The organism is Enterococcus caccae ATCC BAA-1240, from assembly GCF_000407145.1.
GTDB lineage: Bacteria > Bacillota > Bacilli > Lactobacillales > Enterococcaceae > Enterococcus_L > Enterococcus_L caccae.
In genome coordinates, this window is sequence record NZ_KE136472.1 from 403,699 (window position 1) to 461,369 (window position 57,671).

Below are 57,671 nucleotides of genomic sequence, written 5' to 3' on the forward strand. Positions count from 1 at the left end.
TCTTTTATTTCCATAAGATTACTCCCTTTCAATAAAGCTCTTTAGTATTAATCATAAAGTATTTTCACTTTAAAACAACAATTTTTGGAGGTTAAACTATGAAAAGAACAATAATAATTCAAAATAAAGAATATAACTATTTTAGTCTGAAGGCATTAGGTGAAAAAAACAACGCAGACATTTCTCGTCTGCCTTACTCTATCAGAGTGTTACTTGAGAACGTTTTACGTCAAGAAACAGAAGAAAGTGATGAAGTCGTTCAACAACTGGTAAACTGGAATTTGCCAAATACTAAAAAAATAGAAATTCCTTTTAAGCCAGGACGTGTCATTTTACAAGATTTGACAGGTGGGGCAGCTATTGTAGACTTAGCATCATTGCGTAAAGCGGTTAAAGATTTTGGTTTTGACCCGAATAGTATAAATCCTGAGATTCCAGTAGACTTAGTTATTGACCATTCTGTTCAAGTTGACTATGCTGGATCAAAAATAGCTTTTCAGAAAAATGAAGAATTAGAATTTAAGAGAAATATGGAACGATACAGTTTTTTTAAATGGGCAGAACAATCATTTGACTCGTTTAGAGTCGTACCTCCTGCAACTGGTATTGTCCATCAAGTGAATTTAGAATATCTTGCTGACGTTGTAACACAAAAAGAGTCAAAAAACGGAGAGAAATATTTATTTCCAGATACGTTGGTTGGTACAGATTCGCATACGACAATGATCAATGCTCTTGGGGTTTTAGGCTGGGGTGTAGGTGGAATAGAAGCAGAAGCAGGAATGTTAGGACAGCCTTGTTATTTGTCTACTCCAGAGGTTGTAGGTATTCGATTAAAAGGAAAATTTAGAAGAGGTGCTACAGCGACTGACTTGGCCCTAACCTTGACACATTTATTAAGAGAAAAAAATGTAGTAGGGAAATTTGTTGAATATTTTGGGGAAGGTTTAGAGAATTTAACAATATCTGATCGTTCTGTCGTAGCGAATATGGCGCCTGAATACGGTGCTACTTGCGGCTTTTTCCCTATTGATCAAGAAACGCTTAATTATTTAGAATTTAGTGGTAGAAGTGAGAAGCAACGTATGATTATTGAAGCATATGTGAAAGAAAACCAATTATACTATGATCCTAATAAAGAAGCGGATTATAGCGATGTCATCGAGTTGAATTTAGATGAGATTGAGCCGAGTTTGGCAGGACCGAAACGTCCACAGGATTTAGTTCCTTTGTCTAAAGTTAAGCAAGGATTTATTGACTCTCTAACGTTACCGAACGGAAATAGTGGTTATGGTCTACAACCAGAAGAAGAACGAAAACAGGCGATTATTCATTATGAAGATGGAACACAAGAGGTTATTGAAACAGGAGCTGTTGTAATTGCTGCAATCACGAGCTGTACGAATACAAGTAATCCTTTTATTATGTTGAGCGCAGGACTTCTCGCAAAAAAAGCGGTAGAAAAAGGGTTATCAGTCAAGAGGTATGTTAAAACATCATTATCGCCAGGCTCAAAAGTAGCGACTCGTTATTTTGAAAATGCGGATTTACTCTATTATTTAGAAAAATTAGGGTTTGATATTACTGGGTACGGATGTATGACATGTGTGGGAAATTCTGGTCCGTTAAATGATGGAGTCAGTAAAGTTATTCAAGATGAAAATTTGTTGGTATCAGCGGTATTGAGCGGGAATCGTAATTTTGAGGGACGTGTCCATGCAGATGTAAAAGCAGGCTATTTGGCTGCACCGCACCTTGTCATTGCCTATGCAATAGCAGGAAATATCAAAATTGATTTGACTACTGAACCATTGGGTTACGATGAAAATAATTCACCTATCTATTTAGGAGATATCATGCCTAGTAATGAGGAAGTAGAACAATTGATGAACAAATATGTAAAAACAGATTTATACAAAGAAGAGTATGAATCCGTATTTAACTCAAATCAGCACTGGAATGAGATTGAAACGAAATACTCAACTACTTATAAATGGGATGATAATTCCACTTATATTGCCAATCCACCGTATTTTGAACAATTACAATTACACATTAAACCAATCCAACCATTAAAAGAGCAACGCGTATTGGCGAAATTGGGTGATTCTATCACAACCGATCATCTATCACCTGTTGGGGCAATTCCTTTAAATTCACCTGCCGGAAAGTACCTGACCGAACATGGTGTACGACCACAAGCCTTCAACTCGTATGGAAGTCGTCGTGGTAATCATGAAGTAATGGTGAGAGGAACGCTGAGCAATATTCGCTTGCGAAACGAATTGGCAGATGGTAAAGAAGGAGGGTATACAACATATTTTCCTACCGATAAGATTCTTTCTATATTTGATGCTAGCCAAAAGTATATTGAAGATAATGTAGGGCTGGTTATTCTAGCAGGTGAAGACTACGGCATGGGGTCTTCGAGAGATTGGGCCGCTAAGGGAGTTCGGCTATTAGGCGTAAATACAGTCATAGCGAAAAGTTTTGAGCGGATTCATCGATCTAATTTACTAATGATGGGTGTTTTACCGTTACAATTTTTGGATGGAGAAGATGCAAATAGTCTAGGATTGACAGGGAACGAAATTTTCGATTTTGAAATTGATAATACGGTACAACCTAATGAAATAATCAATGTTCTTGCTACAAGTCAGGATGGGGCAAAAATTACATTTAAAGTGTGTGCGCGATTTGAGTCACAAACAGAGATAGATTACTATAGAAATCGAGGAATTCTTCAAATGGTTTTGAGAAATAAACTACGTCTAAAAGAGAATTGATAGAGGTGAAATATGAAAAATAAAACTGATATCGCTGAAGTTATTGAACCAAATTTAAATTTTAGTAGTACGAAATCACTGAAAACAACTGTTTATATGGCGCTAAGAAAGACAATTCTAAGTGGGGAAATCCCTGTAGGAACGCGGATTAATGAGTCAATGATTTCTGCACGATTTAATATTAGCAGAACGCCGCTTCGTGGTGCCTTACAAAGCCTTAGAGATGAAAATTTATTAGAGTATGTTCCAGATAGTGGGATGATTGTAAAAGGAATCACGATTCGAGATGCTTATGAAATCTTTACGATCAGAAAGTCTTTGGATCGTTTAGCCACTATAACTGCAATGTACAAAATGAGCGAAGCAGATTTTAAAGAATTAGATTTAATAGTATATTTGATGCAGCAACAGGATAAAGTTGGTGGCAATTTGACCTCTCTTTTTACTGAATTTAATGAGTTCATTTATGAAAAAAGTCACTTACTTCGCCTTAGAGATACAATAGCGAACATTCAAAACTATTTAAGCTATTTCAGAGAACTTTCTGTGCATTCAAAAGACAGAAGTAAAGGAGCAATTGAGGATCATGCAAAAATTTATTATTACATGAAAAGGAAAGATGAAAAACAAGTGGGCATTCTTTTAGATACACATTTAGATAATGCTCTAAACAGTATTTTAAATGAAATGGATAAAAAATGAACATATTTAACCATTAAACTATTTTTCTAATTTAGGATTAAAGCCTGTAAAAAGAAGGATCATTTGCTTTATGTCTTGGTAAACAATGCATTTTAAACCATGATTAGTAAAAAGATCAAAATAGTCTATCAATAAACCAACCTCCAAAAGGTAAGCTCGAAAATTAGGAGGTTGGTTTTGAGTTGTTTGTTTTTTTAGTTTATCAATTCGGATAGAAAAAATTTTGAACGCGTTGCAAGGTTGATTCATGTCCAACGAAATAAATCGTATCTCCAGCAGTTAGTTTTGCATATGGACCAGGAGATACCAATAATTCATCACCATGTTTGATAGCAATTAAGGTGGCTGAAGTGCTTTGCCACAAGTTTAATTCGCTGATCGTCATTTCAAGATGTGATGCGTCATCAGTAAGTGTGAATGTTACTGGATTTAACGGGTTAAATGAATCAAAACGTTTGGTCTGGTCAACCAATTTATCTAGTATTTCTGAGAAATGACTTAGTTCCTCTTTTTGTTTTTTGACACTGCCGATAAGATCTTCTTTCAACTCATGAATTGATTGAACATCTTGATATTGATCAACGAAAAGTTTCGCTTTTTCTATTGAATGCACGTAAAAACCACTGCCGTGTTTGGCTTGAACAATTTCTAAATCAACTAATACACTGATTGCCTTACGTGCAGTTTCAGGAGACACACTGTATTTATTTGCCAAAGTAGACCGTGCGTGGATTTTATCACCAACTGAAAAAGTTTGATCAGCAATTTTAGATGCCACGTCTACAGCGATTTGTTGATATTTAGGTTGTGTCACATTCATACGTTTTGACGTCATGATTGCCCACCTTTCGTCAATTATTTTTCTTCAAGTTCCTCAAGCTCTAAACTAAGATTTTCCCATTCTGTCAATAGTTGTTCCTGTGTAGTACGCTTAGTTTCTAATTCTTCGTTTAAAGACATGAGCTGCATATGGTCATCAACAAGGGCAGTATCGCTCATTGTTTGCTCGATTTCAGCAATTGATGTGTCCAACGTAGCTAAGTTTTCTTCGATTTGTATAATTTTACGATTTAAATTACGCACTATTTTTTGTTGTTCTTTATTTTGGTAAAAATCATTTTTAGGTTTTTCAGTTTCAATTTGTTGCACGGAAGATTTTTCAGCTAATAGGGCAGCCAATTCTTCTTCTTCCTTTTTCTTCTCCAAATAGTAATCATAATCGCCTAAATAAAGCTTGCTACCCGTTTCAGAAAGTTCGATGACTTTAGTTGCGATTCGATTAATAAAGTATCGGTCATGTGAAACAAATAAGAGCGTACCTTCGTAATCAATCAGGGCATTTTCTAAGACTTCTTTATTATCAATATCTAAATGGTTGGTCGGTTCATCCAAAATTAAAAAGTTTTCTCGATCCATTGATAGCTTAGCTAATGCTACACGAGCTTTTTCGCCACCGCTTAGAAGAGGAATCGTTTTTTCAACATCATTTCCACTAAATAAAAAGCTACCTAAAATATTGCGGATGTCTTTTTCAGGGGTTGTCGGATGTTCATCCCAGAGCTCAGCTAAAACTGTTTTGGTTCCATGCAAGTTTGCTTGTTCTTGATCGTAATAACCAATTTGTACATTGGTTCCAAGAATTGCGTTCCCTTTAATGAAGGGGATTTTTCCAATAATCGATTTTAGCAAGGTCGATTTTCCAATTCCATTAGGTCCAACCAACGCAATTGCCTCTTGACGACGAATATCCACAGAAACAGGTTCTGATAAGATACGCTCATCATACCCAATTGCAGCATCTTCTATCTGTAAGACAACATTTCCAGAAACTTTTTCAATTCCAAAAAGAAAGTTTGCTGATTTTTCATCTCCTTGAGGTCGTTCTAAGCGTTCCATTTTTTCTAAAGTTTTCCGGCGACTTTGAGCACGTTTTGTGGTTGAGGCTCTTACTAAATTACGGGCTACAAAATCTTCAAGTTTATTGATTTCTGTTTGTTGCTTTTCATAAGCTTTCCATTCACTAGTTAATTGCTCCGCTTTTAATTCTAAATATTTTGAGTAGTTTCCTTTGTAATAACGCATTTTATGACGGCTAATCTCATAAACTTCATTCACCACTTTGTCTAAGAAATAGCGGTCATGTGAAACGATTAGGAGGGCGCCTGAATAAGTAGGTAAATAGTTTTCTAACCAAGAGAGTGTATCAATATCTAAGTGGTTGGTCGGTTCATCCAAGATTAAGATGTCTGGTTTTTGCAGTAACATTCGTGCTAAAGCTAAACGTGTTTTTTGACCACCCGATAAAGTGTTGATATTTTTTGAATAAAAGTCCTCTTTAAAGCCAAATCCATGCAAGACTGAACGAATTTCATTTTCATAGCCATAACCATTTTTTTCTGAAAAATCATGTTGTAATCGATCATATTCTTTCATAACGGATTCATAATTTAAAGCATCAGGTTGCAGTTCACTAATGATCAATTCGAGTTCACGCATTCGTTTTTCCATTGTGATAATCTCGACAAAAGCTTGTAACATTTCATCCCATACCGTTTTATTCGAATCAAGTCCAGTATCTTGTGCCAAATACCCGAGACTTGCTGTTTTGTTTTTAGCAATCGTACCAGCATCTGGGGCATCGATTCCAGCGATTATTTTTAAAAGAGTAGATTTACCAGCACCATTACGACCGACTAAAGCGATTCGACTTTTTGTGCTGATCTCCATTTGTATGTTATCAAACAATGTATCTGCACCGAAATATCGGGCGATTTGATTTGCTTGGAGTAAAATCATAGGGTAACCTCATTTCTATTTCAATGCCTTTAGTGTAGCATAAATTGATTCAAAAAAGCACCTATCCAACAGCTAGAGAGAAAAATTATCAGAACAATTTTAAGAAAGTTTGAAAAATATTTCTTTTCCTGAGCTGTTAGATTGCTTTTTATCTAGAACAACTGATATTATGAGAGGTGGATATTTGTCTATATTTAGAGTATTGGAGGTACGATTGTGAAAGACCAAATTATTCCAAAAGCAACGGCAAGACGCCTTCCCCTATATTATCGTTATTTGAGAATTCTACATGATGCTGGAAAAAATAAAGTTTCATCTACTGAGCTAAGTGAAGCAGTCCAAGTAGATAGCGCAACGATTCGACGTGATTTTTCTTATTTCGGCGAATTGGGTAAACGCGGTTATGGTTATGATGTAGAGAATTTAATGAACTTCTTTGCAAAAACACTCAATGATGATGAATTAACAAATGTAGCATTGATTGGTGTGGGTAACCTAGGAAGTGCCTTATTGAAATATAAATTTCATCAAAGCAATAGCATTCGCGTGAGTTGTGCATTCGATGTGAATGATGATATTGTTGGCAGAATCGTTGATGGTATTCCAGTTTATCCAATGACGGATATGATGGAACAGATTCGTGTACAACAAATCGAAGTGGCTATTTTAACATTGCCAGCTAGAAAAGCACAAGAAGTTGTGAGTCAATTAGCGGATGCGGGAGTAAAAGGAATTTTAAACTTCACAGCAGCTAGATTAGTAGCGCCAACAGACGTGTTGATCCAAAATGTTGATTTAACGAATGAATTACAAACGTTGATTTATTTCTTACATCACGATAGTGAATTGATCGACACTGAAATTGAAGACGAAAAAGAGTAATAAAAACCCCATGTAATTGAATGTGATTACATGGGTTTTTTTTGATAAAGTTCTATTTTGGTAGGTCAATATTGGCATAATGCAACACAAGTTGAGCAATCACAACAACAGTATTCATCCCACAATGAGCGATGATCGAAGTCCAAATTTTTCCGGTCATTTTATACAACAGAGCAAAAAAGAACCCCATAAAAAAATAAACAAAAAAGTGACCATCTTGATGAATCACAGAAAATAAAGAAGAACTAATAATCGCTGCAAGCCAAAAGCCTGTATAACTTTCTGTTAAACTAATCAAGGAACGGCGAAAAACAAATTCTTCCATGATAGGTCCACCAATCGTAGTAGCTAAAATAAACAGTGGATTCGCTAAAATAACCTTAATAATATTTTGTGTGTTTTGTGAATTAGGTTGAACGCCTGTGATGGTTGTTTCAATACCAAACACGATTGCTTGAATGATCATCGCTATAAAGATCCCACTGATTCCTAGCAATATCATAAAAACAGGAGAAGTTAGTTTAGCTTCTTGCTCAACTGAAGTAGCTGCAGTCATTTTATTATTGAAATACAGCCAAATCATCAAACCGGCTCCAAGAATGTAGGTAAATGTTGTGCCTCCAATCACGATATCTGGTGAGAACGGACTAAAGATATAGGGAGAAAAAAACACGAGACCATATAATAGGATTGTTGTAATACTTAATTTTTTAATAGACATAGTCGTCGACATAAAAACAGAAAACTCCTTCCAGAATTTATAACATAGAGAAAGTATACCATACTGTGCTCATATTACTTTTTATGATTATTACGATAACCTAACAATAGAAAGATAAATACGAAGAAAAATGCAGCTTCCCATAAAGTTGTTGTCCAATCGAAGCGTTTATTTACGCCAAAAAAGAAGTTACCGAGATTTGCAATGATTAAATAAAGTCCTGTTGCCATCAAAGCGCCTGTGATTCTTTGTTTCATGTCTATCGCCTCTCTTTCTATACGTATTTTACCATGAAATGAAGGAGAGGAAAGCAATATCTGAATCGGATAAGAAAAAATGCTTTATACTTTTGTTTATTTCGTTATAAAAATTGAGAAAGAATTATTTTATAAAATTAGCCAAAAGGCTTGCAAATTGAAGGTGAAATGAGTATTATAAATAGTGTGAGTTAGCACTCGATAACTAAGAGTGCTAACAAAAGAAAATTTTTTTATGGAGGGATTTATTGTGTTAAAACCATTAAGCGATCGCGTCGTTATTGAAGTCGCAAAAGAAGAAGAAAAAACAGTAGGCGGCATCGTCTTGGCATCAGCAGCTCAAGAAAAGCCTCAAACAGGAAAAGTTATCGCAGTAGGTGAAGGCCGTGTTTTAGAAAACGGAACAAAAGTTCCTGCCGCTGTTAAAGAAGGCGATACAGTAATGTTTGAAAAGTATTCTGGTACAGAAGTAAAATATGAAGGCAATGAATATTTGATTGTTTCTGGAAAAGATATCATTGCAATCGTTGAATAGATTATTTTTATAAAGAGAAACAAAATTCATTTAAATAAAAAATACTATTTTGAGGTGAAGGAATTATGGCAAAAGAAATCAAATTTGCAGAAGATGCACGTGCAGCAATGCTTCGTGGTGTAGATATTTTAGCAGATACAGTAAAAGTGACATTAGGTCCTAAAGGACGCAACGTTGTTTTAGAAAAATCTTTTGGTTCACCACTAATTACCAATGATGGTGTAACAATTGCAAAAGAAATCGAATTAGAAGATCATTTTGAAAATATGGGAGCTAAACTGGTTTCAGAAGTTGCTTCTAAAACAAATGATATCGCTGGAGACGGAACAACGACTGCAACCGTTTTGACACAAGCAATTGTACGTGAAGGATTGAAAAACGTAACTGCTGGTGCTAATCCATTAGGGATTCGTCGTGGAATCGAATTAGCAACAAAAACTGCTGTTGAAGAATTACACAACATTTCAACTGTTGTTGACTCAAAAGAAGCAATCGCTCAAGTTGCGGCCGTTTCTTCTGGTGATGAACGTGTTGGACAATTGATTGCAGATGCAATGGAAAAAGTTGGTAATGACGGTGTTATTACTATTGAAGAATCAAAAGGAATCGAAACAGAATTAGATGTTGTTGAAGGTATGCAATTTGACCGCGGTTATTTATCTCAATATATGGTAACTGACAACGATAAAATGGAAGCTGTTTTAGAAAATCCGTATATCTTGATTACTGATAAAAAAATCTCAAATATTCAAGATATCTTACCTTTATTGGAACAAATTTTACAACAAAGTCGCCCATTATTAATCATTGCAGATGATGTTGACGGAGAAGCATTACCAACATTAGTTTTAAACAAAATTCGTGGAACATTCAACGTTGTTGCTGTAAAAGCACCAGGCTTTGGGGATCGTCGTAAAGCAATGCTTGAAGATATCGCAATGTTAACAGGTGCGACAGTCATTACGGATGATTTAGGTCTTGATTTAAAAGATACAACAATTGACAACCTTGGAAATGCAAGTAAAGTTGTTGTAGACAAAGACAATACGACTATCGTTGAAGGTGCAGGTGAAAAAGCCGGTATTGATGCTCGTATCCAATTGATCAAAAATCAAATTGCAGAAACAACTTCAGATTTTGATCGTGAAAAATTACAAGAACGTTTAGCAAAACTAGCGGGCGGAGTAGCAGTCGTTAAAGTGGGTGCTGCAACTGAAACTGAATTGAAAGAATTAAAATTACGTATTGAAGATGCGTTGAATGCAACGCGTGCAGCTGTTGAAGAAGGAATGGTTTCTGGTGGTGGAACAGCCTTGGTCAATGTTATTAGTAAAGTAACTGCTTTAGAAGTTGAAGGCGATGTAGCAACAGGTGTGAAAATCGTGGTGCGTGCATTGGAAGAACCAATCCGTCAAATCGCTGAAAATGCTGGCTATGAAGGCTCAGTAATCGTTGATAAATTGAAAAATATCGATTTAGGTATTGGGTTCAATGCTGCAACTGGTGAATGGGTAAACATGGTAGAAGCAGGAATCGTTGACCCTACCAAAGTAACACGCTCAGCATTACAAAATGCTGCATCTGTTTCAGCTTTACTCTTGACTACAGAAGCTGTAGTTGCAGATAAACCTGAACCAGCTGGAGCTAGCATGCCTCCAATGGACCCTTCAATGGGTATGGGCGGCATGATGTAGGTATACGGAAAGGTTGGGACTGAAGGAGTTGCTTCTGCTTCCAGCGTCTATTCGAATTTTTTGTGTCTGGGATGTGACTCATAGAGTTATGTCCCAGACACTTTATTTTATATCGAACTGTATTCTTCGAAGGACACGCAAAGAGCAATATTTTTAGAAAAAGAGTCTAATTCTTTTATCGAATCCTGCTCTTTTTTTGTGATAAGATCCTATAGGGAATAGTGACGTCGTAGTATTGCGTTATAGCTGTGTAACACGAATTGAAATCAAAATGTACTCAGTTGGCATTTGACTTCCGTTAAAAATCTCCATTTTTTAAGAATAAGAGCAATTTGTGTAGCGATAAGACTAAACAATTTTGAGTAAGAACCTTTGTTAATTTGACAAAGGTTCTTACTCTTTTTTAGGTTCATTAATAGGGGGCTTCAAGGAGGTAAAGGTATTAGTTGATTTATAAAGAAAAATCGTCATTTTTTTATTTAGAATGAATGATTCTATCCTTTTTTTAATAAAAAATAAATATATCCTTGACATTGTAAACGTTTTCTAGTTATAATTGTCACGTGGTTACTACCAGTTTAGGAAGGCGACGAATAATCGTTATAAAGAATTGGTATTATTTATATAATACAATATTTCATTGGTTTATTAGTATAATTCCATTGTTAATAATTAATTGGTATCGTTTTATTTTATTATTATTTCTTTTCCGATTTCAATTAACTGGTATTTATTTTATGTTACAAATGTAAAGGGGAGAGGTAAATGGAAAAATATGCAATTAAAGCAGAAAAATTCTTTTTAAGAGGAGGGATGATGCTAACAGGATATTTAATCATTGAAGACGGTCGGTTTGGTGAATATAGTAGCGAAGAACCTAGAGGATTAACGATTCTTGATTATAGTCAACAGTGGATTGCACCAGGACTTGTGGATACTCATATCCATGGTTTTTTAGGTTATGACGTCATGGACAATGATCCTGAAGGGTTGAATGAAATTTCAAAAGGATTACTGCAATGTGGGGTTACCTCATTCTTACCAACAACCTTAACTTCAGATGTTGAAACATTAAACCAAGTCACTAAGATGATTGCCGAACATGCTGATCAAGTAGGAGGGGCTAAAATTCAAGGGATTTTCTTTGAAGGACCATTCTTTACAGAAAAACATAAAGGGGCTCAAAATCCTAAGTATTTTTCTGATCCTAGTCTTGCTGATTTTAATCATTGGCAAGAGTTAGCTAACGGGCAAATTAAAAAAATCGCTATTGCACCAGAACGGGTAGGTGCTGTTGAATTTACACAGGCAGTGACGAAACAAGGTGTGACCGTAGCTTTAGCTCATAGTGCAGCGACTTATCAACAAGCGCAAGCAGCAGTTTATGCAGGCGCATCGGTTTTTGTTCATACTTATAACGGCATGAGTGGCTTGAGTCATCGTGAACCAGGTATGGTTGGCTGTGCCTTAACCACAAAAGAAACAACTGCAGAATTGATTTGTGATGGGCATCATGTTCATCCTGTAGCTGCGAATGTTTTAATTACTGTTAAAGGAGCTGCGCAGGTTGCTTTAATTACAGATTGTATGCGTGCAGGTGGCATGCCCGAGGGAAATTATCAGTTAGGAGAATTTCCTGTTAAAGTGGCCAATGGAGCTGCCAGATTAGCCGAAAATGGGAGTTTAGCTGGAAGTGTTTTACAATTGTTGGATGGGGTGAAAAATGTGGTCGCTTGGGAACTTGCTAGTGTAGCAGAAGCTTTCCAAATGGCCTCGTTGACACCAGCAGAAAGTGTTAACATTGCAGATCGCTGTGGTAGCATTGAGGCGGGAAAACCAGCTGATTTTCTCGTTGTGACTAAAGAATTAGAATTGTTGGAAACATTTGTTGATGGTCAGTCTATGTATAGAAAATGATGGCTATTAAAGTTCGTATTTGTCGGTTAGGGTATCAGGACTGTTGCATTTGGAAACCTTTCAAGGAGGACAAGAAATGAACAAGGAACAACAAGTTGTAAATAGCAGTGGGAAAAAGCGTTGGTTGCAGGTCTTATTGATTAGTTCGTCGGTGTTAGCTCTTCATTCATTTGTAACAATGAATCCTCAAACAGCTGCTGCTCAAGAACAAACAGCCAAAGAGACAACGACTGATTTAGCGGAATCAGTAGGAGCTATTGTTTCAATTGAAAAATCGTCAGAAAACTTTGTTGTTACTTATGCGTCTGGAGAAAAAGCACAAGTAAGCATTTTGAATGATCATGTTTTTCGGTATCATTTAGACCCAATTGGAAAATTTGCAGAGTATCCAACACCGAATGATCCGAAGCATGTTGCAAAAATAACTGCGAAAAAAATGGCTGATTATGGCACAGAAACATTTAAACAGACGAGTGTGACAGATTCTGGCGAACAATTTATTCTGGAAAATAGTGGCTTAAAGATTATTTTCACGAAAGCCACAGCGTTAATGCAAGTAGTGGATAAACAAAAGAACAAAACGATTTTAGAAGAGACAGCTCCGTTGTCCTTCAAGAATAATAAAGTAACGCAAACGTTGAAACAAAACAATCAAGAACAATATTTTGGTGGCGGAACCCAAAATGGACGTTTTACGCATAAAGGGACTGCTATTCAGATTGTTAATACTAATAATTGGGTAGATGGCGGAGTTGCTTCTCCGAATCCATTTTACTGGTCAACAGAAGGTTATGGTGTTGTTCGGAATACATGGAAACCGGGCACTTATGACTTTGGGAGTCATGATCCACAAACAACGACGACCACGCATGATGGAGTTGATTTTGATGCCTTTTATTTCTTCGATGGTTCTTCAGCAGGGATTTTAAAAGATTATTATGAACTGACTGGTAAAGCAACATTAATGCCGGAATATGGTTTTTACGAAGCGCATTTAAATGCTTATAACCGAGATTATTGGGTAAAGGTAGCTGATGGAACTTCTGGAGCAGTGAAATTTGAAGATGGCAATTATTATAAAGAATATCAACCAGGAGATTTAGGTAATTTAAAGGGGACGTTGGAGTCATTAAATGGGGAGAAGAATAACTATCAGTTTTCGGCACGAGCAGTCATTGATCGATATAAAAAGAATGATATGCCCTTAGGCTGGTTCTTACCAAATGATGGTTACGGTGCAGGCTATGGTCAAACAGATTCCTTAGATGGAGATGTGCAAAATTTAAAAGAATTTACTGATTATGCAAATGGCAATGGAGTTGAAGTCGGATTATGGACGCAATCAAATCTACATCCAGCTGATCCTCAGAAACCGAAAAAAGGGGAACGAGATATTGAAAAAGAAGTCAGCGTTGCTGGGGTAAAAGCTTTAAAAACCGATGTAGCGTGGGTAGGAAATGGTTATTCCTTTGGATTGAATGGGGTGGAAGATGCAGCTAACGTTTTTGTGAAAGAGACAGATGGAGCTGTTCGACCAATGATTGTTTCGTTAGACGGCTGGGCGGGAACGCAACGTCATGCAGGTATTTGGACGGGAGACCAAACTGGTGGTCAGTGGGAGTATATTCGTTTCCATATCCCAACTTATATCGGGACTTCTTTATCTGGACAACCAAACGTTGGCTCAGATATGGACGGGATTTTTGGTGGAAAAAATAAAGACGTCAATATTCGTGATTTCCAATGGAAAACCTTTACACCAGTTCAATTAAATATGGACGGCTGGGGCTCTAATCCTAAAACACCGTTTGCTTTAGATCAAGAAACAACAGATTTAAATCGGGCCTATTTAAAATTAAAATCAATGATGATGCCTTATAACTACAGTATTGCTCACGAAGCGGTCGACGGCTTACCGATGGTCCGAGCGATGTCGTTAGAATTTCCAAATGAATCAGCTGCATATACGAAAGATTCTCAATATCAATATATGTGGGGGCCTAATCTATTAGTTGCTCCGATTTATAATGGGAATAAAGATGCTGAAGGGAAATCTGTTCGTGATGGTATTTATCTACCTGATGAAAAACAAGTATGGGTCGATTTATTTACAGGAGAAAAATATCAAGGGGGCCGAGTACTGAATGGTATGAAAACACCACTGTGGAAAGTGCCGGTTTTTGTTAAAGATGGTGGAATTATTCCGATGACCAATCCGAACAACAATCCGACGGAAATCAAACGAGATCAGCGGACGTTCTTGATTTATCCAAATGGACCAACTTCCTTTGAGATGTATGAGGATGATGGTATTTCAACTAGTTATGAATCTGGGCAGTCAGCGACTACTAAAATCAGTAGTCAAGGACCTAAATCCAATGAAAAAGGAGAATTGACGGTCACGATTGAGCCTACCAAAGGCAGTTACAAGGGGTTTGTTGATGAACGTAGTACAACGCTAGATTTGATGGCTTCTGAAGCGCCAGAAAGCGTAACCGCAACAATCGGCGGCACGCAAGTTACTTTAAAGCAAGCAGCGAATAAAGAAGATTTTTCAACTGGTACAAATATGTATTACTTTGATAAAGAATTCCAAGTAAATAGCTATCTTTCTAAAGCGTCAGGAGAAAAACTAAATCAATCAGCACTGTCAGTGAAATTGGATAAACAATCTGTAACAACTAAAGATGTACAAGTGACAGTAAAAGGTTTTATTAACAAAGGAACGGTTGATGGTGGGAATACAGAGGTGGATGATCAGCTAACAATTCCAGCAAATATAGCGATTAATGAAGAAAAAACAACGCCATCTTCTCTCACTGTTCAATGGGATAAAGTAACTGAAGCAACTAGCTATGAAGTGGAACGAGATGGTACTGTCTTTGGAAATATTCAAGATAGCACAGCGACTTTTGATGGATTTTCATTCTTGACAGAACATACATTTAAAGTCCGTACTGTCGGGAAAAGTGGAGTATCTAAATGGAGCGAACCAATTAAAGGAATTACCAGAGATGATCCATATAAAGAAACCATTGATCAGGTTAAAGCTACCAGTAGCTTGCCAGAACAACCAGGAGAAGAGTTGAAACACTTAACGGACAAGGATTTGAGTAGTGGCTGGCACACCAATTGGTCAACAGGGATCGCAAATCCAAACTCCGGCAACTTTTTAACTTTAAAATTTGACCTAGGTGCCGAATTCCAAATGGATAAAATTGAGTATTTACCAAGAGAAAATGCCGGAAATGGGAATATTTTGCAATTACAATACCGAATTTCAAAAGATGGTGTTAACTGGACGGAGTTTTCTGCTCCTATTTCATGGAAACAAGACGCCTTGATAAAAACCATTGAAACGAAAGATCAAATCTATCGTTTTGTCGAAATGAAAGTCTTGAAGTCTGTTGGTAATTTTGGTTCTGGTCGTGAAATGCTCTTTTATAAACAACCAGGAACCGAAGGAATCCTTCATGGAGATATTACGAACGATGGAGTCATTGATGAAAATGATGCTATGAGTTACCGTAACTATACTGGATTGGAGTCCATTGACAGTGACTTTAATGGGTATGTTGAAAAAGGTGATTTAAATAAAAACGGAGTCATTGACTCCTATGATATCCACTATGTATTGCGACAGTTAGACGGAGGTATTGACTTGCCCAATACAGAAGAAATTGCTGGCGGATTAGTACTATCAGTGGTCAATGAGAATGGGAAGAATACTTATCTTCCAGGTGATAGTTTATCCTTTACGTTAAAAGGGCAAGAGTTAAAAAATATTAATGCACTAAGTATAAGAATGTCCTTTGATTCTAGTAAGTTTGAACTTGTTGGACAACCAACGACAACATCTGCTACACGACAAATGGCAAACTATTCCAAATATCGGAAACATTCAAATGATTTGGAGAATATATATTTAGTTATCAGTAACCAAGGAAATAAACCATTGTTGAATGGGGCAATGGATTTAATCACATTCAAGATTAAAGTAAAGGAAACAACCCGAGCCAAACGTGCAGCTGAAAAGACGGAACCACAACCATTACAGTTTGATATGAGTCAAGGATTATTGGTGGGACAAGCTCTCCAACAAGCTATGCTCTCAGATTTTTCAGTAACGGTGAATCCAACAAAAGAGATAGATAAAACGATGCTACAAGAAATGGTTACTTTAAATCAAGGACGTATAGAAAAAGAATATACACCTGAAACTTGGTCGATTTTTAGACCTGTCTTAGAAAAAGCTGTGGCTATTTTAGTCAACGATCAAGCAACGCAGACAGAAGTTGATGCTACTGTGAAAAATCTGGAACAAGCTGTGAATCAATTGGTAAAAGTTCCTGATGTGGCAGATAAGACTGCACTAGAGAAAGCGATTCAAGAAGGGGCTGCCAAGAAACCGAGTGAAGGAAATGAATTCACGAAAGAAACGAAAAAAGTTTTAGACGATGCATTAGTTGCGGCACAAAAAATCTTCGCTCAAGAAGGCGCGACACAAGCTGAAATAGACAAAGCTAGGCAGACGCTAACTGAAGCTATTACACAAGTTAAAGAACAAGCTATTACCGTAGATAAGGAAGTGTTAAAAAAGAGGATTGCTGAAGCAAAAGCAATAACACCAAAAGAAGGCTTTGAATTTACCGAAAAAACGAAGGCACAATTGCAACAAGCTATTCAATTATCTGAAACAATTGTGGCAAAAACAGATGCCACGAAAGAAGAAGTAACAACTATATTAACGACATTGAATGAAGCAATCGCACAATTAAAAGAAGTTCCTGTGACGAATAAAAACCCACTACAAGCAGTGTTAAAACAAGCGAGTCAAGTAACACCAAGTGAGGGACATCAATTTACAGCAGATTCTTTACAAACGTTGCAAGCTGCCATTGTGGCTGCTGAAAAAGTACTCAATAATCCATTTGCAAATCAAGAAATGATCGATCAAACTACGACAGCTTTAACTGAGGCTATTAAAGGCTTGCAAGAAGAACCATTAGTAACTGATAAAACGGCATTAAAGGCAATTTTAGTCCAAGCGAAAGCTGTGAAACCTACAGCTGGGAAAGAATTTACACCGGTTACTAAAGCTCGTTTGACTGAGGTAATTGAAATTGGAGAAAGCGTTTTATCTAATGTGAACGCACGTCAAGAACAAATTGATACTGCCGAAATGACGGTGAAAACAGCGCTGGATGGTTTGGTAGAGCAAGTGATTCAAACCGACAAGACAAAATTAATGGAGTTGATTCAACAAGCAGAAACATTAAAACCAAAATCAGGAAATCAGTTCACAAAAGATACACAAGAAGCATTAACAGAAGCAATTAAACAAGGGAAAGCAGTTGTCAATGATCCAAATGCGACCCAAGCAGCGGTGAATAAAAGTTTTGATACATTGTCACAAATGATGAAAGCTATGAAAGAAGAATCCACAACTAGTGGTAACGGAACTGGTGCAGGAACAGGTGGAGTAATTGGCCAAGGGAGCAGCAAGACAGGGGGAGTGACAGGCAAAACAAATGCTATCGGTAAATTACCAAAAGCAAATGAAGTAGTGTCGCCAGTTTGGGGAATCAGTGGTTTATTAATAATTCTAAGTATCAGTTTAGTAAAAGCATTCTTTAAAAATAAAAAGAACCAAAATTAGCGTATCATTTACTTACCAAGCTCATTTGCGGATAGTAAAAAACTCGCAAATGAGCAAGGGAGTAAAAGGAGAGGATTTTTGCGAATGAAAAGTAAAAAAATCAAGCGCCAAATACTTGTTTTAGCTAGTGTTTTGATTCTATTAAGTCTGGAAGTCACTCCAGTTGTCACGCTGGCAGCAGAATTACCGAGTATTCATCTGCAAGTATCGTCTATACAAACTACTGGGGATTCAGATGTAGGGACGACAGAGTCGACAACAAGTAGCGACACAACCACAACGAACATTTCGACGACTGAATCAAGTACTATTAGTGGTTCAACAAGTAGTTCAACAACAGAAACTACTACGACAAATACAAGTTCTGAACCGTCAAAAGAATCAACAACACCTTTAGAATCAACTCAGTCAGTCGAAAGCAAGGAGCAACTAAAAGCGTCAGAGACCAGTCAGGAACCAGAAGAACCAGAACCAGTTTCAGAGATGCATAGCGCTTTTACTGAAGGGGAAAATAGCGGGGGATCTTTAGATTTTGCACTTGAAGTAGAGGAGATAGCTCCATCAAATTTAAACGGTTATGAACTTCCTTTACTTTCATCTTTTGAAGAAAAGGAACGTGCCGCAGTTGTTGCTGAAGCATTGAAACAAGTAGGGAAAAAGAAACAAGATTTTAAACAAGCGGAGACAGAACTTACGAGCAGTCTTGTTGCGCAAATGATCTACCAACAGTTATTTCAGGTAGATTTTGGGAATACTCCGCAAGAGCAAATGAAAACTGGAGATTCTCGTTCAATTGATGAGGCCGAACCAGGTGATCTTATCTTTTGGCAAACTACTGGAGGGGATTATTCCCAAAATGGCGTGTACCTTGGACAAGGCAAATATTTGGTTGTCGCACCAGAATCTAAGGATAAACCGGAATCAACGGTTCAGCTAAATAATATTTATACAACATCGCTTCAACAGGATTCAAAAGAAAACGCAACATTGATCGTTGTAAATCCTTTTCATGAGCTGATATTAACGGATTTTGGTAAGCAGGTTTTAGCAGCTTATAGTGCGTCATTTGAGGTGAAGAAAACAGACCAAACAACCAACTTTATAAAAAAAATTAGTGAAACAGCTAGAGAGCTTGGTAAAAAGTATGATGTTTTTGCTTCTGTTATGATTGCCCAAGCCATTTTAGAAAGTGGATCCGGAAGCAGTCAATTAGGTAGAGAACCGTATTATAATTTATTTGGGGTAAAAGGATCATTCCAAGGTAATAGTGTGATTTTTCCAACAAAAGAGGTAGACCAGGCTGGACACTCCTATACGATTTCAGCAGGGTTTAGAGATTATAGTGGCTACCAAGATTCATTGCAAGATTATGTACAGTTATTGCGCCAAGGAATTGAGGGAAACGAAGACTTTTATAAACCCGCTTGGCGTTCTGAAGCTAAAAATTATCTACAGGCGACAAGTTTTCTGACTGGTAAGTATGCGACAGATACACAATACAACAATAAATTGAATTCATTAATTGCAGTATACCATTTAACTCAGTTTGATTTGCCAAAAGTGGTAGATGGGTTAGTGATTCAAGCTAAAAATGAGCTTCCAGAAGAGTATCAGAAACAGATGGATTTTCCTGTTTATGATGGGATTAATTACAATCAAAGCGGTAGTTATCCAGTGGGCCAATGTACCTGGTATGTGTATAACCGTTTAAAACAATTAGGTGTCCCCGTTGATGATTTTATGGGAAATGGTGGTGACTGGGGGAGTAAAGGAATTGCACTAGGTTATCAAGTTAGCGCATTGCCAAAGGCAGGCCGCGCAATTAGTTTTCAACCAGGTGTTGCTGGCGCTGATAGTCAATATGGGCATGTTGCTTTCGTTGAAGCTGTAACCTCTGAAGGAATCATCATTTCTGAAAGCAATGTAGTTAACGATCAGACCATTTCGTATCGTGTCTTACCCAATGCGGTTGCCTATAGCAGTGGTGTAACATACATCGGATCTTAAACAGCGAAAGTTTAAGCTGACAGTAGCAAAATGATTATTGCCTTTGTCTGAAGAATTATAACCATCTTTTTAACAGGGGATTGCTACATTCTTATTTTGCAAATAAATAGTTTTCTAAGGCTTAAAAAGAACAACTGGTATCTTTTTTCGTAAACCAACATTTTCAAAAAAATCCCTTTATTTAAGAGTTTTATAGAGAATATAAAGAAAAACGCTTGACATTGTAAGTGTTTTCCTTTATATTTTGTATGTGGTTACTACCAGTTGAAAAAAAGAGACCACTGAAAAACACGTAGTTATAGTTGAGTAGTTATTTTTATTGGAGGGTGATACAATGATCAGCTTTATTTTAACAGGACATGGATCTTTTTCAGAGGGAATGAAGGGCGCTTTAGAAATGATTGCCGGACCACAAGAACAATTTGAAGTGGTTCCTTTTTTTGAAAATGAAAGTTTGGATCAGTTTGAATTGAAAATGAATACAGCGATCCAACAAGTAATGGGACCTGAAGGCATTCTGATTTTTTCAGATTTGATGGGAGGAACACCTTTTAGAGCGGCTATGCTGGAGGCAGCTAAGAACGAAATGATCACTGTAATTGCTGGCACTAATTTACCTCTTTTAATTGAAGCTACAGGGTTACGTTTTTCAGAAGAAAATGCAACCGCTTTAGCAGAAAAGATATTACCCATTGGTCGAGAAGGTCTGGTTCACCCACAATTACAACTGTGTCAAAATGAAACGACAGTGGAGGATATGGAAGAGGGGATTTAACTTTGGGAAAAACAATTTTATTGTATGGTAGTATCCTAGTGCTCTTAGTATTAACGACGGCCTTTTTTCAATATTTTTTTCAAGCAAAACATATTCGTAAAAAGAAAGAATATTTCGCTCAATTACACCAAAAAATGCAAGTAGGCAATCAAGTGATTTTAATGGACGGGGTTTATGGAACCCTGCTTCGAGTTGGAATCGAAACGGTTGATGTCAAAGTGAAATCAGGTGAAGTAATGGAAGTTTCCCGGTTTGCTATTACAGAAATTGTTCCCGATAAAAAAGAAGCTCTTTAAACAAATAAGTGAAAAGCAACTTTCATAGAGGAGGAAGTAACATGCCAAATATTTTATTAACTCGAATTGATAATCGTTTAATCCATGGACAAGTAGCTACGCAATGGAATGGGACTTTAGGATCAAACTTAATCCTAGTAGCGAATGATAAAGTTGCAGGTGACAAAGTAAGGCAAGGTTTGATGGATATGGCTGCCCCAAATGGGGTTGCAACACGTTACTTTTCACTGCAAAAAACCATCGATATTATTCATAAAGCCTCAGCAAATCAAAAGATTTTTATGATTGTTGAAACTCCAGAGGACGTTTTAACTTTAGTGGAAGGAGGAGTGCCCATAAAAAAACTAAACATTGGCAATATGCATATGTCAGAAGGCAAAAGGCAAGTAGCTACCTCAGTAGCAGTGGATGACAAAGATGTTACTGCATTTAAAAAATTGCAGGAACTAGGAGTGGAATTGGAGATTCGCCGAGTACCAACAACACCGATTGAAGACACTGCAAAGTTGTTTAACTAAGCGAAGGAGGAAGGAAAATGGATTATAGTGTACTACAGATTTTACTGGTATTTCTTGTAACGTTTATTGCAGCTATCGATCAATTTAGTTTTTTGGAATCATTATATCAACCAATCGTTACAGGGATGGTCATTGGGTTTATTTTAGGGGATTTACAGACTGGATTAATCGTTGGTGGGACGTATCAGCTGATGACGATTGGAAACATGCCGGTTGGTGGAGCACAACCACCGAATGCTGTTATTGGTGGTATTATGGCAGCAGTTTTAGCAATCACATTAAAACTGGAGCCAACTGTAGCTGTAGCCACAGCAATTCCATTCTCGTTGCTAGGTCAGTATGGCGTGACGTTGATATTCTCTTTAATGTCGCCAGTAATGGCAGTAGCTGACAATTATGCTCAAGAAGGAAATGATCGTGGGATTGATCGAATTAACTACTTAGCAATGGCAGCTGTAGGATCTGTCTTTGGGATTATTGTTGTCCTGTTCTTCATTGGTGGTCAAGCCTTCGGACAAACAGTTGTTGATGCTATTCCACAATGGTTAATGGGTGGTTTAAGTGCTGCCGGCGGAATGATGCGCTATGTTGGTTTTGCTATATTGCTAAAAGTAATGGTTTCAAAAGAAATGTGGGGATTTTACTTCTTCGGGTTTGCAATGGCTGTCATTGTTATGGCTGCGCCTAGTTTAAGTGGTCCAGCTTTAATCATCTTAGCCTTTATCGGTTTTGCATTGGCATTCTGGGATTATCAAGTTCAAACGAAATTTAAGCAAGTATCAACAAGTAGTGTAGGAGGCGACGAAGATGGCATATAACATTCCAGATACGTACAAAAATACCACACCCGCTGAACAACTGGATAAAAAAACATTAAATAAAATGGTTTGGCGTTCACTTTTTTTACAAGCTTCATTTAACTATGAACGGATGCAAGCTGGTGGTTGGTTATACGCAATTTTGCCAGGACTTAAAAAAATTCATGGCAAAGACAAGGACGATTTAGCCGCTTCCATGAGTCATAATTTGGAGTTTTTCAACACACATCCATTTTTAGTGACATTTGTAATGGGAATTGTTTTATCTTTAGAACAAAATAAAGCAGATATTCCAACGATTCGTGCTGTAAGAGTAGCTGCGATGGGACCGCTTGGTGGAATTGGCGATGCGCTTTTCTGGTTCACATTAGTACCCATTACCGCTGGAATTACTGCCAATATGGCGATTGACGGCAATATTGCCGCACCATTTATCTTCTTACTGGTATTCAATATTGCTCAATTTGCGTTACGGTTCTTCCTAATGAGTTGGTCCTATAAGCTAGGGACGGATGCTATCGGCGTTTTGACGGAGAATGCGAAAGAATTTACACGGGCAGCAAGTATTTTAGGAATCTTTGTTGTAGGTGCGTTGACATGTGTTTATGGTGCTACCAAACTAAATGTTGAAATTCCTAATGGAACGACGAACGAAGTGATTCAAGTAACAAACGTAGTACCAGCAGCTGATCAACATAAATATGATGAATTTGTTTATAAAAAAGATGACGCCGGTAAATTAACAACAGACTTACAAGAAAAAGCTGCAGTTAAAAAATTAGATACAGGAGAATATCAAATTACGTTTAATCAAAACCAATCAAAAGACGTAAAAATTAATATTCAAGAAATTTTAGATGGTATCTTGCCACAGGTAATTCCACTAGCGCTGACATTAATGTTGTATTTCTTCTTAGCTAAACGTAATTGGACACCGCTAAAATGTATTGGACTAGTCCTAGTCATTGGGTTGGTCGGATCAGGATTTGGTTTATGGCCATCTATTTGGCCATAAAAAGCAACAGAAATTCTCTTCTCCTCTATATAAAATCAGTTGATTTTACAACTTGTTTACGATACAGTTGATATGTGGTAGGTACCAGTCAGAAGAGGAGAGAAAAAAATGAGCAAAAAAAGAAAACAACCATTATATGATCAACTTGTAGAATTATTGAAAGAACAGATTGAAACAGAATTAGAGCCACATACAATGTTGCCCTCTGAGCGAGAGTTAGTAGATAAATATGGACTAAGTCGGACTACTGTTCGCTTAGCTTTGCAAGAGTTAGAAAAAATGGGCTATATTTACAGGCAACATGGCAAAGGAACGTTCGTTTCAACAATTAATAAACAAGCAACAAATTTAACCGGAAGTTATAGCTTCACAGAACAAATGCGTTCAATGGGAAAACAACCAGAAACAAAAATAATCATTTATAAAATTGTCGAAGCCAACAAATTTTTTGCGGAACATCTAGGGGTTAATATTGGAGAGAAATTAATCAAATTAAAACGCCTTAGATTAGCTGATGGAATGCCTATGATGGTCGAACGTTCGTACCTTCCTTACCGAAAATTCATGTTAATGACGGAAAAAGAATTGGAAGAAAAACCCTTGTATGATTTATTTAGTGAAGACTACAATGAAATAATCAAATTGGCTGATGAAGAATTTTACGCCAGTATTGTTGGTGAAAAAGATGCCGAATTATTAGACATTCATCCAGGGGCACCTACTTTGAATTTAATACGAACGACCTACAATTTAGACAATGAAATTATCGAATTTACATTGAGTGTTGCCCGTTCAGATCAATTCAGATACAAAATTACACACGTTCGTTAAGACTCATCCATCAGTCCGCTTAAATGTTACTATTTAAGGAGGACAGGAGCCATGTTGAACAAAACAGAAGAAGAATTAATCGCACTTGGCGCAAATATTACTGCAAATGAAATCAAACAACAGCCTTTGTTGTGGCAAGAAGCTTTTGTGAACTACCAAAAAAATGAGCAAAGAATCAAGGAATTTTTTGCTAAAATCCAAACAAAAACCAATCAAAAAATCCGAGTGATTTTTACAGGGGCAGGAACTTCACAATATGTTGGTGATACAGTTACACCGTATCTAATGAAAAAAGCGGATACACAGCGTTTTGAATTTGTTAGCGTCGGTACCACAGATATTGTAGCTGCACCCACTGAGTATCTGTTGCCAAAAGAAGTCACCATTTTAGTTTCATTTGCTCGAAGTGGGAACTCACCAGAGAGTGTTGCTACCGTTAAATTAGCCAATCAATTAATCAAAACTATCTATCATATTACAATTACTTGTGCGCCAGATGGTCAGTTAGCACAAGCGGCTCAAGGAGATGCGGATAATTTACTATTATTAATGCCTCCATTATCTAATGATAAGGGATTTGCGATGACGAGTAGCTTTACGTGTATGGCTTTAACTTCATTGCTGGTTTTTGATCAGACATCGACAGCTGAAAAGGCCGAATATGTTCAGAGTATCTGTGCGCTTGGAGAAGAAGTCGTTCAACGAGAGGCAGAGTTTCTAGCCTTACTACCGAATAACTACACTAGGATTGTTTATCTAGGTTCTGGCAGTTTGTCAGGGTTAACAAGAGAGGCACAGTTAAAGGTCTTAGAATTGACAGCTGGTAAAGTAGCCACCGTCTTCGATTCTTCGTTAGGTTTTAGACATGGTCCCAAATCATTTGTAAACGATGAAACCATCGTTTTGGTTTTTGTCAACAATGACACGTATACACGAAACTATGACAATGATATTTTGGCTGAAGTAGCACAGGATGGTATTGCCGCTGCTGTTATCGGAATCGGTCAAAACCACGCTGCACAACAAACTATTTTTGGAACACCGTTCATTTTTTCTGAAAAAGAACTTCTTTTACCAGATGGATACTTAGCGCTACCTGATATCATGGTTGCTCAAACAATCGCTTTAAACAGCTCGATTATGGTTGGCAATACACCAGACACACCATCACCTACAGGAACGGTGAATCGCGTAGTGCAAGGAGTTACAATACACGAGTATCACTAAGGAGAAGAACACATTTTGACACATAATTCAGATGGATGATTGGGAGGAAAAAATATGGTAGTGATGAGTAAAGAAAAGAAAGCTGCAATGGATCGTTTATCAACAAAAAATGGTGTGATTCAAGCCTTAGCAATTGATCAACGAGGAGCCTTGAAAAAAATGATTGAGGCTTTAGGTGAAATGGCAACGGAAGAACAAATTTCTGAATTTAAGACATTGGTTTCAGAAGAACTAACTCCTTATGCTTCATCTATTTTGTTAGATCCCGAATATGGATTACCAGCAGCAAAAGCACGGGCAAATACGGCAGGATTATTATTGGCTTATGAAAAAACAGGATATGATGCAACCACTCCAGGTCGCTTACCAGACTTGTTAAAAGAATGGTCTGTTTTATCATTGAAAGATCAAGGTGCAGATGCTATCAAATTTTTGCTTTACTATGATGTGGATGAAGATGAGGAAATCAACCGAGAAAAACAAATCTTTATTGAACGTTTAGGGAGTGAATGTTTTGGGGAAGATATTCCTTTCTATTTAGAAGTTGTTTCGTATGATACTGGGATAAGTGATGTATCATCTAAAGAATATGCAGCAGTTCGCCCACACAAAGTGATTGAATTAATGAAAGAATTTTCTAAACCTCTTTATAAAGTAGATGTTTTAAAAATAGAAGTACCAGTTAACATGAACTATGTGGAAGGCTTTACTAAAGAAGGCGAAACAGCTATTTTCACTAAAGAAGAAGCCTTAACCTTCTTTAAAGATCAAAGCGAAGCGACAGATTTACCATTTATCTTTTTAAGTGGTGGTGTTTCGGCAGAATTATTCCAGGAGACACTAAAACTTGCAAAAGAAGCAGGTTCAACATTTAATGGTGTCCTTTGTGGGCGAGCAACTTGGAAAAACGGCGTAGCACCTTTTGTTAGCGAAGGGGAAATAGCTACACGAAACTGGCTACAAACTGAAGGGAAAGCTAATATTGAGGCTTTAAATGAAGTTGTTAATCAGACAGCCTCTTCATGGTATGACAAAGTGCGAGTTGAAGAGTAAGAAATTACAAAAAGAGCTGGGCGAACGAGTTCCGGCTTTTTTTACTATTGGAGGGAAAATGGATGATTTTAACAGTGACAATGAATCCATCTGTGGATATGGCGTATCAAATGGATACCTTTCAGTTAGATGAGGTGAATCGGGTAACACAAGTTGTAAAAACAGCCGGTGGCAAGGGGTTAAATGTCACTCGAGTATTACAGCAATTAGGTGTTGAAGTCAAAGCAACAGGCATTGTGGGTGGTCATTTCGGCGAATTTATTAAAGCAGAATTAGCAAAACAAACCATTGATTACCAATTTTATGAAATTAATCAAGAGTCTCGTAATTCAATTGCATTGTTACATGATGGATTACAAACTGAAATTTTAGAGGCTGGTCCCACTATTTTAAAAAATCAGCAAATGGAATTTCTGGAAGTTTACAAACAATTACTAAAAACAGCAACTACCGTGACTTTATCAGGGAGTTTGAGTAAAGGATTGCCTAGTACCTTCTATTCTCAATTAATTTTGTTGGCACAAGCAGTTGGTTGCGCAGTATTATTAGATACTTCTGGTAATAGTTTAAAAGAGGCAGTCCATGCCAAAGTAAAACCAATGTTAATTAAACCAAATGAGACAGAAATCGCCGAACTATTAGGTGTTGCTAAAGTAGAAAAGTCTGTCGTGTCATTGAAAAAACAATTACAAGAGCCGCTATTTTCAGAAATTCCTTGGGTCGTGGTTTCTATGGGAGCTTCTGGTGCTTTTGCTAAATTTCAAGATCGTTTTTTTGAAGTAACGATTCCGAAAATTGACGTCGTTAATCCTGTAGGTTCAGGAGATGCTACTTTAGCGGGAATAGCTGCGATGATTGATCAAGCAGGAACTCCAGAAGAAGTGTTGAAAATGGGCATGACAACGGGGATGTTAAATGCAATGGAAACATCTACAGGTCAGATTAACCCAAACTTGGTTCAACGATATTATGAGCAAGTTCAAGTTATTGAAAAGTAAAAGGAATACTTGTGGCTGGGACATAACTCTACGAGTCACATCTTAGCCACAAGTATTCCAAATAAACGGTAAGAGCAGAAGAAACTCTTTCGGAAATAAGTTGAAATTGTTGTAAAACACAGTGAATGGAATGAATCGATGTTGCACATACCTACTGAGTCACAAACGTTTAAAAAGCCATTTTTGCGAATCCTCTCTTATTTCTCGGCGTTAAACACTTCCGTTCCTAACCTTGTTATTTAGCAATAGCGTCTCGTTAAATCAAATATGGAGTAATCAACCATTGTTGAATCACAAAAAGAACGATTAAATGAACTGGATAAAACCAATAAAAAAAATATTTCCACTGTTTACCTCGCTGTCCATTGTAAAAATAGATTGGGACAAAAGCAAACAATCCAAACCAGCTATTTTGTAAAAAAACTCCTCCACCTAACACACACTTTAGCAATGAAGAACTTCTAAAAATATACAAAATAACGATAAGTAAAATACCGATCCAGCCACCGTAATCTGTTTTGAACCATTCTGCTAAAAATAGCCCACCACTAATAAATACCAGTGAAAATAGCCCGTTTTGGATAGAAGAGAAAGTAAATTTTTTTACCCCCATAATGACCATTAACCCAATTACTAACGTGAAGAAGACATTTTGACTTTCTAAATCGACAACTCGATGTGAAAACGCTAAGTCGTATGGAACTTCTGATATCAATGCGAAGAGAGACAAACGTAACAAATATTTTTTTACATTTTTAGTATGAACAAAACCTTCTACTAGTAAAAAGCAAAATATTGGAAACGCGAGTCTACCAATTAGTGTGAATAGAGGAAAAAAAACTTGGCTCAATTCAAACAGTTGATTCGATTCAATTAAATAAGGAACAGTTTCTGTTATATAAGGTCTAAAAGAAATGATTTTTGCTGTATGATCGAGAAACATAGCAATAATGGCAATCCATTTTAACTGGCTTCCAGAAAAAAAGTGTTTTGGTTGCAAATAAAGTGCTCCTTTCACAGAAGTAAGTTGAATAAAATATTGTACCATAGAAAGTTTTCTTCGTTGAATAATCATTTATATTAATATTATCTAAACAATATACAAATAAATATAAGATAAAGTCAATACAATTCTATTTGTGAAACAATTAGTCAATAAAAAAAACATCCTTATTTCAGATTCAATTTATTGATGAAAAACAAAATGATACAAAAAGCAGTTGATGTAGATTGAACATAATCTATCTCAACTGTTTTACTTTATTTATATAATATTAATAAGGAAAATTCCGTTAAAAAGGTGAAAAAAATAATTTATATTGTTATAATGAATTTATATTATATAAAAAATCTTTTTTTCTTGGATGTAACAGTTATAAGAAAATAATGAATCAAAATGAATGTACAATTGTGTTTCGACATCAACTACTTATTCATTTTATCTCAAAACGGAAGAGCAGTCTATAAAGAAAAGATCGTTTTTTTATCATATTTTTAATGTTTTTTATAAAAAAATGAGAATAGCAATTCGTTATTTTGAGATATAAACGGAAAATATATGATTTTAGTTGTGAAACTTCTTGCTTATCCTATGATTTATTCAGCAAGTACTATTGTTTATACATTGAAAAAATAGATTTATATTTTTAAGCCGTCAAATAAGCCGTCAATTTTTTGGGAAAGGGTGTCAAGTTGTGAGTAGAAAAGGTGAGAATATTTATAAAAGAAAGGATGGTCGCTGGGAAGGGCGTTATATGAAAGCAAGAAATGAACAAGGGAAAATCATTTATGGTTACATTTACGGAAAACGCTATGCACATGTGAAAAAAAGACTCGCCGAATTGAAAGTTCAATACTCTTTTTCACATACGAATCTTAATTTGTTTAAAGGAACAGTTCAAGATTGGTTAAATTACTGGTTAGATGGCTTGATGAGAAAAAAAATCAAACTTTCTACCTATTCCAGCTATCGTATACGAATAGATAAATACATCATTCCATTTTTAGGAAGAAAACAGTTGATTCAATTGAAAAGTCGTGATGTGGAAGAATTTGTCAATTACTTAATGAATCAAAATTTATCCTCTGCTACGGTGCATTCAGTCGTGACAGTACTTAAAAGTGCGATGAATAAAGCTTTTATAGAGAATTATATTCATACAAATCCTTGTAATAATCTGTCGTTATCAACGGCTGCAATGAGTGAGGTTTCAGCACTCAGTATAGAAGAACAAGAAAAAATCGAGCAAATTGCTTTAAATGAAAAAACGTGTTCTGCAGTAATTTTAGCTTTGTATACTGGTTTAAGAATAGGTGAAATTAGTGGATTGAAGTGGTCTGATATTGATTTTGAAAGAGACATTATTTCTATTAAACGAACACTTTACAGAATACCCAATAAGAACAATAGTAAAAAAACGGAAATAATCATGGCAGACCCAAAAACAAAAAGCTCCAAGCGATCGATTCCTCTTGCAAAAAACTTAAAAAACTATTTACTAGATAAACGAGAAATCGATGATTCTGAATATGTGATTTCCTGTAAAGGAAGCTATGCTGAGCCAAGAGTAATCAGCTATCGATTCAAAAAAAATATCATACAAGCTGGGATTCGTCCCATCCATTTCCATGTATTGCGTCACACTTTCGCTACAAGATGTGTAGAAAAAGGAATTGATATCGCTACACTCAGTAAGCTATTAGGCCATGCCTCAATAAAATTAACGCTAGATACCTATACGGATTCATTATGGGAAAATAGAAAGGCAGCAGTTTCTGTTATAGATCATAAACTTGGTAATACAACAACGATTGTTTCTTAAAAAAAGTTTCTGATAAAACTAATTTTTTAGTCTTATCAGAAGCTTTTTTTGTATATAAGAAAGTAGAGTTTTACTCATTTCATTTTTTTAGCCGTCAAAAAATGGTCAACTAGTTAGTGAAATCCATGAAGGGCAAGAAAAAAAAGCTGTTTTCTTATAACTGTTACATCCAAGAAAAAGCCAAACAAAATATCTTTTTTTAAAGATATACCGTGAGTTCCTATTCATTATGACCTTAATGAGTAAGCATGTAACTATTATAAGCGCAAAACAAGAATTTCTAAAATTTAAAGCTTTGAAATGAGTGAAAGTTTAGATTACCAAAGAATAAAAGGACCAATAAAAAAGATGATAGGGAGGGCATCAATAATGCATACAATTGGTTGTATCTCACATAGTAACGAAATCAGTAAAGAATATAAAGAAATATTTAAAACCTTTAAATGGAATGTTCAAATGATCAATAAAGAAACAGCAGATCAATTATTTGAAAGTAATAATAAGGTATTACAGTCAATGGATACTCTAATTATAGAAGATTTTGACTCAAATAATATTAACTGGACATGTGAATTGATCATGAATGTACGGAAACAAACAACATTACCACTTTGGATTTTATCCTCTCCAGAAGCGACTAATAGAACAAATCGAATTGTCTATTTACAATTAGGGGCAGATGGCATCATTGAAAAAGATTATGAACCAGATGAATCTCTTCTAATGATGAGAAACTTACTGAAGCGTTTTAAAGAACGAGAAAATCAATTGGAAGTACCTCAAAGAGAAGTGAGTGAGCCAACGGCTGATTTCAAGCTGATACCTCAGAATTTGAGTGTCTGTTTAGAAGGTGGCAAAGAAGTCAACTTAACAAAATTAGAATTTCTTACGATTGAATACTTACATAAGCATGCACGGAAAACGATGACATATGAGGAAATCTATAAGAATGTTTGGAATGATACCTACGGAAATCGAAAATATAGAGTATCTAACTTAGTGTTCCATTTAAGAAAAAAACTTGAAATGGACATTGAAAAGCCAAAATATATCAAGACGATCCGGTCAAAGGGATATATGTTGAATATTTAATAAACTAATAAAGAAAAAAAGACTGAGAATCGGCTGATGGAAAATAAGCTCAGCAAAATAAAAACCACTTAAATGTTAATTAAATATTAGGAGGGAAAGACGTGTTTACACATTTGCTTTCAGTCAAAAAGGTAATTTGCGAAACTGGTTAGAAATAACGAGTAAAGTAAATAATTACTCGCTTTTCTGGAAAGGAGGAGGAGGAGTAAAGAAAGTTTCGACAATAACACACATTTTAGGAGGAAAAAAATTGAAAAAAACACAAGTTTTTAAAAGAGGAATACTAACATTAGCTGCAACTGCTGCATTAGGAGTAGCGGTATTGTCAGTGCCAACACCATTTACAGGAGAGTCCGTTATTGCTTATGCAGCGGAAGAAACAGCGGAAGTATCAACGATCGAAGAATTCGATGCAGCATTGAAAAATCCAGCAATCACTGTAATCAATGTTAATGAAAGTATCCAATTCAAGAAAAACATTACAAACATTCCAAACCGTGATCTAACAATCAATGGTAACGCTGATAAAGGTGTAGTGATTAACTCAGCACACAACTCTATCTATGGTAAACAAAATACTAAAGGAAAAAATACGATTTCAATCAAAAATGTCAATATCGTAGGTGCTGATAGCGATGGACGTTTCTTCACTGGTGGCTCTGGTAATGGACCTTCAAGTTACGGCTGGGATGTTTATGCAGAAAACGTAGAATATACTGGTGCTCGTTTTGTTCATCTAAGTGAAGGAAAATTAACGTTTGCAGGTGAAAATAACATCAATACTCGTGCTGAAAATGCTTGGGTTCATGATTTAGAATTCTTACCAGGAACAATTTATAACGGAATTGCAGCGAATAAAGATCACGGTCAATTCTCAGCATTTTACTTTAATGGTGCATTGATCAAAGGAAAAGCAACTGGTGAAGTAAAAATTGGTTCTAATGCAAACGTTAATGTGAAAATTGGTCCACAAAGTAATGTAAATCATTACTATCCAGTATTCTATGACAAAGTACAAAAAGTTGATATTGACTCAGGTGCAACGTTAGATGTTGATGCTGCTGGTGTAGCATTCGAATTTATCCCACGTGCTGACTATGTTAATAAATTCCCATCATTAAACCTAGCAAGTGGTGCAAAAGCATACTTTAACGGCCGTGGTGGTGGAGATTATCCAGCAATGTATCTTCAATATTATGGTACACAAGTAAACTTAAGCCGTAATTCTGAACTTGTTGTGACTGGTGATAGTAAAAAAGGTGCTGTGAGAAGTGAATATAAAGGTGCACAAATCAATCTTGACGCTCCTAGAAACTTTGAAATTAAAAATAAAAAAGCTGGTGCACAACTATTTTATAGTACAGATACAACCATTAATGCTAAAAATGTAGGTCGTTTGTCAACATGGGGTAGAACTGGTGGAGACTATTTAGATCCTGCCACAAACCTTTTCAATGCTCGTAACTTTACTGTGAATTTCGGGAAAATTTGTAACAGTAAAACATTATCAGTGACTGGCCTTCCAGAAGATTTCCGTATGGAAGATTACGGAAAAATTTCGTTAAAAGGTGGAGCAATCTAATATAGTTTCACTTTAGAAAAAGGTTTAAATAATGCTGAAGGAAAGGAGGTGTTTTTTATTGAAAAATAAAAGGAAAAAGTATTCATTAGGCTTAGTAAGTATAGTGTGTTTAATGGCTTTATTGGGTATGCATGTTGTTAACACTTCGGAATCAAAAATTTCTGCAGCAACACCATTAGAGCCAGATTATAAAATGATGATCGAAGCGCCAGGAATTAATAAAGTATCTACAGGACCAGCTGCTACTGAAATTAGTGGGAACTACGCATTTGTTCTTAAGCTAACTGATGCAGTTACTTATGAACCAATTGGAAATCCCAAAGTTAGAGACGGATATCAAGGAAGCCCAACAAAAGTATATTACTTTAATAAAGATGATGTAGCAAAGCCAGATGAATATGGTTTATGGATAAAAAATGCTGGATTATATAACGGGCGTAGTGTAGATGTGAAGTTTGTTATGGATACAATGAATGTTGCTCCAAGTAATGAAAATACTACCCCATATCCTGAATTTCCATTTTTTGCTGTAGATCCAAAAGATAGAGAAAAAATGAGTAATTATGAGGCAGAGAAACAAAATGGTGACGATGCATCATGGAACGATCTTTATTTTATGACGGGTTCGTCACTAGGTAATCATAGAGTTTACTATAATCGTGGAGATAGAATTGAGTATCATTATGAGTTTTACTATCATGATACTCAAAAAGAATTGAAGCTTATGGGGTCTTGGAACTTTAATAATATCAATATGCAGAAAAAAACAGGTATCTCGTTTAATGAGTTAGATTTTAAGAATTTTTATGTCATGAACAACTCGGTAATTTCATATAAAGCAGAAAGTGGTCAGCTAAATATGTCTAGTTCTGAAACTATTATGAATGATCCTTCAGTTCAAGTTACTGAATTGTTTAGCAAAGAACAATTTCCAATGTCTATGACTTATTATGGAGAAGCTGGATATTCTGGAATGATGGCGTTAATGTACTCCACTGAATCTCTAACACGTATTGCTCCAGCACAGCCAATTGTCTATGGTAAAAGAAATTCTGCCAATCACGATGATCCTGCATATAGAGAATTAAAATATTCTATATTGCAAGGTGTAGCTGATAACAGAAAAGAAAACAGAAATGATCAAGTCGTTATTGAAACTGAAGTACCTGAATTCTATAATATTAGCGATGTAAAAGTGCTTGAGTATGGCACAACAATTGATAGAACCAATCTATTTACGATAAATAAAACTGGCTCTAAACTTACGTTGACTTCAGTAGATTCAACATCAGATACGTTTAATGGTAGTTTATTTGATATACAAATTACAGCAAAACCAAACAGCAAGTTTAATTTTAACCTTACTGACTATGGATATGTAAACGATGCAAATAATCTTTCTGACAACGGTTTTATGCTTTTCGAAATGGGTGGACCTAATACTAAAACCACATACACCTATAATGGGTTAGCAAAACCTACTAATACTTTAGAATCTGCAAATGTAAAGGATCAATCGGTATCACAAGTTCGCTATGATGGTAAACCGATTGGAACAGCCAAAGAAGATTTAAAAATCCCAATGGGTGGAAATATTGCTACGTCATTTCCAGAAGCCAAGGATTTACTTTCTTCATACGATGTTGATACAGAGAATGAAATCGATCGTCCTGTGACAGTCTCATATGTTGGAACACCGCCAGATATTAGCACTAAAAAACCTGGAGATATTGTAGAAGTACCCTTATTGTTGACTTCTTCCAAAGGTGTTGAAACACCAATTACAGTCAAAATTGAGATAACTCAGACAATATTTGATTTAGATATTGAACATCTTGATGCAGAAACAGGTGCAGTAATTGCAACAACAAGTCCTTTGCCAAGCGGTAAAGAAGGTGAAGAGTATGTAGCTACGTCAAAATCAATCTCTGGCTATATTCCAACCGCTGTACTTGTAGATGGTGTGGATAAGACACCATCACCCTTAACAGATCCGTTGTCGGTTACAGCTAAATTTGTTACAAACAAAAAAATAACATTCAAATATACCAAATTAAGAACACCTATGATTAAAGCGGATTTTGACGTTAGTCCAACTACGGTTCCTTTAGGAGGAAAAGCGACTTATACAGCTACCTTCCAAAATACAGCAGAAGCGCCAACAACCTGGAGTAATGTTTCCTTTAAAATTGATACAGCTTTCCCAGATAAAATCACACCAGATTTGAATACTGTTATGGTCAATGGAGTAGCTCTTGAAGTAAGCAAAGTTGACTTCAATTCAATGACTAAAGAGTTTAAAATCGATTTGAGTGATTTGGATTTAGACAGGAAAGAAGTAGTCATTAAATACGATGTCAATGTTGCTGTAGATGCTGCTGTTCAAGTAGTGAGTCAAAAGTATACAGTTTCGGGGACTGCCGGAGATGGTTCTCAAGTAGCAAAACAATCTAATTCAACGAGTTTGAATGTGATACGTGGTGAAAGCCAGCTAAATGTTATTTATAGGAAAAAAGACGAAAATAATAACGATGTAAAAATGGATCCAGACCGTGATGCTATCACTACTCAAAAAGATGGCACAGCATTTGAAATCACACCTGAGACTTTTGACGGATATGTTTTAGATAAGATTATTGTAGATGGTCAAGCATTAGCAGAACCATTACCGACCTCGGTCAAAGGGAAATACGGAGAGACTTCAACGATTGAATTCCATTATAAAGGGACATTGTTGATTACATCCGCACCATCTTTGCTAGATTTTGAGATGAACGAAGCCAGTGCTAAAGACTTGCGTGTAGAAAGTGCCAAAACGGATAAGGATTTGGTTGTCACAGATACACGTGCAACGAAACAAAAATGGTATTTGTACGCCAAAGTTACGGAAGATTTTAAGACAACGGATGGATCGAATAAAATTCTGTCCGGAATTCTACGCTATAACGATGGCGGAACCACTGAAAAGAATTTCCCAGTAGATCAAAATCAACTACTGACATCGCCTGATAATTTTTCAGATACGAAGTATAACATTAGTCAAACTTGGTCTGCAAAAGGGAAGGGATTTAAAGTTGAAGTTCCAGGGGATTATGTCAAAAAGCTTGGGGAATATCGAGCAAAAATTGTTTATACATTAAGTGAAGTACCAGATCTTCCTTAAAGCGAAGGAGAAAATGTCAATGATGAAGAAAATCAACTATTTGTATATTGGTCTAATTTTACTCGCTTTAATGGGAGGAATCTTGGGCATGGTTACTACTTCTGTCTATGGAGAAGAAGCTGCTGTACAAACGAATGGCGAGATTGTTTTTTCTGCTGAAAGTAGTGGTCCAAGGTCAAGTACAACACCTTCAGAGTCAACAATTTCTAGTAGTGAATCAATTAAAAAGCCGACTGGAAAATATCCTTCAACTGGTGAACTTGTAATGAAGAGTCTGACAATTAGTGGAATAGTTTTAGTTGCTATTGTAATCATTTTTTATTTTATCAAAAGAAAAAAAGATGTAAGTGAAAAGGAGGGATAAACAATGAAAAAAAAGACATTGATTATAGCTGCTTTTCTTGGATCCCTTCTATTTACAATAGGTCAAACGAAATCTTCTTACGCTAAAGAATCTTCATTATCTGGTGATGCAGAAGTTGAGCTAAAAGGATATAAAGAAGAAAATTCAATTATCCGAGACCCAGAAAATCCCAAAGTTGAAGTCGATCCAGGCGAATCACCTCAAACTGAAGGGGACCTAAGAATCGATTTTGCACCAAAACTGAATTTTAGCACAGTGATGATTTCAGATGAAAATGCTGTATTTCCTGTAAATGCACAATTATTTCATGGCGACACTTCTGCTCGTGGAAACTTTGTTCAAGTGTCAGATTATCGAGATGATCCAGATGGTTGGACGTTGCAAATTAGACAGGAGAATCAATTTAAGCATGTCACTAAATTGGGTGCAGAGTTGAAAGGCGCCGTTATATCATTTGATCAAACGTGGGTCAACTCTTCCAGAGATTTAGCTAAAGCACCGACTGTGTCAAAAGAAGTTATTCGCATGAGCAATGTGGGTGAAACTTATAATTTGGCGGTTGCACAATCGGGAAAAGGTTCGGGGACATGGAGTATCGTGTTTGGAGCATCACAAGAGAATCATAATGAACGTCCAAATACATTGGAAATTAGAAAAGACAGTTCTGGTAAAGAAATATTAGATCCGATTTTTAAAAAGCCTGTGTACACAAATAGAGCGGTTACGCTTGCTGTGCCAGGAGCGACTGAGAAAGAGCCAGGCGCTTATTCAACGGTGTTGACTTGGGTATTAGCCGAGTTACCATAAATAGAACAAAAATATTAGGAGGAAATACAAATGAAATTAACACACAAATTATGTGGTGCAGCATTATTAGCTGTACTAGGAGTAGCAGCAGCTGCACCAGCAGCAACAAAAGCAGCACCAGACCATTCTAAAGCAGGCGAAGGTGAAATCCAATTCACTAAAGCAACTTACGGTTCATATGATTCTACAGGTGGGGTAGTACCACCAGATACATCTTCTCAATCAACAACAGATACTGATCCAACTAAATTATTAGATGGTGAATTTGTGGTTCAAGGAATGTCAAAATTAGTCTTTACAGAGCAACAAGCAACAACTGGTGCTATCAAGTCTTGGGCAAAACCAACAACTGCCAATGATGGTGCAACAGATGGTAGTGAAGTAAAAAGACGTGCGAATTGGGTTCAATTTAAAGATGATCGTCTTGTAGATGATCGTACGTATGAATTATCAGCTACACTTGTTGATCCAGATGGAAAAGGTGCATTTGAGTTTGATGATACTGCAAATAACAAGAAAAGACGTATCGCTGGTGCAACAATCGATTACAAAAATACAGATTTAGTGGCTCATGAAGATAACGTTAGTCTTATGCCAAGTACTTCTGGATTACAGCCAACACTTCATCTAGCTGAAAATACTCGTGAAAAATTATTTACAGCAAATGAAAATAACACTGGTAAAGGCCGTGGTAAATATGCTGTTTACTTTGGTGATACATTGAATCCAGCGAAATTAGATTCTGAATCAATCGAATTGAGCATTCCAGCTAACCAAGCAGATGACATTCGTAATGGTAAATACGTAGCAACAATTCTTTGGACACTTTCAGAAACACCAATGTAATTCGAAGGATACTATAATTTAACAAGTAGTAGATTAAAAGATTCACCGGTGTTTTACCGGTGAATTCTTTCATGATGGAAGAGAGAGGACAACGAAATACATGAAAAAACTAATTTTATTAAGTCTCTTTTTATGTTTATACATAGTTTCACTTTTTAGTTTTTCAAGAGATGCATATGCTGAATTGCAGTTTGCATATGAAACTGTGCTACCTGAAAATCAAAAAGGGGAAGGGCGTTATTTTGATTTACGTATGACACCTGGACAGGAACAAACGGTCCAAGTAATGCTAACGAATCGTGCAGATCAAGAACAAACGATTCAAGTTTCTTTAAATGGAGTAAAAACCAATTCAAATGGTGTTTTAGAATATGGACCAAGTGCGTTGAAAAATGATCCTTCTTTAAAACATGACTTTAAAGATATTGTTAAAGGGCCATCAGAAGTAACCTTAGCCCCAAATGAAACAAAGCCTTTAGAGCTAACCATTACGATGCCAGCAACAAGTTACGATGGCAAAATTGTTGGTGGAATTTATTTGAAATCCAAACCAACAAAAGAAGAGGAAGAAGCAAATAAAAAAGCAAAAGGCGTAGTCAACGAGTATGCATTTTTAGTTGCAATGGTTTTGCAGGAAACAGATGAGAAAGTAACAAATGATTTAAAATTAAATAAAGTTTATGCAGGCTTATCAAACTATCGAAATAGTGTATTTGCCAATTTTTCAAATATAACACCAGAATTTTTAAATAATATGACAGTAGAAATGGAAGTAATGGCAAAAGATTCAGATGCTGTTTTGTATGATACAAAAAAAGCTGATATGAAGATGGCGCCCAATTCTATGATTGAATTTCCTCTAGAAATGAATGGAGATAAGATGGTCGCAGGGGATTATAAGGCCCATATACTGGTTACAAGTGGTGAACAAAAATGGGAATGGACAGAAAACTTTAAGATTACCAATGAAGAAGCTGATAAATATAATGCTCAAGATGTCTCTTTAATTCAGGAACCAGGAATAAATTGGAAACTAGTGGCTTTGATTGGTGCGGGTATTTTTCTGGCATTTTTAGCAATCTTCTTTATCGTTCGAGTGGTAAATAAGAACAAGAAGAAAAAGAAAGGAAATAAGAAGAGAAAGAAAAAATAAGCTTAAGGAGGTTATCATAATATGAGTCTATTAGACTGGTTTTTCATTGGACAACTTTCTTTTGCAACGCTTTGTTTTTTGTTTATCTTTTTTTTCTTATTTTATTCTTTAGTAACTCGTAAAGAACTAAAAACTAGTAAATGGCAGAAACGGCCTAAAAATAAAGAGAAACGTAAACGGTGGTTGAAAGCGCGAAAACAGCTTGAAAAGCGTCGGAAACGCTTCGATCGAAATATTTTCATTTTTCTATTGTTGGTTATTATAGCGTCTGGAAGTGCGTTTTATTCTCGATATTATCAGATGACCCATTTAACAGCTGAAGATGCAAAAGGCGTTGTTCAAGGTTATTTTATGTCGGAAGACATCGAAAAAAAGTTGGAGACAATGAGAGATGGCGGAAGTATTGAAAAGGAATATCAAACGTATCTAGAAATTAGTTCTTTAATAGTAACTTATAGCAATCGATCTGTTTCTGATGGATTATCGGAAGAAGGAAAGAGATTATTGACACGTTACAATGTGAGTATGAAAAACCTAGGGATGAATCTCCATAGTTTATCAGAACAACAATTAGAGAATAAAGAAACAATAGATGGTTATTTAAAAGATATTCAAAAAATGAAGAAGCAGCAAAAAGAAGTTTTCAAGTATTTCAGAGTAAATGAATCAGCATTAAAAAGAAAAAGTTAAGATAACTGGTTGCTGAGGGAAATAACATGAAACAGACAACAAAAACTAAAGTGAGACAAAAGGCGCTAAAAGCACCATCTAACAAAGAATTAAGTCAACCTAAAAAAAGAAAAAAGAATGTAGTCAACCAAAAGAAAAGAAAAAAGACGAATGCACCTACAAAAAAATCTTCTTCTAGAAAAAAAAGACCCACAAAAAAATATATTAATCGTAAAAGAGAAAAACAAAAGCAACTAGTAAAAGAACTTGTTGTGAGTTTATCAATTTTATTAGGATTGATAGTTATAGTACAGTCATTGCTTTTTTCTTTTCCATCGGTTGAGGGCTATGGAATGACCCCGTTGCTAAACGATGGTGAACGGGTGATTGTCAGAAAAACGAAGAGAATTAAGCGATTTGACTTAGTTTATATTAGGGAACCTGGAACAAAAAGACCAATGATCCGTAGAGTGATTGGTTTACCTGAAGAAGAAATAGCTTATCAAAACGATCAGTTGTTAGTTGATCAAAAGCCTATTGTAGAGCGGTTTTTGAAAAAAGAATTAAATGAAGCAAAAGTGGAACAACGATTATTGACGGATAACTTCAGTTTGAGAACTGTTACAGATGAAAGCCGTTTGCCGAAAGATAGCTATTTTGTTTTAGGTGATAATCGTCATTATGCTGCAGATAGCCGTAATTTTGGCTGGGTTGAGAAAAAAGATATTTTAGGGGTTGTAAAACTAAGGATATCACCGATGCATCAAATAACATCATTTTAATGAAGAGATAGGAGGAATGGATATGGCAAAAGGACCTCATTTCTCAAAGAAAAGAAAACAACGGCAAAAGACTTTAAGTCCAAATAGACGGAGAGAACAACGACTAAATTTACAAAAAATGCAAAGTGAAAATATTACGCTGGAGCATAGAAAAAGTTGGCTAAAAGAAGGCTTTTTGATTTTTGTTCTTATACTAGTCATTGTTTTTTTAGGTGTATTTAAAACCCATCGTGTTTCAGGGAAATCAATGGCACCAACTTTTGAAAATAATGACCGAATTATTGTACAAAAAAACATATCCCCAAAGAGATATGATATCGTGACGTTCGATCCTGAGATTCCAAATGACCCAAGCTATGTCAAACGAATAATAGGACTTCCAGGTGACCAAATTTGGACAGAATCAAATGCGGTTTATATTCGTCCGTCCAATGCTGCACCCTGGCAACAAGATGAAGTACCACAATTTATTATCAGCATGTTACCGGATAGTACGCTTAAAGTATTGGTTCATGATGAGGTAGCCCTAAAGCTAGCTGGGCTTTCCACAATCCCAAAAGGAAACTATTTTGTATTAGGAGACAATCGCGCTGAATCTAAAGATAGTAGAACTCTTGGATTAATTGAAGAAGAACAGATTGAAGGTGTAGTAGTATTTCGCTACTTTCCATTCAATAAAATGGGGTTAGTACACTGATAAAGTATTAAAAATAACGGTCACAAAGTAACATCGCACCACAGTTAATTTGTAAATAGGAGGAAGAAATGGCATGAAAATAAAAATATGGCTTAAAAGAAAAGGTTGGGCATTTCTTTTAAGTGTGCTTATTCCCATCGTAATAATGGCAGTAGTCTACTTAATGATGGGCATTTATCCTACTAGTCAAAGAACGGTCTTAGCGAGTGATGCGTTATCTCAAACATCAAATTTTTTCGCAAGTTTTAATAATACGTTACATGGTAAACAAAGTTTTTTTTATACATGGTATGGCTCTTTGGGATTGAATTACTGGTCATTTATGGCCTATTACATAAACGGAATTTTTAGTTTTATTGTTGCTTTTTTTGATAATCAACATATTCCTGATGCACTGTATTTGATATTATTACTCAAGTTTGGAGCAATTGGCGGTACATTTTGGATCATGAGTGATCGTTTATTTAAATTACCGCAAATGGCAAAAATAATGTTAAGCGTTAGTTTTGCTTTGTGTGGATTTAGCATTGCCTATTCGCCGCAACAAATGTGGTTAGATGGATTAATCTATTTCCCTTTAGTTATTTTAGGGATTCATTATTTAATGGATGAACGAAAACCTGCTCTATTATTTATCAGTTACTTGTTATTATTTTTATCTAATTTTTATATGGCATTTATGGTTGGAGTCTTTTCTTTTTTTTATGTGTTTTGTCGATTTTTAACAGAACCGAAACGATTTAAAGCAAGTTTGGTTCCTTACTTGATAACGTCGCTACTCGCAGGTGGGGCGTCTATGGTCACAATTTTGCCAACATTATTAGATTTGAAAAATAATGGTGAGGGATTAACACCTATCTATAGCTTTCTAACAAGAGGGATGGATATCTGGGATATTCCAGCAAAAACAATGGTAGGATCCTACGATACTAGTAAATATGGGAGTGCACCGTTTATTTATTTTGGTATGCTAGGGTTGATTTTTTGTCTTTTCTATTTTATAAGTCGGAAAATCGCGCTTAAAAATAAGCTGATCTACGGAAGTTTGTTTCTTCTATTGATTGCAAGTGTTTATATTGAGCCGATGAATCTTTTTTGGCATGGAATGCATTCGCCGTATATGTTTTTATTTCGTTTTAGTTTCTTATTTTCTTTTTTAGGGCTTTTATTAGCTGGCTTTGGATTGGAACAGGTATCCAAGGATGACTTCAATCGTTTAGTTAATACTGTGTTGGGCTTGATTTTTCTATATGTTTTGATCAGTTTTGTAGCAAATCGTAAAAGATATGAGTATTTGGATCAAAAAACGTTACTTGCTACGTTGACTGTTGCTTTGCTCTATGTGCTATTAGGCGTTCTAATTCAAAAATGGCCGAAGCGTTTGGTATTGCTCGGATGTCTATTTTCTATTGTTTTTATTGGAGAACAGTTGATCAATGCACAAAGTATTGTAAAAGGAATTGCAGGAGAATGGAATTATCCAGATCGGAGAGCTTATGATGATCATTTCTCAGATATCAATACATTGATCGAGACAACTAAAAATGAGAACACTAGTCTATATCGGGTAGGAAATGTTGATGCAACATCTCGAAATGAAAGTTTTATCCATGGATATAGCGGTGTTACAATGTTTTCTTCTATTCGAAATCGTCACTCTTCCCAGTATCTAGATCAGTTAGGATTTCGTTCAGCGGGAACGAATTTGACGATTCAATATGAAAATAATACGTTGATTATGGATGCATTATTAGGAATAAAATACAATTTAGCCAAAGAAGATTTAAGAAAATATGGTTATAAAGCGATAAAAACAGCAGGAGATTATACCTTGTATGAAAATCAGTTTGCAATGCCATTAGGTATTTTAACAGACAAGGGGATCTATAAGAAGAATGCTGTAAAAAATCAAACAGAATTAATGCAATACTTATCTGGTGATGAATCAAATATTTTTTCTTTTGCTGAAGTTGAGACAGTGAAAGAAAACAATGTCAAAGTAGAAGAACAAGAAGGCGGTGTTTATTATTCAAGAACCGCGAACGCCAATCGTGAATTGACCTATTCAATTGATGTTCCTGCACGTTCCCAAGCCTATTTAAGTCTATATGGTAAAGGATCAGAGGTAGATATTATTACGAAAGTGAATGGGATACAGCGGCATGGTAGTCTGGAATCTAGCGGTCAGTATTATGATTTAGGCTATTATAAAGAAGCTAAAACGGTAGAAGTTCAGGTTGTATTCACTGGTGAAAATGTTGTACAACTGGTAAAACCAAAAGTGATGTTTTTAAATAGTGATCGTTTCGAGAATATGATGAAAACAATCAAAAAAAATGGTGTTACGTTCGAAACCAGCGGTCGAACTTCAGAAGCAGAAGTAGAGTTGTCTAAAGATCAGGTGATTTTGACAACCATCCCATTTGACAAAGGCTGGAGAGCTTATATTGATGGTGGAAGAGTTGAGATTCCCACATTTAAAGATGCTTTCTTAGCGCTGCCTGTTCCCAAAGGAAAACATACCGTAAAATTAGTATTTTTGCCTGAAGGTTTTAGAATCGGTCTTTCATTATTCATTAGTTGTATTCTACTTTTTATCTTGTACAACTGGTGGTTAAGGAAAGAAATGGCACAACAGAACCATATACAGAAGGAGAAAGAGGAATGAAAAAAATAATAAGGTATTTCCCGATTTTCGTTTTTAGTTTATTCATAATCAGTGGTTGTTCGGCAAAATTATCGGATAAAAAACAATCCTTTGAAGCAGAGGGGATTCAGTATCAATTTCAATTGCCGAGTACTTGGGAAGTTACCAAAGATTATAAAGTAACATATAATAAATCAGCTGTTTTTGGAGCGAAAGATAAAAAGAGTAATTCTTCTTTATTTGTTTTAGCTTCTCGTAAAGAGAATGTTGATTTAGCTGATTTTGGTGAACGAACCCGTAAAGAGCTGGCAAAGCTGTATAACTATAAAGCGAAAGATATATATATGAAAGAAACCAAAGTTGGCAAGTATAAAGCCTATAAGTATACACTAAATACTACGTTTGATAAACGTTCTGTTTGGTTACATCTATATTATATTGAAACAGAACATGGCTTGGTTCAATTTGATTTTTATTCTGCTGATGATGGCAAACATGAAAAACGTGTTGATATCATTGATTCTTCCGCATACTCCATCAAAGAAAAAGAAGATCAAGGCCCTGTTGAAGATGAAGACGAAATTGTGTTTGATTCAAGTGCATTAAACATAAAAGTGACAGGTGTAATGGATTTAGATGGAGAGAATGATACCTCAGTTTATGCAATTCGTTATATGGTTACAAACAAAGGGAAACAAGAGGATATTACACCAGAGAAATGGCAAGAGTTGATAAAAGTAACTCAAAATGATCAAGAGTTACAAGAGGGAACTGTTAAAAAAGATGATCAAGTAGTGGATATCACGAAGTTATTGAAACAGCAAAATCAAAAAATTTCTAGTGGGGAAACTCTTGAGGCAGTTGTTATATATACGTTGAAAGACAAGACAAAAGATATAGTGCTTACACCTTCTAAAGAGGTCTTTAAAGATGCTGAACCCGTACATTTAGCACTTGCAAAAGATAGTGGAAAGGAAGACGGAAAATAATGCGAAAAAAGCGTACTTTGTTTTTTTGTGCAACAACGATTTTATTACTTATAATAAGTGCCTGCTCAGCAAATAAAAAGACAACTTCGATCGAACATGAACAACTTCTTTGGCACGATAGTAGAGAAAAGCCTTTCGGTCGATTTGATTATCCAAAAATTAGTAAAAAAGAGGGACTTTCTTTGTTGAAAGACAAGTTTAAAGTAAAAGTACCAGGCATGATAGCCCAAGCAGAGGCGTTGATGGAAAAAGAAGTGGTAACAGATGAAGTAAAACTTGGTGATTCCGAATATACTCTGTATGCTGAAGGGGATGAATTAAGAATTCAAGGATACTATCCATTTTTTAAAGAGAGTCAGCTAGAAACAGTTTCTGTGGTAGAATTTACGTATTTGTTTAGGCGGGAAGAAAAAGATGTTCGACTAAGAACTCAGAGCTTTTCTATTGTGAATGTGGGCGAAAAAGAAGCATTTACCAAAGAAAAATTCCATACTTTTTTAGAAGAAACCGCTAAAATAATTGATTTGCCCAAAACGATGTCGGATCGTTCGATTGAAAATTTTGACAAAACATATCAAGAACTGGATAATCGTCCAGCATCACAACGAGTAAAAGTTTATAGTAATGATGAGGAAATGACTGAGAAGAAACGTATCACACAATCTATAGTAGCTGAATTCAGTCAAAAAAAAGAATTGAAAGGACTACAAGTTGCAATTGTGGATCGTACAGAATAAACGAATAAAAGGGAGAAAATAAATGGCAGTTGTTGTGTTATATGTACTGATGATAGGATTTGTAGGAGTTGGGGCTAGTATTCTCTGGCGTGAGTGGAAACAATGCCGATGTGATCAGAAACAAAAAGAATTTCTTCAAATTCTTTTTGTTTTGTTAGTTGTCGGTCTATTCACTCGATACATCAATATTAACCAATTACCTGGGCTTCAAATTGATGAAGCGATGTCAGGTTATGATACGTGGGCATTAGCAAAATACGGGACAGACAGCGCTTTGAATTCGTGGCCGATCTATTTGATTGGATATGGGACAGGACCTTCTGCATTTTATACATATTTATCCTTACCATTTGTGAAAATATTGGGGTTAAGTCTTGTCAGTACACGTTTGGCAATGGTTTGTCTTTCTTCCATTACTATTTTGATTGTAATGTGGACTTTATTGAGACTCAACCTGTCAAAAAAATTAACGCTATCTATTTTTTTTATGCTAATCATCAGTCCTTGGCATATGCTGATCAGTCGCTTTGGGTTAGATGCCAATGTGGCGCCGCACTTACTTTTAGTTGCGCTATGTCTGGTTTTAGTTGGGATGAATGAAAGTGGTAAAAAACAAACTATATTTTATAGTGTTGCGATTTGCTTGATTGGCTTAACATCATATGCTTATTTAGCGACCTGGTACTTTTTACCACTATTTCTACTATTTCTCTTAGGGTATTTTCTGAAAAATCGATACTTAAACAAAATGCAAATAGTTATTTTAATGGTTGTTTTGATTGTTACGATTATTCCAATTGTGATTTTTGCTTATGTGCAGTATGTAGGGCAGGAAACAATAACAATTTTCGGAGTAACATTTGCCAAGATGATTGGCAGTCAAAGTGAAGGTCAAACAATTTTATTCAAAGACGATATCTGGGGGGCATTTTTAGGGAATCTTCAAAGAATTCTTGGTTTTCTTTTAAGTGGAAGAGATGGATTGATTTTTAGTTCGATTCATGGATTTGGTTTTATGTATAATTTAGCTGGATTATTATTAGCCTGTCTTGGATGGATCAAAATGCGTAAGGAAAAAAGTCCGTTTAGTCAATTAACGATTGGTTGGTTTGTGTGTAGTTTACCTTTATTGTTGATCATTGTTCCAGTTGTTCATCATTGGAATGTGGTCATGTTCCCTTTAATCATTATGATGGGATATGGACTTGCAAGTTTGCATTCAATAGAAAATAAAACCATATTTCGAAATAGTATTGCATTTTTTTCAGTATTATTCGTATTGTATGTTTACACGTACAATGTTGTATACAAAGAAGAACAGCAAGATAGTACTTATATGGCACCTGTAACTCTGGAAGAGACCTTGAAAGTTGGAAATGAAAAAAAACTAGAAAATATTTATATTGAACGTAGTAGTTTAAAACAATTACAAGATTTAACGTTTATTTTCATCCGTTTTTATGATCCAATTTCACCAGAAAGTTATCAAGCTAGCCGAGATACGCCGTACGATAAAAATAGTAATATGACCTATCGCTATTATGGAAAATATGTTTTTTTAGATGAAAATGAGGCAACTAAAACGGATCAAACAAGTATCGGTTATCTTTATCATAAAGGAACGGATCTATCCAAAAAAACATTTTTAAAAGATTTTGCAGTGTATGAAAATGCTGATTTTTTACTATTTTATAAAGAATAGGTAACGTGTTAGGAGGGAATGTAAATGAAGCGTATTACTGTGATCATCCCATTTCTAAATGAAGAACCTGTGATAGAAAAAATGTATGAACGACTTAAACAACTTGCAGAGGAGTGTCCTGACTATCGTTTTGATTTTCTTTTTGTGAATGATGGAAGTGAGGATCAAAGTTTAAGAATTATATTGAAGCTAAGAAACTATGATCAACGGGTTTCTATTGTGGATCTTTCACGTAATTACGGAAAAGAGATCGCGATGTTAGCAGGTTTTGATCATGCTAAAGGCGATGCTGCTGTTGTCATTGATTCTGACTTACAACAACCACCTGAATTGATTAAAGAAATGATTGAGTGGTGGGAAAAAGGCTATGAAGATGTATACGCGATTAGAAAAGAGCGCAAAGGAGAAAGCTTCATAAAAAAATGGACTTCTGCGTGTTATTATAGAATTTTACAAAAAGCTAGTAGAACAAATATATATGCGAACGCTGGTGATTTTCGCTTATTAGATCGTAAAGCGGTAGATGCTTTGAAAATGATTCGGGAACATGAGCGTTACACTAAAGGATTATACGGTTGGATCGGGTTTAAGAAAAAAGAACTTTATTATGATGCAGATGAACGAGCTGGTGGAACTACTAAATGGCGGTTTTCTTCTTTATTCAATTTGGCAATGAACGGCATCACTTCATATACAACGTTGCCATTAAAGATTACAACAATTATTGGTGGAGTTGTTTCATTGGCGGCGTTTATATATATGATGATTGTATTAGTTCAAACGCTTTTATTAGGGGCTGATGTGTCAGGGTATCCATCTTTGATGATCGGTATTCTATTTCTCGGAGGCCTTCAATTGATTTCTCTTGGCATTATCGGAGAGTATTTGGGTCGAGTGTTTAATGAAACAAAAAGACGACCATTGTATTTTGTTGATACGTATTATGATTCGGAAAGTCCAGAAACATCTAAACCCATTGATCAAAAACAAGATAGAATCTCTATTTTTTCATTGATAGAAGAAGAGACTCAAACAAGGAAGGAGCATCGTAATTAGTGAAGAGGCATTTAGGAGTCGAATTATTACGAATGGTATCCATGTTTATGATTTTGATCTTACATATTTTAGGAAATGGTGGGATTTTGGATAATGTACGTATTGGCAGTCTCAACTATTATTTTTTTTGGGGATTGGAAGTTCTTTGTTTTGTAGCTGTAAACTGTTTTTCTCTGATAACAGGCTACTTTATGAGTAAAGGGAAGTGGCGAATTGGAAAATTTCTTCAGTTATGGGTTGAAGTGGTGTTTTATTCGATTACGTTAAGTTTTGTTGCTTATTTTATTTTGGGTGAGATTGTTCCGATTTCGATGTACGCAGATTCGTTATTTCCTTTATTCAAAAAAAGTTACTGGTTTTTTTCAGCCTATGCGGGTCTGTTTTTGTTCATGCCATTATTAAATAAAGCAATAAACGGGCTTACAAAAAAAGAAATGACTTATGGTGTATTTGTTATTCTGATTTTGGGTTCAGGATCTATTTTATTTAGATCTGATCCATTTAATTTGGCTGAGGGATATAGTATGGTTTGGTTGATATTTATGTATTTTATTGGGGCATTTATTCGTTTGCACGTGAATGTTGACTCTATTAATAAAAAGAGCATAGTTGGTTATTATTTAGGCATAAATGTGGTTTCGCTAGGGTTTATTGCACTTAGATCAATGATAGGAGATTTTGAAGGATCTAGAGATACTATTTGGTTTATCCATTATGTATCACCTCTTATTCTTGCAAGTTCTATTTTACTTTTTATTATATTTTTAAAAACACCTATCAATGGCAAAGAGACTTCTTTTTTGATTGAAAAAATCGTGCCGCATTCTTTTGCTGTGTATCTTATCCATACCCACCCAATTATTTTTTATTTTATGTTAAAAGATCGATTTATTTTTTTAGCGAATGAATCGATTATTATGGCGACAATTCAAGTTTTATTATTTGCTATCTTGATTTATCTGAGTTGCCTCTTGATCGATTGTATTCGATCACTGCTGTTTCAATTCTTGCAAGTTCCAAATGTAACGGATAAAATTGGGAAAAAGCTCCATCAATTGATTGGGATATAGCTCGAAGAGTTATGTGCCAATCTTTTTTTTGTTTATAATGGTGGAAAAATTATGGCGATTTGTAACATAGGGAAGTCTAGTATGCTATACTCGAAAGTGCGAATTGAATTTTTCTAATGTGCATGAAATCTTTAATAAACAAGGAGAATGTATTAGCAATTGAGCTGAAGCAAAGGGTTTACAATAAGATAATAAAGAGTAAAGGGAGTTTAACCTATGAACATAGTTTTTTGCGATATAGATGGAACATTTCAAGATCTTGGTGGTGAGGTACCTAAAGTTAACTATGATGCAATTTACGCTTTGCAAAAGCAAAGAGATCATTTTGTTTTTATTAGTGGGCGAGGTTATGAGCAGCTGACAGAATTGATGGAGCAGTTGGATAGTGAATGTGATGTTATTTTCAGCAATGGCGGTGGTCGAAAATTAGTTGGAGAACCAGTGCAGTATAACCACTGTTTGTCAATGTCAGAGTGTGAGAGAGTGATTGCCATTTTAGAAGAACGTGCTATTTTTTATCACATTCATACAAATGAAGGAATCATTTTAAAACCAGTGGGAAATTATGGAGCCAATATCACTGCATTAAGAAAAAAACTTGAACCAATGGGGACTATGGGAAAACAAATCATGGATTTCAAAGAAAGTTTTTTTAAAAAACAGTGTCAACATGTTGAGAATCCATTTTTGTATTTAACTGAGCATCCCGAATTAAAAGTGATGAAAATTGAATTGATGGAAGCGAGTGATCAAGAACATGAACGATTACGTGATGTGTTGAGTAGTGATTCTGCAGAAGTCTTTTCTTCGTTTATTCAGTGTTTGGAAATTGTGGATCCAAAAAGTAGTAAAGGAAATGCAATCAATGAGTTTATGAAACAGTATCCAGGAGCACGTAGCTATGGTATTGGTGATGGTGAAAATGATTTAGCTATGTTAGAGGTTGTCGATGTTCCAGTGGCTGTTGGCAATGCAAAAGAAATTGTCAAAGAGAAATGTCAAAAGATTATCGGAGACTGCTTAGACGGCGGTGTTGGACAATTTATTTTTGATGAAATCATTGGGTAGTATTGTTTAGCAAAGAAACTTATTCAATGATTGGGAATCTGAAGTGAACGCAATTGTTTTAATTTTGGAGGGAGTATGAATGAAGGAAAATCAAGAAAATATCGAACATGATTTGGAGTATTATCAATCGGGTGTCAAACAATTGTATCTGAAAACCTATCAAAAATATCTTATGTTCCTACTGGTTATCATGTTAGGAACAGCGATCGGGATAGGAGCGGTTAGCTCATTTATTAGATGGTTGTTGGTGCTCGCAATTTTTATCGAAGCAGGTATTGTCATTTATCTATTTCGTTATTTGCGCACAGAAACTTTTGAAGTCTATTTCCAGCAAATAAAAGAACAGTTACCGAACGAGTTTCAGAAAATGAGCTTGATTGAAATCCAAGAAGATGAGCAAGCCTATTATTTTTCAGATAATCAAGAACTGTTTGTAAAACTGAAAAAGAAAAACAGCCGAAATTTTCCGTCAAAAATTAGACAATACACACTCTTAGTAGGGTTTACAGACGAAATAGATAAGAATAAGTTAGAACAACCACTACAATTTTTTTATTATGATATCACGCAAATCAAGCATTCAGCAAATTACAAAAAAGAAATACTAAAAAATACTAATTTTGTTGCAAAACGTAAAAAAAGAAGAATAAACACTGCAATATTAACATTTATTCTACTAGTCTTAGTAGGTGTTTTTGTTTATTTTGGAGCAAAAACATATTTAGAGGGTGATAGTCGAACGTTGTATGAAAAAAATGTTGAAGTATCTTTAAGAAGATGATTTTGTTTTAGATGAGTAAAATACAACAAATGCTACATTCAATCTTGATCGACACAAAAGAGACCGTTATAAAAAAAGAACCCGTTATCTTAATGAGCCGATTTCCAAAAGTGCAATTTTTTGCTACAACTTGAGGACGCGCTACGTAATGATAAAAGGTTCTTTTTTAGGTGATTTTAGTAATATGAATAGACGCTTATTTTGCAAACTGTTGAATAATGTTGTTTAGTGTTTGTGCAGCTGAAGCGCCGGCCCGTTCATTGTAATAAGCGGCAAATCGTTCATCAGCTATATACAGTTGTCCCAAACCTCGATGCATTTCGGTCGAATAGGTAGGCGAGGCATAGTGTAACCATTCTTTATGTTTTAAAAAGACGGTTTCAGCTTCTTGAGAGTGAAGGTCTTTGGTGTTTATTACGACTTTTAACGCTTCAATCAGTTCTTTTTCAGCTGTTTTCATACGGTTAAAATCTTCTTCACTTAAATTTAACCACTTTTGATTCGATGCTGCTACAGTTTCTTCACCATACTTTTCTCGAATTTCTTTTCCATAAGCTTGTTCATTCTTTTGTAGTGTTTCTTTTTTGAAACCTACAAATTTTTCTTTGTCAGTCATAGTTAGTTCTCCTTTTTGATACCGTAATGTTTTTTCCACAGTTAGGATCAAATGATCAAGTTGTCTGCGCTTTGCCATTAATTGCTGATAATGATCCTGTAACGCGTGTTGAGGATCATAATTTGGTGTATTTAGCAATTTTTGGATCTCTTCTAATTTCATATCCAATGAACGATAAAAAAGAATATGCTGCAGCTTGTCGACTTCTTTTGTACCGTAAATTCGATAACCGGAAGAGTTGATGCGAGCAGGTTTTAAGAGCTCGATTTCATCATAATACCGCAAAGTTCGCGTGCTGATTCCGGATAATTCAGCAACTTTTTTGATTGTATATTCCATCTGTTTCCCTCCTGTATGACTTTAGAATAAACCTTTACCTAACGTGAAGGTCAAGGGTTTTTCTTAGAATAACATACTTTTATTTTTTTGATTTACAAAGTCACCTTGAAAGAGTAAAATTTTTATGTAAAGTGGTTAAGATAGAAAAGGAGCTGAGCAAATGAAATTAATCGAAACACCGATCAATAAAAACTTAGATTTGGAGTATTTTTATCCAAATATCACTAAATTTGTTTTTGGAGCAAAAGCCATTAAATTTTTTAAATTATATGCGTTAGACCGTACACAGATTGTCTATGCTGATGCCTTCGATAAAATCGATATCATTATGATCAATACTAAAAAGAAAATCAATAAAAAAGAAGTCGATTATGTGATAAAAAGACTTTTAAATACAACTAGAGAAGAAGTAACAGTTCACATCGGTATCAAAAATGAAATGCAGAAAAAGGGCTATTCATTTAGTGCTCCTAGAAAAGATATTATTGTGATTCAAAAAAATGTAGAACCATCATAAAAAAAGTCGAAACAAACATGTTTAGCTTTGTGAAATAAGAGAAGGTTTCTTTTTTCACGCTGTTTATTCGCATTTAGGGTGTGAAACAAAAGTGATTTTTACTTTTGTCTCACACCCTCTTTTTTTAGTGTTGAGTGATTGTTTTTCTAAACGAAAATTTTAGACCGCCTTGTTCCTTTCTTGTTACCATCGCTAATAGGAAGAAAAGGAGTGAAAAAATCAATAAAATAAGCGCATTGAATTGGAAACTACTTAAAAAATCATCATTAAATTTAGTGGTATTTCCGATCAACGTACAATTTCTCATGTACCAATAAGTTGGTGTAAAAGAAGCGATTTTTATAACGATATCAGGCAAAATCTCTGTAGGAACAAATACACCACTAACAAAAGCACTACCTAAGATAAACACATTGTTGATTCCAGAAATCATATCTGGATTACTGATAAGTCCACCAATCAGGTTGCTAAAAGAAACGGCGACAATGAATAAAAGTAGCGTATTTAAAATGAAATAACCACTATATTGATCAAAACCACTTTCTGTAACGAATAAGATGAGACTGATAAAAATAAACCAAAGAACCAAACAAAAACCTAGCTGTACTGTAAATTGTTGGCGTGAAAAAGCTCGATTGGAAAGTGGTGAACAGTTATTTCTAAGTTTGATTTCTTTGCGATTGAATGCCAAACTGACCAAAGTAATCGCGCTAAAAATAGTCATGAACATTGTATACGATAATACGCCAAACACTTTACCTGTTGCTGTATTTTTCTTTGCTTGATCATAAGTAGAAGAAAAGTTGACTTTACCCGTCGTTTCAATGTTTTCAGTCGTTAACTTGGATAGTTCAGCTTCTGTCTTATTTGGAAAAGCTTCTTGATAAAATTGATACGTAGATAAATAGTTATTGATGATGGAATCAACATAGACTTGATTAAAACTATCCGGTTTAACTTGAATCGGTAAATCAGGCTGTTGACCTTGACTTATAGTATTGGAAAATGATGGAGGAATTGTTAAAACATAATCAACTTTTCCAAAAAATAAAGCATCATCGACTGTTTCTTGCGTATTTTTTAATGGGACGACTTTCATGTTTTTGTTTAAATAGCGTTCAAGCTGTTTAGCAGGATTTCCTTGATCTTGATTGAAAATAACAATAGTGGTTTTTTCAAGTTCGCTTGACGCAGAATTAGTAGAAGAACCTGAATAAACAAAAGAAATCCCTAAACTGATTGCAAGAGCGAGAATCAATGTGGCCAGATTTTTTTTAAGAATACCTAAAGTCGCTTTAAAGACTGACATATTGTACTCTCCTTTCATAAAGAACACTTGCTGTGATAAAAATTAGCGCTAATGCACCAAGGTTAAGTAGATTGGGATAAAAACTGTCGATATTTTGATAATAGTAAAGCTTGTACAACGCTTCGCTCACCAAATTGACTGGATTGATTGCATTTAACCAAGGAGCATGCTGATTGACAAGCAGTTTGATATCAGGAGACATCATCCCCGCAAGAAAGCTGCAAGTCATTTGAAACGTCACAGCGAGTGAAATTTTTTGATTAAGCGGTACTTTTAGAACATTCCCAAATAGAACACCTAAAGAAAGTGCTACAATAGCTGTTATCGTGCAGATCAATAAAATGAGTAACCAGCGATCACCAAAATCAACATTGTAAACAAAATGACAGAATCCTAAGATAAAGAAGAGCTCAAGAATAAAGAGCGTAAAGGAAGATGCTAGATTTGATAAAACAATCAATAATTTATTTTTCGGTGTCATGCTTAGTCGAATACCATTGGCTGATTGATTGGCTTGCTCATCATTTGCGTTACTGATCCCCCAGAACATCCCAAACATACAGCTCATACCAATCAGCGTAAAGAAGTAAAAGCTTTTTGAACTTCCTTTAGAAGCAGTTGCCTTTTTAACTGAAATGTAATTTGTCGTTTGACCGATTTTTTTTGTGATCGAAGATGCTAACAGAGCAGGATCTTCTTTTTGTAAAGTAATTAGGGTGGTTTTACTTTGAAGAAACTGATTCATAAACGAGTCTAAAACATTTTGTTGAATCGTCTGTTGGTTGACAGTTAACGAAATAGATTCATCGGAAATTGTATAGTAACCAGCAATGTTGTTTGCTAGTAGTTCTTTCTCTGCGTTTTCTTTCGAGAAGGAGATTGGAGTAAACATTTTTTCATCATTGGATTTGACTTGGTTCATTGTCTCTAAAAATAAGTCGGCATTTGGTGGTGTTTTATTTTCAATAACGATTCCAACTGGAATTTTTTCAACGGCATCGAGTTTATCTAGATTACTGAAAGCTGCCGTGAAAAATAAACCTAATAGTAACGGGAAGGCAAGTGACCAAAATAATAAAACGTTGTTTTTTGATTGAATCTTTAAACGATAGTGATATAAATGCCAAAACATGTGACGGCTCCTTTCTAGTCTCTTAATTCTCTACCAGTGATTTCTAAAAAGACATCATTTAGCGTTGGTTGCTGTGTATAAAAATTGCCAAATGCAATCTGATTTTTTTCTAAGATGTGTAGGACTTGAGTAAAAACGGTTTTACTCTTTTCGGTATTTAAGGTTACGAAGACATTATCGTATGTGATATCGATGATTCCGGTAAGTTGTAATAATTGTTCTTTAATTGCAGATGGGAAATCAGGAATTTCGATTACGATTTTTTCATTGACCTTGATCAATCCTTTTAATTGTTCTTTTGAACCTTCTGCGATTACTTGACCTTTTTCAACGATCACAATGTTGTTACACAGTTGTTCGACTTCCTCCATATAATGTGTTGTATAGACGATTGTTGCACCTTGACGATTGAGTTCTTTTATACTGTCTAAAATTTTATTACGACTTTGAGGATCAACTGCTACAGTGGGTTCATCTAGAAAAATAAGCTCAGGTTTATGAACGATTCCACAGGCAATATTTAGTCTGCGTTTTAAACCACCACTAAGTTTTTTAGGTGTGAAAGTGGTAAAATCTTCTAACCCTACAAGATTAATTACCTCTGAAACGTATTGTTTTCTGGTCGTTTTATCGGTGATGTAGAGCCCGCAATAGTAATCAATATTATCAATCACATTCAATTCATCAAAAACAGCTACTTCTTGGGGAACTATCCCGATGCGTTTTTTTAAATCATAACGTGTAGGTGACATGTGTTCACCAAAGAGTTTCACTTCGCCTTTGTCATACGTTAATAGAGAAAGCATGCAATGAATGGCTGTTGATTTTCCGCACCCATTTGGACCAAGTAATCCTAAAATATCTCCTTTTTTTACTTGTAAGTTAAAATGATTCAATGCTGTTAATTTTCCATACCGTTTTACTAAATCATTTATTTCGATTATCATATGAAATTCTCCTTTTTTTCTTTATAATAGAACTATAGCTTAAACGAATTTAAGTTTTAAGTGATTATTTTCCTATATTGATGTGACATTTGTCATATAAGTGAAGAAGTTGGAGAAGAGAATGAATAAATGTTTGATGCGCCACTTGTTTGATAAAGCATTTTTGTTAGGTTTATGTTTGAGTATACTTCTAAAGCAAGTCTATCAAAGTGAAATGGTCATTTTTGTGTTAGTGACTGTTGTTTTAAGTATGTTGGTCTGGGTCATAAAAGACCCCAAATTTTCTACCTTGACGATTTTGATTTTATTGATTGCTTCTGTTTGGTGGCAAGAGTATGCCTATTTTTTACCAGTTCTCTTTTATGATGGACTAATGGAAACTGGAAAAAAAGGAATGATTCTTAATAGCAGTTTGGTATTATTGTTTTTTTTAAGTAGTGGAAATTATTCAACTAGCTTGAAACTATATATTATTTTACTATGCGCGCTTGCAAGTTATTTGGCTCTGTTTACTTTAAGAGATAAAAGACTATATCAGGATTATTTATTGCTAGAAGAAGAGAAATGTGAGCATCGATTTATTCTAGAATCTCAAAATGCTGAATTGATTCGACAGCAAGAGATCACAGTGAATCTGGAGCTTTCAAATGAACGAAATAGAATTGCGCGTGATATTCATGATAATGTGGGACATTTGCTTTCTAGTGCGCTACTCCAGACAGCTGCGCTTAAAACAATCAATCAGGAGCAACATTTAGTAGAACCATTAAATCAGCTCCAAGAAACGATCAATGAAGGGATGAGCAGTATTCGTGATAGCGTACATGATCTACATGATGAATCCATAAGTTTATCACTAGCGTGTCAAAATATTCTAAAGAGTTTTACGTTTTGTAATGTAGAAGTAAGAGGTAGCTTTACTGAACGAATCAGTAAAGAGTATAAACTTGCCTGTATTATGCTAATTAAAGAAGCTTTGGCAAATGTGATGAAACATAGTCAAGCAGATACCGTGATCATGGATTTTCAGGAACATCCCGGTTTTTATAAATTAGCAATTGAGGATAATGGCCAGCAAAATAGAAAGAAAAATCCAAATGAAATCGGCATCGGATTAATAGGGATGCAAGAAAGAATAGAAAAACTAGGGGGCAGACTGAGCTGGCAACAAAAAGAAGTGGGTTTTTTGTTGTTGGTAATTTTGCCAAAATAAAGGAGTAAAAAAGTGATTCGTTTAGTAATCGTAGATGATGATTTGTTAGTTACAACGTCTCTTAAGACGATTGTTGAAGCAAGC

At 35.4% G+C, this 57,671-nt stretch carries 49 protein-coding genes (2 of these 49 only partly in view); 39 read left to right on the forward strand and 10 right to left on the reverse strand.

What is annotated here, in order from left to right; all coding sequences use genetic code 11:
* A protein-coding gene (locus I580_RS01785) for a LysR family transcriptional regulator (RefSeq protein WP_010773025.1) crosses the window boundary here: on the reverse strand, positions 1-14 show its start. 904 nt of this gene lie to the left of the window's left edge; 14 of the gene's 918 nt are visible here — the first part of the coding sequence; it begins with the start codon at positions 12-14; its stop codon lies beyond the left edge, outside the window.
* A gap of 84 nt (positions 15-98) precedes the next feature.
* Here I580_RS01785 and acnA point away from each other — a divergent pair, with 84 nt between their 5' ends.
* Both acnA and I580_RS01795 read left to right on the forward strand, forming a co-directional pair.
* Positions 99-2,786, forward strand: a complete 2,688-nt coding sequence (gene acnA, locus I580_RS01790) for an aconitate hydratase AcnA (protein ID WP_010773024.1) — start codon at positions 99-101, stop codon at positions 2,784-2,786.
* A gap of 12 nt (positions 2,787-2,798) precedes the next feature.
* The gene (locus tag I580_RS01795; RefSeq protein WP_010773023.1) at positions 2,799-3,488 is read left to right on the forward strand and encodes a GntR family transcriptional regulator; all 690 of its coding nucleotides are present in this window, start codon (positions 2,799-2,801) and stop codon (positions 3,486-3,488) included.
* A gap of 202 nt (positions 3,489-3,690) precedes the next feature.
* Here I580_RS01795 and I580_RS01800 read toward each other — a convergent pair whose 3' ends face one another.
* Positions 3,691-4,323, reverse strand: coding sequence for a GntR family transcriptional regulator (locus tag I580_RS01800; RefSeq protein ID WP_010773022.1), 633 nt, complete (start codon positions 4,321-4,323; stop codon positions 3,691-3,693).
* A gap of 20 nt (positions 4,324-4,343) precedes the next feature.
* Positions 4,344-6,284 carry an ABC-F family ATP-binding cassette domain-containing protein gene (locus tag I580_RS01805; RefSeq protein ID WP_010773021.1) on the reverse strand — a complete coding sequence of 647 codons (1,941 nt, stop codon included), beginning with the start codon at positions 6,282-6,284 and terminating at the stop codon, positions 4,344-4,346.
* Between the two features lie 216 nt (positions 6,285-6,500).
* Here I580_RS01805 and I580_RS01810 point away from each other — a divergent pair, with 216 nt between their 5' ends.
* Positions 6,501-7,166, forward strand: coding sequence for a redox-sensing transcriptional repressor Rex (locus I580_RS01810; protein ID WP_010773020.1), 666 nt, complete (start codon positions 6,501-6,503; stop codon positions 7,164-7,166).
* Positions 7,167-7,218: 52 nt separating this feature from the next.
* Here I580_RS01810 and I580_RS01815 read toward each other — a convergent pair whose 3' ends face one another.
* Both I580_RS01815 and I580_RS01820 read right to left on the reverse strand, forming a co-directional pair.
* The gene (locus I580_RS01815; protein ID WP_034860465.1) at positions 7,219-7,887 is read right to left on the reverse strand and encodes a CPBP family intramembrane glutamic endopeptidase; all 669 of its coding nucleotides are present in this window, start codon (positions 7,885-7,887) and stop codon (positions 7,219-7,221) included.
* Positions 7,888-7,961: 74 nt separating this feature from the next.
* A complete protein-coding gene (locus I580_RS01820) occupies positions 7,962-8,144 on the reverse strand; it encodes a hypothetical protein (RefSeq protein WP_010773018.1) in 183 nt (60 codons plus the stop codon).
* Positions 8,145-8,394: 250 nt separating this feature from the next.
* Between I580_RS01820 and groES the strand changes: the two genes are divergently transcribed.
* From groES to I580_RS01890, 14 genes are all read left to right on the forward strand, one after another.
* Positions 8,395-8,679: a co-chaperone GroES gene (gene groES, locus I580_RS01825; protein ID WP_010773017.1), complete on the forward strand. Its 285-nt coding sequence runs from the start codon at positions 8,395-8,397 to the stop codon at positions 8,677-8,679.
* A gap of 65 nt (positions 8,680-8,744) precedes the next feature.
* Positions 8,745-10,373, forward strand: coding sequence for a chaperonin GroEL (groL, locus tag I580_RS01830; protein WP_010773016.1), 1,629 nt, complete (start codon positions 8,745-8,747; stop codon positions 10,371-10,373).
* Positions 10,374-11,138: 765 nt separating this feature from the next.
* Positions 11,139-12,290, forward strand: coding sequence for an N-acetylglucosamine-6-phosphate deacetylase (gene nagA, locus I580_RS01835; protein WP_010773015.1), 1,152 nt, complete (start codon positions 11,139-11,141; stop codon positions 12,288-12,290).
* A 76-nt stretch (positions 12,291-12,366) separates the two neighbouring features.
* Positions 12,367-17,949, forward strand: coding sequence for a TIM-barrel domain-containing protein (locus I580_RS01840; RefSeq protein ID WP_010773014.1), 5,583 nt, complete (start codon positions 12,367-12,369; stop codon positions 17,947-17,949).
* Between the two features lie 84 nt (positions 17,950-18,033).
* Positions 18,034-19,956, forward strand: coding sequence for an amidase domain-containing protein (locus I580_RS01845; RefSeq protein ID WP_010773013.1), 1,923 nt, complete (start codon positions 18,034-18,036; stop codon positions 19,954-19,956).
* A 334-nt stretch (positions 19,957-20,290) separates the two neighbouring features.
* Positions 20,291-20,731 (forward strand): PTS sugar transporter subunit IIA, encoded by a 441-nt coding sequence (locus tag I580_RS01850; protein WP_010773012.1) that lies wholly within the window; start codon positions 20,291-20,293, stop codon positions 20,729-20,731.
* A gap of 2 nt (positions 20,732-20,733) precedes the next feature.
* Positions 20,734-21,027, forward strand: a complete 294-nt coding sequence (locus tag I580_RS01855; RefSeq protein WP_010773011.1) for a preprotein translocase subunit YajC — start codon at positions 20,734-20,736, stop codon at positions 21,025-21,027.
* A 41-nt stretch (positions 21,028-21,068) separates the two neighbouring features.
* A complete protein-coding gene (gene agaV / locus I580_RS01860) occupies positions 21,069-21,545 on the forward strand; it encodes a PTS N-acetylgalactosamine transporter subunit IIB (RefSeq protein ID WP_010773010.1) in 477 nt (158 codons plus the stop codon).
* A 17-nt stretch (positions 21,546-21,562) separates the two neighbouring features.
* Complete coding sequence (locus I580_RS01865; RefSeq protein WP_010773009.1) at positions 21,563-22,363, forward strand: PTS mannose/fructose/sorbose/N-acetylgalactosamine transporter subunit IIC; 801 nt, start codon at positions 21,563-21,565, stop codon at positions 22,361-22,363.
* Positions 22,353-23,378: a PTS system mannose/fructose/sorbose family transporter subunit IID gene (locus tag I580_RS01870; RefSeq protein WP_010773008.1), complete on the forward strand. Its 1,026-nt coding sequence runs from the start codon at positions 22,353-22,355 to the stop codon at positions 23,376-23,378. The genes I580_RS01865 and I580_RS01870 overlap by 11 nt, the downstream gene beginning before the upstream one ends.
* Positions 23,379-23,486: 108 nt before the next feature.
* The gene (locus I580_RS01875; protein ID WP_010773007.1) at positions 23,487-24,209 is read left to right on the forward strand and encodes a GntR family transcriptional regulator; all 723 of its coding nucleotides are present in this window, start codon (positions 23,487-23,489) and stop codon (positions 24,207-24,209) included.
* A 51-nt stretch (positions 24,210-24,260) separates the two neighbouring features.
* Positions 24,261-25,436 (forward strand): SIS domain-containing protein, encoded by a 1,176-nt coding sequence (locus I580_RS01880; RefSeq protein WP_010773006.1) that lies wholly within the window; start codon positions 24,261-24,263, stop codon positions 25,434-25,436.
* A 54-nt stretch (positions 25,437-25,490) separates the two neighbouring features.
* The gene (gene lacD, locus I580_RS01885) at positions 25,491-26,489 is read left to right on the forward strand and encodes a tagatose-bisphosphate aldolase (RefSeq protein WP_010773005.1); all 999 of its coding nucleotides are present in this window, start codon (positions 25,491-25,493) and stop codon (positions 26,487-26,489) included.
* 62 nt (positions 26,490-26,551) lie between these two features.
* Positions 26,552-27,487 (forward strand): hexose kinase, encoded by a 936-nt coding sequence (locus I580_RS01890; RefSeq protein WP_010773004.1) that lies wholly within the window; start codon positions 26,552-26,554, stop codon positions 27,485-27,487.
* A 256-nt stretch (positions 27,488-27,743) separates the two neighbouring features.
* Here the strand turns inward: I580_RS01890 and I580_RS01895 are convergent, their stop codons facing one another.
* Positions 27,744-28,535 (reverse strand): TraX family protein, encoded by a 792-nt coding sequence (locus tag I580_RS01895; RefSeq protein ID WP_245558661.1) that lies wholly within the window; start codon positions 28,533-28,535, stop codon positions 27,744-27,746.
* 646 nt (positions 28,536-29,181) lie between these two features.
* Here I580_RS01895 and I580_RS01900 point away from each other — a divergent pair.
* From I580_RS01900 to I580_RS01990, 19 genes are all read left to right on the forward strand, one after another.
* On the forward strand, positions 29,182-30,309 hold the full coding sequence (locus I580_RS01900; protein ID WP_010773002.1) for a tyrosine-type recombinase/integrase: 1,128 nt from the start codon (positions 29,182-29,184) through the stop codon (positions 30,307-30,309).
* A 369-nt stretch (positions 30,310-30,678) separates the two neighbouring features.
* Positions 30,679-31,401, forward strand: a complete 723-nt coding sequence (locus tag I580_RS01905; RefSeq protein ID WP_010773001.1) for a winged helix family transcriptional regulator — start codon at positions 30,679-30,681, stop codon at positions 31,399-31,401.
* Positions 31,402-31,651: 250 nt separating this feature from the next.
* Entirely contained in the window at positions 31,652-32,983 is a 1,332-nt protein-coding gene (locus tag I580_RS01910) for a pectate lyase-like adhesive domain-containing protein (RefSeq protein ID WP_010773000.1), read from the forward strand.
* 58 nt (positions 32,984-33,041) lie between these two features.
* The gene (locus I580_RS01915; RefSeq protein ID WP_010772999.1) at positions 33,042-36,146 is read left to right on the forward strand and encodes a MucBP domain-containing protein; all 3,105 of its coding nucleotides are present in this window, start codon (positions 33,042-33,044) and stop codon (positions 36,144-36,146) included.
* A gap of 19 nt (positions 36,147-36,165) precedes the next feature.
* Positions 36,166-36,510 (forward strand): LPXTG cell wall anchor domain-containing protein, encoded by a 345-nt coding sequence (locus tag I580_RS01920; RefSeq protein WP_010772998.1) that lies wholly within the window; start codon positions 36,166-36,168, stop codon positions 36,508-36,510.
* Positions 36,511-36,513: 3 nt separating this feature from the next.
* Positions 36,514-37,317 carry a WxL domain-containing protein gene (locus I580_RS01925; RefSeq protein ID WP_010772997.1) on the forward strand — a complete coding sequence of 268 codons (804 nt, stop codon included), beginning with the start codon at positions 36,514-36,516 and terminating at the stop codon, positions 37,315-37,317.
* 30 nt (positions 37,318-37,347) lie between these two features.
* Entirely contained in the window at positions 37,348-38,163 is an 816-nt protein-coding gene (locus tag I580_RS01930; protein ID WP_010772996.1) for a WxL domain-containing protein, read from the forward strand.
* Between the two features lie 100 nt (positions 38,164-38,263).
* Positions 38,264-39,316, forward strand: coding sequence for a WxLIP family cell surface protein (locus tag I580_RS01935; protein ID WP_010772995.1), 1,053 nt, complete (start codon positions 38,264-38,266; stop codon positions 39,314-39,316).
* A gap of 21 nt (positions 39,317-39,337) precedes the next feature.
* A complete protein-coding gene (locus I580_RS01940; protein ID WP_010772994.1) occupies positions 39,338-40,006 on the forward strand; it encodes a hypothetical protein in 669 nt (222 codons plus the stop codon).
* Positions 40,007-40,032: 26 nt separating this feature from the next.
* Entirely contained in the window at positions 40,033-40,767 is a 735-nt protein-coding gene (gene lepB, locus I580_RS01945; RefSeq protein ID WP_010772993.1) for a signal peptidase I, read from the forward strand.
* A gap of 16 nt (positions 40,768-40,783) precedes the next feature.
* Entirely contained in the window at positions 40,784-41,464 is a 681-nt protein-coding gene (gene lepB, locus I580_RS01950) for a signal peptidase I (protein WP_245558660.1), read from the forward strand.
* Positions 41,465-41,537: 73 nt separating this feature from the next.
* Complete coding sequence (locus I580_RS01955) at positions 41,538-44,132, forward strand: YfhO family protein (protein ID WP_010772991.1); 2,595 nt, start codon at positions 41,538-41,540, stop codon at positions 44,130-44,132.
* Entirely contained in the window at positions 44,129-45,100 is a 972-nt protein-coding gene (locus I580_RS01960) for a DUF5067 domain-containing protein (protein WP_010772990.1), read from the forward strand. The genes I580_RS01955 and I580_RS01960 overlap by 4 nt, the downstream gene beginning before the upstream one ends.
* Positions 45,100-45,837, forward strand: a complete 738-nt coding sequence (locus I580_RS01965; RefSeq protein WP_010772989.1) for a hypothetical protein — start codon at positions 45,100-45,102, stop codon at positions 45,835-45,837. Before I580_RS01960 ends, I580_RS01965 begins: the two co-directional genes overlap by 1 nt.
* A 22-nt stretch (positions 45,838-45,859) precedes the next feature.
* Entirely contained in the window at positions 45,860-47,539 is a 1,680-nt protein-coding gene (locus tag I580_RS01970) for a hypothetical protein (protein WP_010772988.1), read from the forward strand.
* A gap of 24 nt (positions 47,540-47,563) precedes the next feature.
* Entirely contained in the window at positions 47,564-48,595 is a 1,032-nt protein-coding gene (locus I580_RS01975) for a glycosyltransferase family 2 protein (protein WP_010772987.1), read from the forward strand.
* Positions 48,595-49,665: an acyltransferase gene (locus I580_RS01980; RefSeq protein WP_010772986.1), complete on the forward strand. Its 1,071-nt coding sequence runs from the start codon at positions 48,595-48,597 to the stop codon at positions 49,663-49,665. The genes I580_RS01975 and I580_RS01980 overlap by 1 nt, the downstream gene beginning before the upstream one ends.
* A gap of 216 nt (positions 49,666-49,881) precedes the next feature.
* Complete coding sequence (locus I580_RS01985) at positions 49,882-50,733, forward strand: HAD-IIB family hydrolase (protein WP_010772985.1); 852 nt, start codon at positions 49,882-49,884, stop codon at positions 50,731-50,733.
* A 79-nt stretch (positions 50,734-50,812) separates the two neighbouring features.
* Positions 50,813-51,514, forward strand: a complete 702-nt coding sequence (locus tag I580_RS01990; RefSeq protein ID WP_010772984.1) for a hypothetical protein — start codon at positions 50,813-50,815, stop codon at positions 51,512-51,514.
* A gap of 196 nt (positions 51,515-51,710) precedes the next feature.
* On the opposite strand, the gene I580_RS01995 is transcribed toward I580_RS01990, so the two are convergent.
* Positions 51,711-52,469 (reverse strand): MerR family transcriptional regulator, encoded by a 759-nt coding sequence (locus tag I580_RS01995; RefSeq protein WP_010772983.1) that lies wholly within the window; start codon positions 52,467-52,469, stop codon positions 51,711-51,713.
* 160 nt (positions 52,470-52,629) lie between these two features.
* On the opposite strand from I580_RS01995, the gene I580_RS02000 reads away from it, so the two are divergent.
* On the forward strand, positions 52,630-52,986 hold the full coding sequence (locus I580_RS02000) for a DUF1827 family protein (RefSeq protein WP_010772982.1): 357 nt from the start codon (positions 52,630-52,632) through the stop codon (positions 52,984-52,986).
* Between the two features lie 124 nt (positions 52,987-53,110).
* Here the strand turns inward: I580_RS02000 and I580_RS02005 are convergent, their stop codons facing one another.
* Genes I580_RS02005 through I580_RS02015 form a run of 3 tightly spaced genes read right to left on the reverse strand, consistent with a single transcriptional unit; the run spans position 53,111 to position 56,374 of the window.
* Positions 53,111-54,295, reverse strand: a complete 1,185-nt coding sequence (locus tag I580_RS02005) for an ABC transporter permease (protein ID WP_010772981.1) — start codon at positions 54,293-54,295, stop codon at positions 53,111-53,113.
* Positions 54,282-55,427 (reverse strand): ABC transporter permease, encoded by a 1,146-nt coding sequence (locus I580_RS02010; protein WP_010772980.1) that lies wholly within the window; start codon positions 55,425-55,427, stop codon positions 54,282-54,284. Before I580_RS02010 ends, I580_RS02005 begins: the two co-directional genes overlap by 14 nt.
* Before the next feature lie 14 nt (positions 55,428-55,441).
* Positions 55,442-56,374 (reverse strand): ABC transporter ATP-binding protein, encoded by a 933-nt coding sequence (locus I580_RS02015; RefSeq protein ID WP_010772979.1) that lies wholly within the window; start codon positions 56,372-56,374, stop codon positions 55,442-55,444.
* 121 nt (positions 56,375-56,495) lie between these two features.
* On the opposite strand from I580_RS02015, the gene I580_RS16400 reads away from it, so the two are divergent.
* Together I580_RS16400 and I580_RS02025 are read left to right on the forward strand one after the other, a co-directional pair.
* On the forward strand, positions 56,496-57,587 hold the full coding sequence (locus tag I580_RS16400; RefSeq protein ID WP_010772978.1) for a sensor histidine kinase: 1,092 nt from the start codon (positions 56,496-56,498) through the stop codon (positions 57,585-57,587).
* A 12-nt stretch (positions 57,588-57,599) separates the two neighbouring features.
* Positions 57,600-57,671: the start of a response regulator gene (locus I580_RS02025; RefSeq protein WP_010772977.1), read on the forward strand. 561 nt of this gene lie beyond the right edge of the window; only the first 72 of its 633 coding nucleotides appear in the window; it begins with the start codon at positions 57,600-57,602; the stop codon falls past the right edge of the window.

Coding starts and splice junctions, on each gene's coding strand:
- acnA (WP_010773024.1), top strand. CDS start 99: ATGAAAAGAACAATAATAATTCAAAATAAAGAATATAACTATTTTAGT.
- I580_RS01795 (WP_010773023.1), top strand. CDS start 2,799: ATGAAAAATAAAACTGATATCGCTGAAGTTATTGAACCAAATTTAAAT.
- I580_RS01800 (WP_010773022.1), bottom strand. CDS start 4,323: ATGACGTCAAAACGTATGAATGTGACACAACCTAAATATCAACAAATC.
- I580_RS01805 (WP_010773021.1), bottom strand. CDS start 6,284: ATGATTTTACTCCAAGCAAATCAAATCGCCCGATATTTCGGTGCAGAT.
- I580_RS01815 (WP_034860465.1), bottom strand. CDS start 7,887: ATGTCTATTAAAAAATTAAGTATTACAACAATCCTATTATATGGTCTC.
- I580_RS01820 (WP_010773018.1), bottom strand. CDS start 8,144: ATGAAACAAAGAATCACAGGCGCTTTGATGGCAACAGGACTTTATTTA.
- groL (WP_010773016.1), top strand. CDS start 8,745: ATGGCAAAAGAAATCAAATTTGCAGAAGATGCACGTGCAGCAATGCTT.
- nagA (WP_010773015.1), top strand. CDS start 11,139: ATGGAAAAATATGCAATTAAAGCAGAAAAATTCTTTTTAAGAGGAGGG.
- I580_RS01840 (WP_010773014.1), top strand. CDS start 12,367: ATGAACAAGGAACAACAAGTTGTAAATAGCAGTGGGAAAAAGCGTTGG.
- I580_RS01845 (WP_010773013.1), top strand. CDS start 18,034: ATGAAAAGTAAAAAAATCAAGCGCCAAATACTTGTTTTAGCTAGTGTT.
- I580_RS01850 (WP_010773012.1), top strand. CDS start 20,291: ATGATCAGCTTTATTTTAACAGGACATGGATCTTTTTCAGAGGGAATG.
- agaV (WP_010773010.1), top strand. CDS start 21,069: ATGCCAAATATTTTATTAACTCGAATTGATAATCGTTTAATCCATGGA.
- I580_RS01865 (WP_010773009.1), top strand. CDS start 21,563: ATGGATTATAGTGTACTACAGATTTTACTGGTATTTCTTGTAACGTTT.
- I580_RS01870 (WP_010773008.1), top strand. CDS start 22,353: ATGGCATATAACATTCCAGATACGTACAAAAATACCACACCCGCTGAA.
- I580_RS01875 (WP_010773007.1), top strand. CDS start 23,487: ATGAGCAAAAAAAGAAAACAACCATTATATGATCAACTTGTAGAATTA.
- I580_RS01880 (WP_010773006.1), top strand. CDS start 24,261: ATGTTGAACAAAACAGAAGAAGAATTAATCGCACTTGGCGCAAATATT.
- lacD (WP_010773005.1), top strand. CDS start 25,491: ATGGTAGTGATGAGTAAAGAAAAGAAAGCTGCAATGGATCGTTTATCA.
- I580_RS01890 (WP_010773004.1), top strand. CDS start 26,552: ATGATTTTAACAGTGACAATGAATCCATCTGTGGATATGGCGTATCAA.
- I580_RS01895 (WP_245558661.1), bottom strand. CDS start 28,535: ATGGTACAATATTTTATTCAACTTACTTCTGTGAAAGGAGCACTTTAT.
- I580_RS01905 (WP_010773001.1), top strand. CDS start 30,679: ATGCATACAATTGGTTGTATCTCACATAGTAACGAAATCAGTAAAGAA.
- I580_RS01920 (WP_010772998.1), top strand. CDS start 36,166: ATGATGAAGAAAATCAACTATTTGTATATTGGTCTAATTTTACTCGCT.
- I580_RS01925 (WP_010772997.1), top strand. CDS start 36,514: ATGAAAAAAAAGACATTGATTATAGCTGCTTTTCTTGGATCCCTTCTA.
- I580_RS01930 (WP_010772996.1), top strand. CDS start 37,348: ATGAAATTAACACACAAATTATGTGGTGCAGCATTATTAGCTGTACTA.
- I580_RS01935 (WP_010772995.1), top strand. CDS start 38,264: ATGAAAAAACTAATTTTATTAAGTCTCTTTTTATGTTTATACATAGTT.
- I580_RS01940 (WP_010772994.1), top strand. CDS start 39,338: ATGAGTCTATTAGACTGGTTTTTCATTGGACAACTTTCTTTTGCAACG.
- lepB (WP_010772993.1), top strand. CDS start 40,033: ATGAAACAGACAACAAAAACTAAAGTGAGACAAAAGGCGCTAAAAGCA.
- lepB (WP_245558660.1), top strand. CDS start 40,784: ATGGATATGGCAAAAGGACCTCATTTCTCAAAGAAAAGAAAACAACGG.
- I580_RS01955 (WP_010772991.1), top strand. CDS start 41,538: ATGAAAATAAAAATATGGCTTAAAAGAAAAGGTTGGGCATTTCTTTTA.
- I580_RS01960 (WP_010772990.1), top strand. CDS start 44,129: ATGAAAAAAATAATAAGGTATTTCCCGATTTTCGTTTTTAGTTTATTC.
- I580_RS01965 (WP_010772989.1), top strand. CDS start 45,100: ATGCGAAAAAAGCGTACTTTGTTTTTTTGTGCAACAACGATTTTATTA.
- I580_RS01970 (WP_010772988.1), top strand. CDS start 45,860: ATGGCAGTTGTTGTGTTATATGTACTGATGATAGGATTTGTAGGAGTT.
- I580_RS01975 (WP_010772987.1), top strand. CDS start 47,564: ATGAAGCGTATTACTGTGATCATCCCATTTCTAAATGAAGAACCTGTG.
- I580_RS01985 (WP_010772985.1), top strand. CDS start 49,882: ATGAACATAGTTTTTTGCGATATAGATGGAACATTTCAAGATCTTGGT.
- I580_RS01990 (WP_010772984.1), top strand. CDS start 50,813: ATGAAGGAAAATCAAGAAAATATCGAACATGATTTGGAGTATTATCAA.
- I580_RS01995 (WP_010772983.1), bottom strand. CDS start 52,469: ATGGAATATACAATCAAAAAAGTTGCTGAATTATCCGGAATCAGCACG.
- I580_RS02000 (WP_010772982.1), top strand. CDS start 52,630: ATGAAATTAATCGAAACACCGATCAATAAAAACTTAGATTTGGAGTAT.
- I580_RS02005 (WP_010772981.1), bottom strand. CDS start 54,295: ATGTCAGTCTTTAAAGCGACTTTAGGTATTCTTAAAAAAAATCTGGCC.
- I580_RS02010 (WP_010772980.1), bottom strand. CDS start 55,427: ATGTTTTGGCATTTATATCACTATCGTTTAAAGATTCAATCAAAAAAC.
- I580_RS02015 (WP_010772979.1), bottom strand. CDS start 56,374: ATGATAATCGAAATAAATGATTTAGTAAAACGGTATGGAAAATTAACA.
- I580_RS16400 (WP_010772978.1), top strand. CDS start 56,496: ATGAATAAATGTTTGATGCGCCACTTGTTTGATAAAGCATTTTTGTTA.